This window comes from Arthrobacter sp. TB 23 (genome assembly GCF_000294595.1).
In the GTDB taxonomy this organism is placed as follows: Bacteria; Actinomycetota; Actinomycetes; order Actinomycetales; family Micrococcaceae; genus Arthrobacter_D.
Genome location: NZ_ALPM01000043.1, coordinates 1 through 57671 on the forward strand (window position 1 = coordinate 1; position 57671 = coordinate 57671).

A 57671-nucleotide genomic window follows, 5' to 3' on the forward strand; every position below is an offset into this window, starting at 1 on the left:
CCCGCCGCGGTGATCATCGCCCTGCTGATCACCGCCACTTACACGGTCTACTCCGTGGCGCAGTGGAACCGGCTCGCTACCCCGTCCTGGGACCTCGGCATCTTCACCCAGCTGGCCAAGGCCTACGCCGGCTTCGACGCGCCGATTGTGTCGATCAAGGGTGACGGCTTCAACCTCCTGGGTGACCACTTCCATCCGCTGCTGGTAATTCTTGGTCCCGCCTACGCGTTTTTCCCCTCCGGCCTGACCCTGCTGATTCTGCAAAACATTCTGATCGGACTGTCGGTCCTCGTGATCGCTCGGCTAGGCATCCGGCGGCTCGGCACGGTGGCCGGCAGCTGCCTCGGCGTAGCCTACGGATTGTCGTGGGGTCTTCAGACGGCGGTGGCCGCGCAGTTCCACGAGATCGCGCTCGCCATCCTGCTTCTTGCGCTCGCTCTTGAGTCGATGATCATCGGGCGGCTGCGCACCGCCGTCGCCTGGGCTGGACTGCTGGTTTTCGTGAAAGAGGACCTCGGCCTGACGGTTGCCGCGATCGGGTTGGTCATCGCGTGGCGGTATCGGGACCGGATCGGGCTGTGGCTGGCGGCGTGGGGCGTCGGCTGGCTGCTGCTCTCCGTGGCGGTGATCCTGCCGCTCCTGAACACTGGCGGCCAGTACGACTATTCAGACCGGATCGACGTTCGCGGGATGATTGCTGACCCGGTTGGCGCGCTGGTCACCATTTTCTCGGCCAGCGCGAAATACGAAACGGTGTGGCTGCTGCTGCTGGCGGGAGGCTTCCTGTTCCTGAGGTCACCGCTGTCGCTGATCATGGTGCCCACCCTGGCCTGGCGTTTCGTCTCGGGCAACGATGTGTACTGGGGCCCGGAGTGGCATTACAGCGCCGTCCTGATGCCAGTCCTGTTCGCCGCACTGATCGACGCAATCGATACCTCCCGCAGATCGGGGCGGCGGTGGCTGCGCTCGGCTGACGCCGTCGTCGTCCCCGCGGTGACCGTCGCTGCCCTGTTGTTGCTGCCGAGCCAGCCCCTGGGCGAGCTGGCCGATCCGGCGACCTTCCGCCAGTCCGAACGGTGGGCGACAGCGCACCAGGTGATGGCTCAGATTCCCGCTGGTTCGACCGTGGAGACGGGGGTGGTGCTGATGCCGTACCTGGTCCCCGACACCGAGGTGTTCTGGCTGGGCAACGATAATCCGGCGCCGGAATACCTGATTGTCGACGACCAGGACTGGAGTTGGGGTCCCACCCACCCGGCCGACGGGGTGGCGCATGCCGAGGAAACCTACCCCGGGGAATCCTACGAACTCGTCTTCCAGGAGAACGGGTACCAATTGGTCAGGCGGATCGGCTAAACGCCGGTAGCCTTAAAGCATGAGTTCAGAGCTACCCTCGCCTCGCGACGACAACGACCCTTCGGTTACTGCCCGCCCCGCGGCCGCAGGGCCCGGCGCGACCCCGGGGCAGGGACCAGCCCGTAGGGAAGTCACGGTGCGCCGTGCTCCGCGCTTTGCGCCCTTCATGGGCCTTGGCGTGCTGGTGGGTGTTGTTATCGCAGCGATCGTCGCCTACGCGGGCCCCGGCGACCCCACCCTGACCCGCGAATCCATCTTCGGATTCTTCATCATGGTGTTTGCGATCCCCGGCCTGCTGCTCGGCGCGCTGCTGGTGCTGGTGCTGGATCGGATCAGCGTCCGACGCTCCAAGCGGGCAGTCGCCCAGCGCACATACGACGACGACCAGTTCCCCGAGTAACCGGTGGAGCCGCAGACCCCAACGCGTGAGAGAATGATGCAATGGTTCGCGGTGACGGAAATCTTTCCCATGACCTTCTTCCAGGCGAGAAGGGGCCCCAGGATGCCTGCGGCGTATTCGGTGTCTGGGCTCCCGGCGAGGAGGTAGCCAAGCTCGCCTACTACGGTCTGTACGCCCTGCAGCACCGCGGCCAGGAGTCTGCGGGCATCGCCACCAGCAACGGTGAGCGGATCAGCGTCTACAAAGACATGGGCCTGGTCTCCCAGGTCTTCGACGAAACCACCCTCAACACCCTTGAAGGCCATATCGCTGTGGGCCACTGCCGGTATTCGACCACCGGCTCCTCCAACTGGGCCAACGCGCAGCCGACCCTCGGTGCCACCGCCGTCGGCACCGTCGCCCTCGCCCACAACGGCAACCTGACCAACTCGGCCGACCTCTACCAGATGGTCCTCGCCCGCCACGGCAAGCCCCGCAGCGGCGAAATGGCCCAGGGAAACACCTCGGACACCGCACTGGTGACCACCCTCCTGGCCGGCGACGACGGCCGCTCCCTCGAGGAAACAGCCCTCGAACTACTCCCCAAAATCAGCGGCGCATTCTGCTTCGTCTTCATGGACGAAGGCACGCTTTACGCGGCCCGGGACCCCCACGGCGTCCGCCCCCTGGTCCTCGGTCGGCTGGAACGCGGCTGGGTGGTCGCCTCCGAGCAGGCCGCCCTCGCCACCGTGGGCGCCAGCTTCATCCGGGAAATCGAGCCCGGCGAATTCATTGCCATCGACGAGGACGGCGTCCGGACCCGCAAGTTCGCCACGCCCACCAAGGCCGGCTGCGTCTTCGAGTACGTTTACCTGGCCCGTCCCGACGCTGCGATCGCTGGCCGCTCGGTGTACGAGGCCCGCGTGGAAATGGGCCGGCAACTCGCCCGCGAGAACTCAGCCGAGGCCGACGTCGTCATCCCCGTCCCCGAATCGGGCACCCCTGCCGCGGTGGGATTCGCCGAGCAGTCGGGTATTCCGTTCGCCCACGGGTTCGTGAAGAACTCCTACGTGGGCCGCACTTTCATCCAGCCCAGCCAGACCCTCCGCCAGCTCGGCATCCGCCTGAAGCTCAACGCGCTGGAGTCAGTCATCCGGGGCAAACGGATCATCGTGGTGGACGATTCAATTGTGCGCGGCAACACCCAGCGGGCAGTGGTGCGAATGCTCCGTGAAGCTGGCGCAGCGTCGGTGCACGTCAAGATTTCCTCCCCACCGGTCCGCTGGCCGTGCTTCTACGGCATCGACTTCGCGTCGCGGGCCGAGCTCATCGCCAACGGTGCGGCAGTGGAGCAGATCAGCAACTCGATCGGCGCTGACAGCCTGGCCTACATTTCCGAAGACGGAATGATCGCCGCCACCGAGCAGCCCCGCGAACGCCTGTGTACCGCCTGCTTCACCGGCGACTATCCAATCGCACTCCCGGCTGAGGAACGCCGCGGCAAGAATCTCCTGGAACGGGTTGATCCCGCCGACAATCCTGGCTCCAACGGCTGCGATCCCGGGCCTGACAGCGAGTTCGAGGCAGTGCTGACCGACGAAGACAAGAAAGAACGGGTATGACCTCCAACTCCCCCATCACCTATGCCAGCGCCGGAGTTGACGTCGAAGCCGGCGACCGCGCCGTTGAACTGATGAAGGACGCCGTCCGGGCCACCCACGGCCCCCAGGTCATTGGTGGGGTGGGCGGATTCGCCGGACTCTACGACGTGTCCCGGCTCCTGACCTACCGCAAGCCTCTGCTGGCGACGTCGACCGACGGCGTCGGCACCAAGGTGGCCATCGCGCAGGCCATGGATATCCACGACACCATCGGGTTTGACCTGGTGGGCATGGTGGTCGACGACATTGTGGTGGTTGGCGCCGAGCCGCTCTTCATGACCGACTACATCGCGTGCGGCAAGGTTGTCCCCGAACGTATCGCCGACATCGTGCGGGGCATCGCCGCCGCATGCTCGGTGGCTGGCACCGCCCTGGTGGGTGGCGAGACCGCTGAACATCCCGGGCTGCTCGGAGAACATGAATACGACGTCGCCGGCGCCGCGACCGGCGTGGTCGAAGCGGATTCACTGCTCGGTCCCGACCGGGTGCGTGCGGGCGATGTCGTCATCGGGATGGCGTCCTCCGGCCTGCACTCCAACGGCTACTCGCTGGTCCGCCGGATCATCAACCAGGCTGGCTGGGCGTTGGACCGCCAGGTTAGCGAGCTCGGGCGGACCCTCGGCGAGGAACTTCTTGAGCCCACCCGCGTCTACGCCGCGGACTGTCTGGATCTGGCCCGCTTCCTGCCCGTTGCCAACGACGCCGGTGTGCACGGCTTCAGCCACGTCACCGGTGGCGGTCTGGCCGCCAACCTGGCCCGGGTGCTGCCGCACGGCCTGGAAGCAACGGTGGACCGCTCCACCTGGGAACTGCCTGCCATCTTCAAGCTGGTCGCCGAACTCGGTGCCGTGCCGCTGCCGGACCTCGAACGCACCCTGAACCTTGGTGTGGGAATGGTTGCGGTGGTGTCCGCGCCGGCAGCAGACGCCGCCATTGCCCGGTTGACCGAGCGTGGCGTCCCCGCCTGGGTAATGGGCCAGATTGCAGCAGCCTCCAACGAGTCAACTGACGGACCGGATTATGTGCAGGGCGCCAAGGGTGTCGACGGTGGATCGGTGCGCCTCGTGGGCCAGTACGCCTAAGCCCCGCCCGCTTTCGAGCACAAAAAAGTGGGGTACCCGCAGAATCGCCGTTGCGCAACGGCTATTTTGCGGTTACCCCACTTTTTTGGTGCAGTGACTCAACCAGTGCAGTGAATCAACCAGTGCGGCGTGATCCGCCGTCGTCCTCGTCGTCGTCCACATCTGCGTACTTGTCTTCGTAAGCCGAGTAGTCCGGTTCAACCGGCTCCATCGGATCCGTAGAACGTTTGGAGGCTCGCTCGCCCGGGCCTGTGAGCTCTCGCTGCAGTGCCGTGTAATCAGTCGCGGGGCTGAAGTACTTAATGTCCCGAGCCTGCTTGGTAGCTTTTGCCTTTTGACGGCCGCGCCCCATGGCGTGACCCCCTTTTGCGTCGATCCGGAGGTGGTCACTGGGGCCTTATCGGCCCAAGGCTGCAGCGAGGCCCCGGAGTATTTGGTCAGTTTGTCGTACCTATAGATTACATGCTTTCCCAGTCTCCGCGTGCGCCCTCCCTGCCGCCCGAAAATCGCCGATCTTCGTCAGTACACTTGGTGCTACCGGCTCCCGCCTACTGCAGCCGAAACTTGGCTAAAGTCGTAGCAGAGGAGCCTGCAGTGAGGGCGGACGCACAAGAACGTAGAAGGCAGGGCGGAACATCATGAGCGATCAGGAGCGCACCCCGCGGGACTCCGAATCCGATCCGGCACAGAGCGGCGCTGAAGAGCACCAATCCGAGCCCATTCACGTCGCTGAACCGCAACTGGTTGACCCGGACACTGTGCAGCTCAGCGACGCCGAGGTATCCCCCGAGACGGTCGAGCCGGAATTGTCGGTCTCCGCCGACGACGTCCAGCTGGTTGAGCCTTCCCTCAACCCGGCACGGATCAGCGAAGACACCGCACGCGCTGCATCGCTTGAGGAAATCGCCGCCGAAGCCCGCCGTGTCGAGCAGGAGGCCCTGGATGCAGGCCTGCTCGTCGCCGGTGCGGTCCCGACGGCAGACCCGACAACGAAGGCCGCTCCCGCCGGGACAGCACCCGCCGGCGGAGCAGCGGGCGACACGACCGACGGGGACCCGGAGGCCGCAGCCGACAGCACTGATGGCAATCCTGACGCCGTCGACGAGCCACATGACGCGGAACCAGCCGACGCCCCCGAGGACGCCGGGGACACGAAAGACACCGCTTCCACAGACTCCACAGACGAAGCGGTCGCACTGGCCAGCACGGACACCACCCGCGCCCTCCCCAACTTCGCCGCCGACGGAGACGCCCCGGAGTGGACTCCCGCAGCCACTGATGCGCAGCGGTGGGACCGCCTCTTCGAAACCACGGGCCCCGCTTCTGATGCCAGTCCAGCAGTTGGGATTGATTCCGACACTGACCTGGAAGCGGACGCCGACATTCCCAGCCCGGTCCCAGCAGCGGCAGCCGCCAGCACGGACCCAGCAGCCCTCCCCGCGGGAATGGGTGCGGCGCCGCCAACCAGCCCCGGCACCCCAGCAGCTCAGACCGGCCCGCAGGGCAGCTACCCCGAGCAGCCGTCCGAGTCCCCTACCGAACCCACCGGAGGCCCCTACGGGCTACCCCCGGCCGGCACCCGGCGTCGCGACGGTCGTCAGGCGGCCAGCAACGGCAAAAACAAGCGGGGTCTCCTGATCGGCGGCGCACTCCTGGGGCTGCTGGCCCTGGGTCTCCTGATCTGGGGCCTGGTCGCCCTCATCACCGGCCTGACGGCGTCGCCGGAGCGGGAGCCCATTAGCAACGGCACACCGGGTGCTGACGGGATCATCGCCGAGAACGTCCTGCCCCTGGACCTTGAAGAGGGCCAGTGCCTGCGGGACTTCGTGGACATCAACAGCACCTCAACTGTCGTGACCTGCTCAACACCCCACAACGCGCAGCTATTGGCCAGCGATTTCTACGCGGACGACGCCGAGTTCCCCGGTGACGACGCGCTGGCTCTCCGCGCGCAGCAGGTGTGCGACGGCGTCGACCTCGATGAAACCGCCGCAGCCCGCTACGAGAACCTCGAGCTCCTGCGCGTCACCCCACGCGAGGGCGCCTGGTCCGACGGCGACCGCCGGGTGGACTGCCTCGTGACCAGCGATGAGGGCAACGTCATCAGCGACACCCTGATCAACAACTAGCTCGTCTCGAGTACCTCGGCAGCAACGCTGAGGCCATCAGCATCAACCACCCGGTCCACCAGCACCGTATCCCCGTCGTTGATGGTTCCGGCCAGGATGCCCCGCGCCAGGCGGTCACCGATCTCACGCTGCACCAGCCGGCGTAGTGGCCGGGCGCCATACGCGGGGTCAAACCCGGTGAGGGCCAGCCATTCGCGGGCTGCGTCGGTGACGGTCAGGTTCAGCCGCCGCTCGTGGAGCCGGGAAGCGAGTGACTGCACCTGCAGGTCGACGATCCGGGACAGCTCCTCGAGAGTGAGGGCGTCGAAGAGAACCACATCGTCCAGCCGGTTCAGGAATTCCGGCTTGAAACTTGCGTTCACCACCGACATCACCGCGTCGCGCTTCGCGGAGTCCGTCATCGACGGGTCCACCAGGAACTGGGAGCCCAGATTGGACGTCAGCACCAGAATAACGTTGCGGAAATCGACGGTGCGGCCCTGCCCATCGGTGAGGCGGCCGTCGTCGAGCACCTGCAGCAGAATGTCGAAGACCTCGGGGTGCGCTTTTTCCACCTCGTCGAGCAGCAGCACGCTGTAGGGGCGACGGCGGACGGCTTCCGTGAGCTGACCGCCCTCCTCATAGCCGACATAGCCTGGAGGGGCGCCGACCAGACGGGAGACCGAGTGCTTCTCGGAGTACTCGGACATGTCGATCCGCACCATGGCGTGCTCGTCGTCGAACAGGAAATCGGCGAGGGCTTTCGCCAACTCGGTCTTCCCCACCCCGGTAGGCCCCAGGAAGAGGAAGGATCCGGTGGGCCGGTCGGGATCTGAAATCCCGGCGCGGGCGCGGCGGACCGCATCCGACACCGTCGTCACTGCCTTGGACTGCCCGATCAGCCGGGAGCCAATGACCTGCTCCATGTGCAGAAGTTTCTGGCTTTCGCCCTGGAGCATGCGCCCGGCGGGGATGCCTGTCCAGGCGGAAATCACCTCGGCGATGTCGGTGGCTGTGACGTCCTCCGCGACCATCGGCAGCGGAGTGTCCTCGGGTTCGGCGTCCTGCGCGGCGTCGAGCTCGCGCTGCAGGGTGGGAATTTCGCCGTACAGCAACCGTGAGGCCTGCTCAAGGTCGCCGTCGCGCTGGGCCCGCTCGGCCTGCGAGCGCAGGTCCTCGAGGGCAGCCTTCAGGTCACCCATCCGGTTGAGCCCCGCCTTTTCGGCTTCCCACCGAGCGTTGAGTGCTGCGAGCTTTTCCTTCTGATCGGCCATGTCGGCGCGCAGGGCGTGGAGCCGGTCCTGGGAGGCGTCGTCGCTCTCGCCCGTCAGCGCCAGCTCCTCCATCGTCAGCCGGTCGACTGAGCGGCGCAGCTGATCGATTTCCTCGGGGGCCGAGTCAATTTCCATCCGCAGCCGTGACGCCGCCTCGTCCACCAGGTCGATCGCCTTGTCCGGGAGGCGTCGACCTGAGATGTAGCGGTTGGACAGGGTAGCAGCGGCCACGAGCGCCGAATCGGCGATGGTCACCTTGTGGTGCGCCTCGTAGCGTTCCTTGAGGCCGCGAAGAATACCGATGGTGTCCTCCACGCTTGGTTCACCCACATAGACCTGCTGGAACCGCCGTTCCAGGGCTGCATCCTTTTCGACGTTCTTGCGGTACTCATCGAGCGTGGTGGCACCGATGAGGCGCAGCTCGCCGCGAGCCAGCATCGGCTTCAGCATGTTGCCGGCATCCATTGACCCTTCAGAGGCCCCAGCACCGACCACCGTGTGAAGTTCATCGATGAACGTGACTACCTGGCCGTTGGCGGACTTGATTTCTTCGAGGACTGCTTTCAGCCGCTCCTCGAACTCGCCCCGGTATTTGGCCCCCGCGATCATCGAGCCAAGGTCGAGGCTGATCAGGGTCTTGTCCCGCAAGGATTCAGGGACGTCGCCGGCAACGATCCGCTGGGCGAGGCCTTCGACGACGGCCGTCTTCCCCACCCCCGGCTCACCGATCAGCACCGGGTTGTTCTTGGTGCGGCGGGACAGCACCTGGATGACGCGGCGGATTTCGCTATCCCGGCCGATCACCGGATCGAGTTTCCCCGACCGGGCGATCTCGGTCAGATCGACGCCGAATTTCTCTAGCGCCTGGAAGGTGTTCTCCGGCTCCGGCGTGGTCACCCGCCGGTCGCCGCGAATGCCCGGCAGGGCAGCCGCAAGGGCTGCGCGTGAAGCGCCGGCGTTGTTCAGGATGGCGGCGGTTGAGCCGACCCCGGCAGCAATCCCCAGCAGCAGGTGTTCGGTGGAGATGAAGCTGTCGCCGAGCGTCTCGGCCTCCTGCTGGGCGGCCTTGATGGCTTGCAGGGTGTCGCGGGAGAACTGCGGCTGCGCCGTTGACGTGCCCGACGACGACGGGAGCGCCTTGATTGCGGAGCTCGCCCGGGTGCTCACGGCGTCGGGGTCGGACCCGGCGGCTTTGAGCAAAGCAACAGCGACGCCGTCACGCTGGTCCATCAACGCTTTCAGGAGGTGTGCGGGTTCGACCTGAGGATTACCTGCGGTCGAAGCATTCGTGGCTGCGGCGGACAGTGCTTCCTGGCTTTTGGTGGTGAACTTGGCGTCCATGTCTCAACCTTTCAAACAGCAATAACCTTAGAGTTGAGTGTACCCCGCTCAACTTGGCACAGGTGCGTGTCCGCAGCTGGTTCGCTGACAGCAGACAGGTCCTGCACCGGCCCCCAGTAGAGCACCGCCAGGCGTTGACTGGTAGGGCCCTAAGCCTCTCTTCCCTGAGAGACCCAGGACCGGTCGGCGCTGCGGTCACCCACCACCAGCGCAGCCGCGCCGTCCAGCACATCAAGGTGCGCGGCGGACAGCACCATGGCGGTGGCGCCGGCGTTTTCCTCGACACGTTCCGGCTTCCGGGTGCCGGGGATAGGAACTACTGGCAGCCCGAACCGGCGGCCCTGAGCGGCAAGCCAGGCGAGGGCAACCTGTGCAGCAGTGGCACCCGTGTCCGCGGCAACCGCTTGGACCGCCTCCACCACGGCTGCATTGGCGGTCAGTGCGTCGGTAGCGAACCGTGGCACCCGATGGCGGAAGTCGCCGTCGCCAAGCGTTGCTGCCTGGACTGTGCCGGTCAAAAAGCCGCGCCCCAGCGGAGAGTAGGGGACAAATCCCACCCCCAGCTGCGCAGCCATCGGAACCACGAACGTCTCGACGTCGCGGCTCCAGATTGACCATTCGCTTTGGACTGCTGCAATAGGGTGAACGGCGTGGGCTGCCTGCAGTTCGTCTGCGGTGACCTCTGACAGGCCGAGGTGGCGCACTTTGCCAGCGGTGACCAGCTCGGCCATTGCACCCACCGTTTCCTCGATCGGGACGCGGGTGTCCCGCCGGTGCATGTAGTACAGATCAATGGCGTCGGTGCCGAGCCGACTCAGGCTCGCGTCCGCTGCGTCCCTCACATACCGGGCGTCACCACGAATCCCCGAGTACCCCTGTGAGGGGCTGCCGATCAGCCCGAACTTGGTAGCCACTTCGACCTCGTCGCGTCGATGGCGCAGCAGCTGTGAGATCAGCGCCTCGTTGCTTCCTGCACCGTAGATATCCGCGGTGTCAATGAACGTGACCCCGATATCCACCGCATGATTCAACGTCGCCAATGCCTGACTCTCATCCAGGCCCCCGTAAACCTCGGTCAATGCCATGCCACCAAAACCCTGGGCACTGACAGTAAAACCGCTGGCAAGTTCAATCCGCGAAACTGTCATAGTCATAGTCATAACCCTTAGCCCTATGCGCTCCTGAATCAAGAGTTCGGTTGCAGATCGGTCACGAACCACTGATTCGCTGGTAATTTTGATTCTACGACTTGGGGGAGAAGACCAGGTTGGTAGCGTTGACAGGCCCGTCGCACCCTTACCCTCGCATAACCTGCACAGTTCAGTTGTAGTCCGACGCGGCGTCGATCAACGATTAGGCAGATGATGAGTCAAGAGATCAAAGCACGGCCGGACTCCCCCGGCGAGCCGAATTCAGAACCCAAAACCAGAGTCAACAAGACGGTCTTTATCGGCTCGGCCGTCGGCATTCTGGCAATCACCGTCTGGGCCATCGTCGCCCCGGTAAACGCCGCAGCAGTCATTGGCACCCTGGTCACCTGGGTGTCAGTCAATATGGGCTGGTATTACTTCCTGATCGTCACCCTCGTGGTCATTTTCGTTCTGGTCGCGGCGCTTTCCAGAGTCGGGAAGGTCAGGCTCGGGCCGGACCACTCCAAACCACAGTTCAGCATGTTCACCTGGGCTTCGATGCTGTTCGCCGCCGGCATTGGCATCGACCTGATGTTTTTCTCGGTGGCTGAGCCAATCACCCAGTACCTCGCACCACCCCAGGGCTCGGGTGAAACAGTTGAAGCCGCGCGACAGGCTATGGTCTGGACCCTCTTCCACTACGGGATTACCGGCTGGGCACTGTATGCCCTGATGGGTCTGGCTCTTGGCTTTTTTGCCTACCGCCACAATCTGCCCCTCAGCATCCGTTCGGCGCTGTACCCCATCTTCGGGAAGAAGGTGGAAGGTCCAATCGGACACACCGTGGATATTGCAGCGCTGCTCGGCACCATTTTCGGCATCGCCACGTCCCTGGGCATCGGCGTCGTGCAGCTCAATTACGGGCTGACCCTCATGTTCGGGCTGCCGGAAAACCTCGCAGTCCAGATCGGTCTCATCGCCGTCGCCGTCGTGATGGCAGTGGTTTCAACGGTGTCGGGGGTCGAAAAGGGCATCAGACGCCTGTCCGAGCTGAACGTGCTGCTGGCCGCCGCCCTCATGCTGTTCATCCTCGTCGCCGGCAAGACCAGTTTCCTGCTGGACGGGATCATCCAGAACACCGGCGACGTCCTCAGCCAGTTCCCCGGCATGACCATGGATACGTTCGCCTATGACCGTCCCGACGAGTGGTTGAGCTGGTGGACGCTGTTCTTCTGGGCCTGGTGGATCGCCTGGGCACCCTTCGTCGGACTCTTCCTGGCACGTATTTCCCGAGGCCGCACCATCAGGCAGTTCGTCCTGGGCGTGATGATCGTGCCGTTCACGTTCATCCTGCTGTGGATCTCGATCTTCGGTAACAGCGCACTGGACATTGTGATGGGCGGTAACGCGGAGTTCGGCGAAGTGGGGATGAACAATCCGGAGCGGGCCTTCTACGGACTGCTGGAACAGTATCCAATGGCTCCACTGATCATCGCGATTGCTACCTTCACGGGTCTGCTCTTCTACGTCACCAGCGCCGATTCCGGTGCGCTGGTGATGGCCAACTTCACCTCCCACCTCAAGGACGCCAACTCCGACGGCCCGAAGTGGCTCCGGGTGTTCTGGGCGCTGGTGACCGGTGCCCTCACCCTCGCCATGCTGTCCGTCGGCGGGGTCCTGACCCTCCAAAACGCGACGGTGGTAATGGGGCTGCCGCTTTCCATCCTGCTGCTGTTCATCATGTACGGGCTTTACAAGGCTCTGAAAGTGGAAAGCTCACGGATGGATAGTTACCGGACTTCCCTACCAGGGATCATCTCCAGCAGATCCGGTAGCGAAGCCCGCGGTGGCCGCAGTTGGCGCCAACGACTCGCCCACGTCCTGACCTATCCGGGACGCAAACAGGCCCAGCGGTTCATCGACGAGGTGGCCCTTCCCGCACTCCAGGAGGTTCACGATGAACTCGCCGCGCAGGGCGCCGACGTCACCCTGACCGCCGGCAACGCTGGTCCGGGTGGGGTTGGACAGGTAGACCTATCGGTCAGCCTGGGCAGCGAACGCGCGTTCAAGTACCAGGTCTACCCCGTGCAGTACGACACTCCGTCCTATGCGCTGAGGAGCGCCTCGACGGCGGACAAGTACTACCGCATGGAAGTCTTCTCCCTCGAGGGAAGCAACGGGTACGACCTCCTGGGCTACACCAGGGAGCAGGTCATCACCGATGTGCTGGATCACTACGAGACACATCTGGAATTCCTGCACAGCAACCGCGCCTCGCCCGGCAACACCGCAATCACCGAGGATCATTTGGCCTCGGACAACTGGGAATCCGATTTCACCAACCCCGAGGAGCGTTCATGAGTACCGCAACACTGTTTATTGATGGCACCTGGGTACCCGCTTCGGACGGTGGTACCCGGGAGATCCACTGCCCGGCTGACGGCGCACTGGTGGGCACGGTATCCGAAGGGACCGCCGACGACGCCGCTGCAGCCATCGCTGCAGCACGCTCGGCGTTCGACCGTGGCGAGTGGGCCGCCGTTCCCGCACCCGAGCGCGGTGACTTCCTGTTGAAGGTTGCTGCCCGCCTGCGGGAGCGCAAGGCCGAGTTTGCGCGCGCTGAAACCATGGATACGGGGAAGCGTCTGGTCGAGAGTGAGATCGACATGGATGACATCATTGGCTGCTTCACCTACTTCGGGAAGCTCGCCGGTCAGAACCAGGGCCGGCTGGTGGACCCCGGAAACGCCGCAGTGGTCAGCCGGATCGAGTACGAGCCGGTCGGCGTCTGCGCCCTGATCTCGCCCTGGAACTATCCGCTGCTGCAGTCCGCCTGGAAGATTGCCCCCGCGCTGGCGGCCGGCTGTACTTTCGTTCTCAAGCCCAGCGAGCTCACCCCCCACACCTGCATGCTCATGATGGACGTGCTGGACGAGCTCGGACTGCCCAAGGGGGTGGCAAACCTGGTGCTCGGCGCCGGGGCCACCGTCGGGGCGCCGCTCTCGGAGCACGCCGACGTCGACCTGGTCTCCTTCACCGGGGGGCTTGAAACCGGCAAACGGATTGCCGCAGCTGCATCGGCAACCGTCAAGAAGGTGGCACTGGAACTCGGGGGCAAGAATCCCAACATCATCTTCGCCGACGCCGACTTTGACGCTGCCCTGGACAACGCGCTGAACGCTGCGTTTGTGCACTCGGGACAGGTGTGCTCGGCCGGTGCCCGGTTGATCGTCGAGGAACCAATCGCTGAACGCTTCGTCGATGAACTGGTGCGGCGCGCACAGTTGATCAAGCTCGGCGGTCCCTTCGATGAGGACGCAGAAACCGGTCCGTTGATCTCCGCGGCTCACCGTGACAAGGTCACCAGCTACGTTGACAAGGGCGTCGCTGAGGGGGCGCGGCTGCGCTGCGGCGGCACCTGGGGCACCGGGGACCTGGAAAAGGGCTTCTACTACACCCCGACGGTGCTCGACCAGGTCAAGCGGGGCATGTCGGTGGTAGTCGATGAGGCCTTCGGCCCGGTGGTCACTGTCGAGACGTTCAACGGTGAGGAGGAGGCCGTGGCGATCGGCAATGACACCCATTACGGTCTCGCCGGGGCGGTCTGGAGCCAGGACGCAGGGAAGTCCCAGCGGATTGCCAGGCGCCTGCGCCACGGCACCATTTGGATCAACGACTTCCACCCCTACCTGCCGCAGGCCGAGTGGGGCGGGTTCGGGCAGTCAGGTGTCGGACGTGAACTCGGGCCGACCGGCCTAGCCGAATACCAGGAGGCCAAGCACATTTACCACAACATCGATCCGCAGGTCACCGGCTGGTTTGCGGACCGTAAAGAGGAGCAGTAACCGTGTCTGATCAAATAGCAGCGACTGGCCACTTCGAGAAGACAGCATTCGATTACATCGTCGTGGGTGGCGGTTCGGCTGGCGCCGCCGTCGCGGCCCGCCTGAGCGAGGACCCGACCGTACAGGTAGCGCTGGTCGAGGCGGGCCCCGACGACCGGGGTGTTGACCAGATCCTCCGCCTTGACCGGTGGATGGAACTGCTGGAATCCGGATACGACTGGGACTACCCCATCGAGCCGCAGGAAAACGGTAACTCCTTCATGCGGCATGCCCGCGCCAAGGTGATGGGCGGCTGCTCCAGCCACAACTCCTGTATCGCCTTCTGGGCGCCCCGGGAGGACATCGATGAGTGGGAAACGAAGTTCGGGGCGGAGGGATGGAACTCCGATACCGCCTATGCCCTCTACCAGCGGCTGGAAACCAACGAGGACGCCGGTCCGGACGCTCCGCACCACGGTGATGCGGGACCCGTGCACCTGATGAACATTCCGGCGTCGGACCCTTCGGGCAAGGCACTGCTTGACGCCTGTGAACAGGCTGGTATCCCACGGGTCCACTTCAACACGGGTGCGACGGTGATCAATGGTGCCAGTTTCTTCCAGATCAACCGGCAGGCCGACGGCACCCGCGCTTCGTCCTCGGTGTCGTATATCCACCCGATCATGGAACGGCCCAACTTCACCTTGCTTACCGGCCTGCGGGCGCGGGAACTGAGGTTCGACGCGGACAACCGGTGCACCGGCGTCGACGTCGTTGACTCCTCTTTCGGGCGGACCCACGCGCTCACCGCACGGTCAGAAGTGATCCTGTCGGCTGGAGCCATCGATTCTCCGAAAGTGCTCATGCTGTCGGGCATCGGCCCGGCGGAGCACCTCGCAGCGCACGGCATCGACGTCCGGGTGGACTCCCCCGGGGTGGGCGAACACCTCCAGGACCACCCTGAGGGTGTCATCCAGTGGGAAGCCAAGCAGCCGATGCCTGAAACGTCGACCCAGTGGTGGGAAATTGGTATCTTCACCACCACTGAAGACGGACTGGACCGGCCCGACCTGATGTTCCACTACGGTTCTGTACCCTTCGACATGCACACCCTGCGGCACGGGTACCCCACCACCGACAACGGGTTCTGCCTGACCCCGAATGTCACGCATGCCCGGTCACGCGGAACGGTCCGGTTGCGCAGCCGTGACTACCGGGACAAACCAATGGTGGATCCTCGCTATTTCACCGATCCCCACGACATGCGGGTGATGATCGCCGGTATCCGGAAGGCTCGGGACATTGTCGCCCAGCCGGCCATGGCGGAGTGGGCAGGACGTGAACTGTACCCGGGCGGGGACGTGCAAACTGATGACGAAATTGCCGACTATATCCGGAAAACCCACAACACTGTCTACCACCCCGCCGGTACGGTGCGGATGGGAGCCGTGGCCGATGAGCTGTCACCCCTTGACCCTCAGCTACGGGTGAAAGGCGTGACCGGGCTGCGCGTCGCAGACGCATCGGTGATGCCGGAACTCACCACCGTGAACCCGAACATCACCACCATGATGATCGGCGAACGGTGCGCGGATCTGATCAGGCAGGCCCGGGCGGAGTAGGGCCACGCACGCTCCGGGCCGGGCTTCCCCTAGCCGGTCCGGAGCGAGCTGGCGACCCGATTCCGGCCGGCCGCCTTCGCCGAGTACAGGGCGTCGTCGGCTTCCTTCAAAAGTTGTCCGCTGCTCACCGCATGGTCAGCGGTAAAGGTTGAGATCCCGGCGCTGATTGTCAGCACCCGCAACGGGTTGCCGGTATGCGCAATGGCCAGTGACTCAATCCCCGAGCGGATCCGCTCAACCGCAACCTCGGCGTCGTGCGCGCCCTGATCGGGCAGGATCAGCAGGAATTCCTCGCCGCCGTACCGGTACACACCGTCGGTGTCCCGTGACAGCCGGGTGAGAGTCCTGGCTACCGCCTTCAGCGCTTCATCACCCGCCGGATGCCCCTGCAGATCATTGAAGCTCTTGAAGTAGTCAACGTCGCACAGCGCCAGGGAATACTGTCCGCCGTAACGTTGGCTCCGGTTATGCAGGAGTTCGAGGTCTTCGGTCAGTTTCAACCGGTTGTCCACCCTGGTGAGCGGATCGGTTCTCGCCTGCCGGGTGAGTTCCTGCCGGTACTTTCCAAGCTGAGAATGCAGCGCGGTCACGCGGAGCGCCACCAGCAGTCGGGTGCGAAGCGTGAAGGGATCCAGCGGTTTGGTGACATAGTCGTCGGCGCCGGCTTCCATCCCCGCCAGCACGGCGTCCTGGGAGCCGAAAGACGTGAGCAGGACCAGGTAGGTGTAGGTGTCCTCCTCGGCGCTGCGAATTGCCTTACACAGTTCCAGCCCGTTCATGCCGGGCATCATCCAGTCGGTGACGACCACCTGGGGCTGATACCGCTGGAACAGGTCCCAGGCGGCGTCCCCGTTGGTTGCCGACAGGCACTCGTAGCCAGCCTGTTCCACCACGGCCTTGGCGACCATCAATGATCCCGGGTCGTCGTCGACCACCATCACCTTCACGGGGCTCCTCTCACGGAGTCGGCCAGGGCCAGGGAGACCAACTCCAGTTCTGCCGCCAGCTCTTCAATCCTTGCAGGGTGTGTCTCCGCGTCGGCAACCGCATCATTTTCGAGTTCGCCGCAGAGGGCCGCGACGCCGTCGGCGCCAATGTTGGCGGCAGCACCCCTGAGCTTGTGCGCCGCGTCCCGCAGCCCTGTCCCCTGTTCGATTGCCCGTCTAAGCGCGGCCAGATCGGCGGGGACCCCTTCAAGGAAGGCGGCTGCTGCAGCGGGCAGCACTCCCCACCCGTCGGCTGCGCCGAGCCCGCGGAGTAGCTCCAGCCGGGCTGGATCCACCACCTGCCGCGGTGTGGCAGCCGGACCGGGTTCCGCTGCTGCTGCCGCGGGCGGCGACGCTGGAAGGGTTGGCGCGCTCACCGCCGGCGCTGGCACGCCGGGGGTGTGCACCCAGCGCAGCAGAGTGGTCTGCAGCAGCGCCAGATCAACCGGTTTGGCGAGGTAGTCATCCATTCCCGCGGCGCGGCACCGTTCACGATCCTCGCTAAGCGCGCCAGCGGTCATGGCGATGATCGGCAGGTGCGCACCCTCACGGCCGCGGATGGCACGGGTAGCTTCGAACCCATCCATCACCGGCATGTGGCAGTCCATCAGGACCGCTGCGTAGGTTTCGTGGGAGGTAGCCTTCACCGCTTCGGCGCCGTCGCCCACCAGGTCCACCCGGTACCCCAGCTTCAGGAGCATCGATTCCGCGACCAGCTGGTTCACCGCGTTGTCCTCAACCACCAGGATGCGTACATTCGGACCATCCTGGGCATCCTGTAGCTGGACGGTGCGGGAGTGGATGGCTTCCGCTACCGGTTCAGCGTCGGTGTGGGTCATCAGGTGCATCAGCCGGTCGTAGAGCGCCGAGCTGCGAACCGGTTTAGTCAACCATTCAGACACTCCGGCAGCGGCGAGCCGGTCGCGGTCGATGTGCCCGATGGAGGTGAGCAGGATCAACCGGGTGGCGGCCAGCTCGGGGTGGCTGCTGATTGCCTCAGCCAGGTCGATCCCGTTGATATCCGGCATACGCATATCCAGCACCGCGATGTCGAAAGGCTCTCCGGCGTGGGCTGCTGCGGATAGTCGTTCCAGCGCCGCCTCACCGCTGTCGACGGCAGTTGCCTTCATCCGCCAGGACCCGAGCTGCGATTCGAGGACCAGCCGGTTGGTTGCGTTATCGTCGACCACCAGCACTTTCAGCTCGTCGAGCAGACTGGATTCGGGTGCTGCGGGGACCAGGGATCCTTCCAGCGGCAGCGTGAACCAGAAGGTGCTGCCCGCCCCCAGGGTGCTGTCGACCCCAATGGTCCCGCCCATCGCCTCAGTCAGCCGACGCGAAATGGCGAGGCCCAACCCCGTCCCCCCATACCTGCGGGTTGTTGAAGCATCGGCCTGCGCGAAGGATTCGAACAATCTCTCGTGGTCGGCGGCCTCCACCCCGATGCCCGTGTCCTGCACCTCAAACCGGATCGTTGGCCGTCCGTCACCGGATGCGTCGGCTGGGTCCTCGCGATACACCCGGATGGCGATCTCTCCGGCCGCGGTGAACTTCACCGCGTTCGAGAGCAGATTGAGCAGCACCTGCCGGATCCGGCCGGCGTCGCCAATCAGCTGCGCTGGCACCTCGGGGAGGCAGTATGCAATCAGTTCCAGGTTCTTCTGCCGCGCACCCTCCGCGAGGAGGCCAGCGACCTCGTCGATGAGGGTGCGTGGGTCAAAGGATTCCATCTCCAGGTTGATCCGGCCGGCTTCGAGTTTCGAGAAGTCGAGGATGTCGTTGATCAGCAGCAGCAGGGACTCGCTGGCACCCTTGACACCCTGGGCATACTGCCGCTGGGTCGAATCCAGTGGCGTATCCAGCAACAACCCGGTCAGTCCGATCACCCCGTTCATGGGGGTCCGGATTTCGTGGCTCATGGTCGCCAGGAATTCGGATTTCAGCCGGGTCGCCTCGAGCGCGGCTTCCCGGGCATTGAGCAACTCGGTCTCCGCCGCGCGTCGTTCGCTGATGTCCTGAGCAATTGTCGCCAGCCCACGCATCACCCCATCCGTGAACACCGGGGATATGGTCATTGCGACCTGCACTACTGAGCCGTCGCTGCGTAAACGCTCCGTTTCGAAACTATGGCCCTCACCGCTGGCTGCCACGAGTGCCTGCGCGGCGTCATTCGCTGCATGTGCCGACGCCGGGACGAAGAAACCCTTGTCCCGGCCTATAGTTTCCGCCGCTGGATACCCGAAAACTCTTTCCGCACCGGGATTCCAGCTGACGATCTTGCCGTCGGGAGTGCAGCCGAAGATGGCGTCCGACGACGACGTCACGATCGCGCCGAGACCCTCCAGTTCCGCTGTGCGCGCGGCCACCTGATCCGCCAATCCGCGGGTCAGCGTGACGTTCTCAACGACGATCAGGACCTGGCGGATCACCAACAAGACAAGGGCGACGACGCCGATCCCCAGCTGGACCGGATACGTACCGTCGACTGCCGTATATCCGGCGACGACGATCGCGACCACCACTGGAGCGTAGGGGACCAGCTCCAGGGCGACGGCGTAGCGGTGCCGGTCGGCGCCAGTTCTTGGCCGGCGCGGCACCAGGGGTGCGACGGCGATCAGCGTGAAGGCCAGCATCCAGCCGATCGTGAGCGGTGATCCGGTGACGCCGGTGACGCCCTCGAACGTGAGCCGTACGTACACGCTGTCGGTGATGGCCAGCACCAGCAGGCCGCCGCCCATGCAGAACCACCGGAGTCGGTCGCCGACCGGCCGCCGAATCCCCAGCACGAGCACCAGGGAAATGATGATGACGTCCACCACCGGGTAGGAGGTAGCGGTGAGCTGGCCTTCGACCCCCTGGCTGGATGACCGGTGGGCGGGGCCGAGGACCGTCGCCCAGCTGATGAACAGGACGGTTGCTGCGATCACCCCACCGTCCAGCAGCGTATGGAGGCCGGACACCAGCGTTGCTGGCGGCCGGGGGAAGAAGAAGAGGGCGGCTGTTGCCGGTATGGCGTAGCCAATGAACCCAATGTCGGCTATCGAAGGAAAGGGATACAGGTGGTCGCGGGTCACCCCGAAATAGGTCCAGGCCGCCATGCCGCCGAACCAGACGAGCGTCGCCGTCGCCAGCAACCACCAGGCTTTGGCGGATTCCTTGTCGCGGCGTGCGGCGACGGCGCAACTGACGGCGGCCGCCAGGCTGAAGAGGAGGAGGCTGATGTTCCCGACATGCTGGGCCAGATCTTCGCCGCTATTGGCGACCAGGTAGCTCCCAACGGCTGCTGCCACGGCCAGCCCAGCACCTGCCAGCCACCACAATCCCGCGCCCGCTTCCGTCGGCGAATACTGCTGGTCGTCAACGACGGAAGTGCCCACGGGGATCCTTTCAGAGCGGCTCGGCAGCTCCGTGCTTCGATAACTTCTAGTTACTCTAACCTCTGGTCGGGTGCTCCCCGGCACTTCGACCGCAGTGTCATCCGAATGTGACTGCCGGTGGGACCTCGACGACTCCGCGGGTACGTAATAATGACTCAATGGGGAACTTCACACGTCACACAGCTGTCCTGACCGTTGCAGCTCTTGCCCTCGGTCTCACCGCCTGCACCGATGACCGTCCGACAGCGAACGACGCCGCCGCGGCCTTCGCCGAAGGCCTCAGCACCCTCGATGTCGCCGGCTCCGCGTTCACCACCGGGTCGGTGGAGACGGTCAATGCGGACCTTGCCGCCATCACCGCCGCCCTCGACCCGCTGACGCCGTCGGTCTCCGTCGGCGAGGTGGAGTCCGCTTCCGAAGACCAGGCCACCGCGCAGTTAAACCACGTGTGGGATGTGGATGAAAGCGATGAGGACTGGACCTACTCCACCACCGTCGAGCTGTCGCGAACCGACGACGTGTGGCAGGTCGTCTGGGATCCGGCTGTCGCAGTTGAGGGGTTGGCTGCCGGCGAAGTATTGGCGACCTCGTCGGTCCCGGCGGCCCGCGGTGACATCCTCGGCGCCGACGGTCAGGTGCTCGTGACTGACCGTCCGGTCCTCCGGATCGGTCTCGACAAAACCCAGCTCGAGGAAGAGCAGCTCGCAGGATCCGCGCAGGACCTCGCCGGCCTTGTCGGAGTGGACCCGGCGGCCTTCACCAGCCAGGTGGAGGGGGCGGGTCCGGAGGCTTTCGTGGAGGCGATTGTCCTGCGCGATGACGCCTCACGCACCATAACGGATGACGAGCTCGACGCCGTTCCCGGCGTCCTGGCCCTCCCTGACGAACTTGCCCTCGCCCCCACCCGCACCTTCGCCAGGGAGCTGCTGGGGTCGGTGGGCCAGGCCAGCGCGGAGCTGATTGAGCAGTCCGGCGCCGAGCTGGAAGCCGGGGACGTCACCGGGTTGTCCGGCCTGCAGTTGCAGCACAATGACCAGCTGGCCGGCACTCCCGGCCTGACCATCACGGCGGCCCCCGCTGAGCCGGCCGACGGCGTCGAAGCCCGGCCCCTCTTCGAGAAGGATCCGGTGGCTGGTGAGCCCCTGAACATTACCGTTGATCAGTCGCTGCAGGCCCTTGCCGAGGAGGTGCTTGAGGAGGAACCGTCGGCGTCGGCAATCGTTGCTGTGCGTCCCTCCACCGGTGAGATCCTCACGGTCGCCAATGGCCCCGGCAGTGCCGGTCTGCAGACCGCACTGTTGGGTCAGTACGCCCCCGGGTCGACGTTCAAGGTTGCCACCTCGCTGGCCTTGCTCCGCGAAGGGTTTACCCCGGAATCTTCCACCCAGTGCACCGAGGAACTGGTGGTCGATGGCCGGTCCTTCAACAACGCCAGCACTTACCCTGCAGCGTTCCTTGGCGATATCCCGCTGTTGCAGACCTTCGCCCAGTCCTGTAACACCGGTTTCATTGCCACCCGCGACGTCGTTTCGCAGGAAAAACTGGCGGCCGCCGCTGCAGATCTCGGCGTGGGGGTCGAAGCGTCGATCGGTATTCCAGCGTTCTTCGGTTCGGTGCCCGAAACTGCAGAAGGCACCGCCCACGCTGCGTCGATGATCGGCCAGGGGGAGGTCCTCGTTTCGCCCCTGGCCCTCGCCGTCATGACTGCGAGCGTGGGGGCAGGTGAACGTGTTACCCCGACCCTGCTCGCCGACGATCCGGCCGGGAATGTCACCGGGGCCGACTCGTCGCCGTCGCCGGCGGGGACGCCCGGTGCACTCACCGTCGAGGAGGCGGGAACGCTGCAAACCCTGATGGCCGCCGTCGTGGCCGAAGGCGGCGCCACGGTGCTGGCCGATGTGCCGGGCGATCCGGTGCTCGCCAAGACCGGTACCGCCGAGTTTGGTAACGAGGACCCACCGCGGACCCACGCGTGGATCGTTGCGTTGCAGGGTGACCTCGCGGTCGCGGTGTTCGTTGAGGAAGGCGACCTGGGCTCGACGTCCGGCGGGCCGCTGATGGCTGCTTTCCTGCGCGGCGCCGCGGAGTAGCTAGCGGAGTTGCGGGACCCTGGTACCGCGCGTCTCGACGATTTCCTTGCCGAGCGGTGTCAGCGAAACCGGGATCATCTTCAGGTTCGCGATGCCGAGCGGGATCCCAATGATGCTCATAAACATGGGAATGGCGGTCAGGACGTGCCCGATGGCCAGCCAGATGCCAGCGACAACAATCCAGATGACGTTGCCGAGCGTCGACAGGGTTGATGCTCGGCCGCCCCGGTCCACTATCGTGCGGCCGAAGGGCCAGATGGCGTAGGCGGCGATCCTGAAGGATGCAATGCCGAAGGGGATGGTCACGATCAGCAGGCAGCAAATCACACCGGCGAGGACGTATCCCAGGGCTAGCCAGATGCCGCCGAAAATCAGCCAGATGACGTTCAGTATTGCGTTCATGGTTTCAATCTTCCTTCATTGCGCACGTTGGGTCCATGGGCGGCCCTCCCGACAAACAAACAGTGCCCCTCCCGCATGGGGAAGGGCACTGTTTGTTTGACGACGGTTCAGCGTCTACCAGCTAGGGCTGCCAGCTAGTTGCTGCGGCGATCGTTTGATGCAGGTGCAGTGGCACGGCGCGGCCCTGACGGGCGACGTCCGGCACCGGTCGACGGGGTGTGGTTGCGCTGGTTGCCTGGCTCCTGCTTGGCCCCTGATGTGCCGGAGCGGTGAGCGGACTTGCCCTGCGGAGCGACGTCGGCTGCCCGGGCGCCACTGGCGGGGCGACGGGTGCGGTTACCGCCACCGTTGCCTGAACCGGCTGGACGGTCGTCGTCGCGACGGCGTGCGCCGCCGGTGGTTGCGCCAGCCGAAGCGCCGGTCTGGCCGCCGAAGCGGGCTCCGCGGGGCTGATCCTGCCGGCGGTCTGACCGGTTACCTGGCTCGGCTGCAACGCGTCCGCGTCCACCACGTCCACCGCGGCCACCCGTTGACGGTGCTGCCGTGCCGCGGCGCTTGCGCTGGGCATTGGCTCCAGTGGAGGTACCGCCCCCACGCTGTGCCTCGCGGGATGCGACCAGCGACGCCCGGGTGCGGGGGTCAATCTTCTCCGCGACATCACCGATCAGCTTGCCGACCAGCGGTGAGGTGGCTTTCACGTTCTCGAAGGCGACGTCAACGCCTGCGGCGCGCATCAGCTTCTGCACCTCGGACTTCTGCTCCGGCAGGGTGATCGTGACGACGGTCCCTGACGAACCGGCGCGGGCGGTACGGCCCGAGCGGTGCAGGTATGCCTTGTGTTCGGTGGGTGGGTCCACGTGGACCACCAGTTCGACGTCGTCCACGTGCACACCGCGGGCGGCGACGTCGGTGGCGACCAGAACGCGCACGTCGCCGGAGGAGAACTCGGCGAGGTTCCGGTCACGGGCGTTCTGCGACAGGTTGCCGTGCAGATCGACGGCCGGGATGCCGGCGTCGGTCAGGGTCTTGGCCAGTTTGCGGGCGTGGTGCTTGGTACGCATGAAGAGCAGACGACGTCCGCTCCCTGAGGCGAGCTGAACGATCAGCTGCTTCTTCTGGGTCTGGTCGCCGACCAGCAGCACGTGGTGCTCCATGGTGGTCACCGAGGCCTGAGGGTCATCGACCGAGTGGGTCAAGGGGTTGGTCAGGTACCGCTGCACGAGCTTGTCCACGCCGTTGTCCAGGGTGGCCGAGAACAGCAGGCGCTGGCCTTCCTTGGGCGTGGTGTCCAGGAGCTTCTTCACGACGGGAAGGAAGCCCAGGTCAGCCATGTGGTCCGCCTCGTCCAGGACGGTGATTTCCACGGCGTCGAGGGTGATGAGCTTCTGGCGCATCAGGTCCTCAAGACGGCCGGGGCAGGCGATGACGATGTCGACGCCGGCGCGGAGCGCCTTCTCCTGGCGGGCCTGGGAGACGCCGCCGTAGATGACCGTGGTGTTCAGCCCGAGCACTGTGGCCAGCGGCTCAATGGTGGCGTTGATCTGGGTGGCGAGCTCGCGGGTCGGGGCGAGGACCAGGGCCAGGGGGCGACCGGGCTTCCGGCGGTAGGCGGCTTCCTGCTCGGCGAGCCGGGCCACCATGGGCAGCGCGAAGGCGAGGGTCTTACCGGAGCCGGTGCGGCCACGGCCAAGCACGTCGCGGCCAGCCAGGGTGTCCGGCAGGGTTTTGACCTGGATGGGGAACGGTTCGGTGATTCCCTGGGCAGTAAGGGTTTGGACCAGCGCCTTGGGCACACCGAGTGCAGCAAAAGTAGTCATGTAGGTACACGAACTTTCTTTTCATCTTCCCCACGAATCGGTTGACGCGAGGGGTTCGCCGAAGAAAAGTCAGACAGTGTCAACCGCGCTCACAATGTTGGGAGCTCAAATGCGGGACAAAAGAATGCGTTCATCGACGCAAGCTGCGATCGTTTTCCAGCACAGTTGAAGTGATCCCAACCAAGCCGACACGCAGACAAGTACCCCAACTCTATCAGCGAAAGCTGTCCTGGATTTGCGTTGGGGGCGGTTTGGCCGTGGACTGTGGGTGGAAGTGACTGACACCACAGCTATCGGGGGGCCCATGACACACTCCGCTGAGACGGTACTCGCCGAAGCTCACGGCATCCAGGACGACCTGGTGCGCCTGCGCCACCGTCTGCACCAGGAGCCGGAGATCGGCCTGCAGTTGCCCCGCACCCAGGAGAAGGTGCTCGAGGCTCTTGACGGCCTGCCCTACGAAATCACCCTGGGCCGGGACACCACCTCGGTGACCGCTGTGCTCCGTGGCCAGGGCGCCTACTCATCAGCCGACAAGCCGGTGGTCCTCCTGCGCGGAGACATGGATGCCCTGCCCGTCCAGGAGCAGACGGGAGTGGGGTACACCTCGACTATTGACGGGGCCATGCATGCGTGCGGCCACGACCTGCACACCTCGATGCTCGCCGGTGCCGCCACCCTCCTGGCCGAGCGGCGGGCTCAACTCGCCGGCGACGTCGTCCTCATGTTCCAGCCGGGAGAGGAAGGGTTCGACGGCGCAGGGGTGATGATCCGCGAGGGAGTGCTCGAGGTGGCCGGGCGGCTGCCCGACGCCGCATATGGGCTGCACGTCATGTCGGCGCTGGAATCCAATGGCCGGTTGGCGACGCGCCCCGGCACGCTGATGTCGGCGTCGGATGGGCTCTCGGTGACCGTGCATGGAGCCGGCGGGCACGGCTCCGCCCCGCATCTGGCGAAGGATCCCATCACCGCCGCAGCGGAGATGGTGACCGCCCTGCAGGTGATGATTACCCGGCAGTTCAACATGTTCGATCCGGTGGTGGTGACCGTTGGGGTGCTCAGGGCCGGCACCAAACGCAATGTGATCCCCGAGTCGGCCATGTTTGAGGCGACGGTCAGGACGTTCTCGGAGGCAAACCGGGAAAAGCTGCAGCACGTGATCCCGCGGCTTCTGGCGGGCATTGCCGCCGCCCACGGGGTTGAGGTGACCGTTGACTACTCGACCGAATATCCGTTGACCGTCACCGACGACGACGAGACGGTGCGGGCGGAATCGGTCATCGCCGACCTGTTTGGCTCGGAACGGTACAGCAGAATGGCCCAGCCGCTGAGCGGATCGGAGGACTTCTCGCGGATCCTGGCAGCGGTACCGGGCAGTTTCGTCTTCCTGTCCGCGGCGACGCCCGGCTCCGACCCGCTGAAGAGTGCCTTCAACCATTCTCCGTATGCGACGTTCGACGACAATGTGCTGGGCGACGGTGCAGCCCTGTACACGCAGCTGGCGCTGGCGCGGATCGCCGAACTGGCCGCCGTCGTGAGCTGACTGGGGCCTCCGCCCGGCGCGAGGTGCGCTGCCAGTGCTCCTCGCCTAGGGTGGAAATAACGACTAGAGGAGCACTCAATGAAAAAAGTCCTACTTGTACTGACCAGCGTTTCCGAACTCGGCGACACCGGCGAGAAGACCGGCTACAACGTGGCCGAGGCTGCTCACCCATGGAAGGTTTTCAAGGATTCGGGTCACTTCGTTGACTTCGCTTCCATCAAGGGTGGCGTCCCGCCCCGCGACGAGGTCGACACATCCGACCCGATCCAGGTGGCCTTCACCGAGGACGAGACCACCAAGGCCGGCCTGTACAACACGGCACGGGTCGACGTCGTTGATCCTTCGCAGTACGACGCCGTTTACCTGGTCGGCGGGCACGGCACCATGTGGGACTTCCCGGACAGCGAGGGCCTGCAGAAGCTTGTTGCCAGCGTGTACAACGCTGGCGGAGTGGTCGGAGCCGTTTGCCACGGCCCCGCAGGCCTGCTGAACGTAGAGCTGGAGAATGGCCTGCGCCTGGTCGAAGGCAAGCGCGTTGCGGCGTTCACCAACGATGAGGAAGTCGCCGCCGACAAGGACAAGATCATTCCGTTCTTCCTGGCTGACCGCCTTGAGGAGCAGGGTGCCACCCATGTTTCGGCTGGTGTCTTCGAGGAGAAGGTCATTGTCGACGAGCGTCTGGTGACCGGCCAGAACCCGGCCTCCGCCGGCGGGGTTGCCAAGGAGATGGAGAAGCTCCTCGCGGAGGTCATCCACCAGGAGAAGGCCGAAGAGCAGGACGAGTCCGAGGCTCTGCGGGCCGAGAAAGACGCTGAGAAGGCGGCAGCGGCCGCGGCCGCCGAGTCGGACCACTAGGCTCCCTCATTTCGGGCCCCGTTTTCCTGGGGCCCCGTTATCTGGTGCCGCGTTATCTGGGACGCGCCCGCTGAGAGTGTTGGATTGACCCGCTTGTGCGGGGTCGTTCTGACACTCACTGCGGGCGCGTTTCGTTCGCTTGGATACGCTTAGAACAATGAGCACTAACCCAGCAGCCCCCACTCCACCAGCCGAGCAGCACCTGTCCCAGCCGGTTTCCTTCGTCCGGAGGGGATCGCGCCTCCAAGGCCGGCGCCGCCAGGCGTGGGCGGAACTCGACGGCTTCGTGGTCGACGTCCCACGCAGCACCATGGCCGACACTTCAGTGGATCCCGAGTACCGGTTCGACGCCGCAGCCGAGTTCGACCGTGACGCACCCCTCGTCGTCGAAGTCGGTTCAGGCCTCGGCGAAGCGATCACCCACGCCGCCGAGCTGCAGCCGGACTTCAACTTTCTGGCGCTGGAAGTCTACAAACCGGGCCTCGCCCAGACCCTGCTGCGGATCGAGCAGAAGGGGCTCACCAACGTTCGGATCGCGCAGGCCAACGCCGCCGAGGCCCTCGCCACCATGCTGCCGGAAGGATCCGTCAGCGAACTCTGGGTATTCTTCCCCGACCCCTGGCACAAAACCCGCCACCGGAAGCGCCGCCTGGTCAAAGCGGACTTCGCCGACGTCGCGGCACGAGTGCTCGCACCGGGCGGCCTCTGGCGGCTGGCAACCGATTGGTCCGACTACGCCGTGCAGATGCGCGACGTCCTGGACGCGTCAGATGATTTCACCAACGCGCACGACGGCGAACGCACCGGCGCGGACAGCCCCCTCACCCAGGTGTGGGAAAGCGGGGTGGAACTGGTGGTCGGCGGAGCCCCGGTCAGGGAAGGGAAAGACCCCGTCAGCACCGGAAACACCGGAGTCAATGAGGGAATCGACACCCGCGGCGGGTGGGCCCCCCGCTTTGACGGCCGAATCCTCACCAGCTTCGAGAACAAGGCCCACGAGGCCGGCAGGATGATCTTTGACCTGACCTATCGTCGGGTTTAGGCGAGCGATGACCCCGCCCGCGATGTGGGACGGTCATGCAAAAGGGAGCCGAGCGTATAACCGGATGCTCTGGGCCCTGTTCTTCGCCGGAGTGGCTACCTTTTCCCAGCTGTACTCGGTGCAGAGCGTGCTCACGAGCATCGCCGACGGCTTCTCCATCTCGGCGGCGCAGGCAGCTCTCACCGTGTCTGCCGCCACCATCGGCCTCGCGCTGGCGGTCATCCCCTGGTCCTGGGTAGCCGACCGGGCAGGCCGCAAACGCACCATGACCTGGGCCATCAGCGCCGCCGTCGCCTTCGGGCTGTTGGTTCCCCTGGCACCCACCTTCGAGCTGATGCTGGCGCTGCGGTTCCTGGAGGGCACAGCCCTCGGCGGCATCCCCGCCATCGCCCTGGTATACCTCAACGAGGAGGTGCAGCGGTTACACGCCGCCGTCGCCGCGGGGACGTATGTTGCGGGGACCACCATCGGTGGGCTGTCCGGGCGGCTGGTGGCGGGCCCGGTGGCCGACCTGTTCGATTGGCGCGCCGGTGTACTGGCCGCAAGCCTCATGGCAGCGCTGGCGGCCGTGGCCTTCGTGTGGCTGGCCCCCGCGCCGCGACGATTCACCCCCGTGGTCAGGGGGATCGGACCGAAGCTGTCTGAACGGATCGTCCACAACCTCAGGTCGCCGAGGCAGCTCGGCCTCTATGCCCAGGGATTTTTGCTGATGGGCGGGTTCGTCGCGGTGTACAACTACCTCGGCTTCCGGCTTGAGCTCCCGCCATTCGGCCTCCCCGTCGCGGTGATCAGCCTGCTGTTCCTCGCCTACCTGGCCGGAACCGTCACCTCCCGGGTGGCCGGAACCCTGGCCGTCCGGTTTGGCCGGCTTCGGGTGATGCTGGCCGGGATCCCGGTGATAGTCATCGGCCTGCTGATCACGCTCACCGATTCGCTGCCCCTGATTGTCGTAGGTCTGGTGATTTTCACGGGCGGGTTCTTCACCGTTCACGCGGTGGCTGCCGGGTGGACGCCGCGACTTGCTGCGCTGGGCAGCGCCCAGGCGTCGAGCCTCTACAACTTCTTCTACTACGCCGGTTCCAGCCTGATTGGCTGGATCGGTGGATTCTTCTTCGGCGGTTTTGGCTGGGCTGGCGTTGTTCTCTTTGCCAGCGCGCTGGCGGTCGTTGCCGGCCTGCTCGCGGCGACAACCCTCCGCGGCGCGCCAAACCACTAGCCCACCAGATCACCCCGCCCCCCTCTTGCGCACAGACTGGTTTGCGTGACAAACTAGTTTGCGTAATCGGTTACGCGTAGTCCAGACCAGGGGGGAACCAAATGATTACTCAAGCACCCGACGGCGATCAGCCGCTCGATCTCCACAACGCTCTCCGCGTGGTGAAGAGCGCCGAAGACACTGCTCGTCGTGAGCTCCGCGGCAATGAAGCCCTGCTGTATCTGGTCTGGGGGCTTTCCTGGCTGCTGGGTTTCGGCACCCTGCATGGCTCCCGCTTCGGGTGGCTACCGCTCAGTCATGAGCCCGCGCTAGCCATCTTCGGCGTCTTCCTGCTAATCGCCATCGTGATCACGATTGTCACTACCGGCCGTTACAGCCGTGGGATCCGAGGGCACAGCGCGTTCCTCGGCGCCATGTACGGCGTTGCCTGGGCGCTGGGGTTCCTCGTCATGGGCACGTTGAGCGGAATCATCGCCAACGTCGTCGACGACTTCTGGGTCCGTGGCATGCTGATCAACGGCATCGCGATTCTGATTGTGGGACTTCTTTACATCACCGGCGGAACCACCTTCAACGATAAAACCCAGTCCCTCATGGGCGTCTGGTTCCTGGTCATCAACATGGTGGCGTTGCTGAGTGGGTCCGAGCACTATCTCACCGTGTTCTTCATCTTCGGTTCTGGCGGCTTCCTGGCGGGCGCCGCGGTGGAAACTGTCCGCCGTCGTCAGCAAAGGCAGCTGACCCATGCCTGAGCTGGACCCCATCATCCATGCCGAGGCCCGCCTGCGAGCCATCACCACTCTCAACGAAGTCGGCGAGCGGGACCGCATTGCCTTCACCAAGCTGCGCAAGATCCTGGACATGACAGCGGGCAATCTGTCGACCCACCTGCGCAAGCTCGAGGAGGCGGGGTATGTGGAGATCACCAAGACCATTGAGGGGCGCACTCCCGCCACCTATGTCGCTATCACCGTCAAGGGTAAGGCGGCTTTTGCCGACTACCGGAAGGCCCTGCAGGACCTCCTCGCAGGACTCTCCTGATCATTCGACAGGAGCCACAGTGACCCGCTTTTCCTGACCCGCGGGTGGAATACCAGCGGCAATACCGGTTGGGAATTGCCGGCTGGCGTGTGGCACAGGTCTCACGGTAAACGTTTTGGTCTACAGTGATCTGTACGAAGCGCATTGAGGGGAGCAACCGTGGCGTCTAGTGATGCTTTCGTCAAGCCTGTCGGAATCGAGGATGTTGCTCGAGCGGCCTCCGTGTCGATCACGACCGTCTCTCACGCCTTGAGCGGCAGGGGCAAGGTTGCTGAATCCACCCGGAAGCGCGTGCTGGAGGTCTCCCGCGAACTGGGCTATGCCCCGAACCGGATGGCCAGCGGGTTGAGGAGCAGGCGTTCACAAATCGTCGGCCTGGTATCCGACGACATTGCTACTACACCGTTTGCCACCGGTGTTGTCCTTGGCGCCCAGGATGCCGCGTCAGAGCGCGGCCAGCTTCTGGTGGTCGTGAACTCAAATCGCGATAGTGACATTGAATCAAAACAACTTGCCGCGCTCCTGGCCGCCCAGATTGACGCTGTCGTCTATGCACGAATGTTCCATGAGGATTCCAGCGAATTACCTCCGGAGCTTGATCGAATCCCGTCGGTGCTGGTGGACACTACCGACAGCCGCGGGGAGCTTCGCTCAGTGGTTCCCGATGAGGAGCAGATCGGTCGGCTGGCTACCGAAACCCTCCTGTCCGCTGGCCACACTGCCATCGCTCACCTCACGGTCACCGGGGCCGGGCGCGGCAAAACCGGGCGGGCAACGGGGTACGAGGCGGCGATGCGCGACGCCGGCCTGCAGCCCAGGGTCTTTACCGGCCAGGATACCGGCACCTCGGAATCAGGCCGTGTCGCCTTCACGCAGATGATCGAGTCGGCTTCCCAAGATGTCACCGCTGTGTTCTGTTTCAACGATCCGATGGCGATGGGCGTGTATCAGGCGGCCATGAGAATGGGTGTGAGTATCCCCGCGGATCTTTCCTTCATCTCCGTGGACAATTTCGAGCCGGTCGCCGCGGCGCTACAGCCGGGCCTGACAACTGTCGAGTTACCCCATTACGGTATGGGGAGGTGGGCAGTTGATGCGGCGCTGGCGGAGATGATACCGGAGCGACCCGCTGCCCCGTTGGAGACCCGGCTGCCGGGCAAGCTGGTGACCCGAGAGTCGATTTCAGCGCCTCGCGTCGGGGACCTATTCCCGCGCTAGCCGATACACCGTCACGTCTGCACCCACAATGGTCCATGACTTCTCCAGCGCCGCCATCGGTGCGGCGAACACGCCGGCCCGCGAACAAACTTCGACCACGGGCCCGTCGACGATGATGCGAATGTCGCCCGCCCACGGGAAGCTGTATTTCTCATTCTGCAAACAGACCGCGAGATGAGTTGAACCGCGCTCGAAGGAGAGCACCGCGGCATGGTCCTGCCTGATTTCGAAATGGTTCTCAGCCGATGCAGGCCAGAGGATGTCGTACGCCGAACCAGGTAATGTGTCCGATCGACGTCTGTCGGGGATTTGATAGTTATCAAGGTCGGGATGGGGCGTGAGCATCAACGAATCATCCTCGATCGAAATGCGATACGGAATCGAGTGAGCACCCATCCACTCCGTGCCAGCAATCTCACGGAGCCAGAACATCATGCAGGGCTTGCCCTCGGCGTCCTGGAAGGTTGTTGCCGCGTATGGCGAGGGCCCGTAGCTGAGTCGCCGCCAGGTGCGCACGGTGAAGACGCCGTCGGCGAAGTTACCGAGGGCGTAGACGACGTCGACGAGGACGTCGTCATCCCACACGGAGACGATGAGCGCATGCTGCCCATCAATTTCCACGATCTGGGGGCACTCCCACATGGCTCCGCTCCATAGCGGACGGTTTTCATTCGTCGAACGGCTGAGTACAGGGCCATCCTCGCGCCAGGTGACACCGTCAGTGGACGAATATCCCAGGGCGCCAGCCCGGCCATCCGCGAAGGCGGCACCAACAATCATGTGCCAGCCGTCAGCTGAGCGGATGAAGGACGGATCCCGGAAAGCGCTCAGACTCTCCACCACCGGCGGGGACAGCACGATGGGACCCTTTTGCCACTCAATCCAGTCATCGTCAAGGGGGGTCGCCGTCCGCACCGCACCCAGCGCCGGATGGTCACTGGTCACTGACGTATAGAAAATTGTCGGGGTTCCTGCTGCGTCGATGATGAGCGAGCCGGACCAGACACCGTCGTCTCCTTCCCCGGGCACCAGGGCAGGCTTCAGTTCCTCGAGGGAGAACAGGTCCGGGCCGCTGGCGTGGCCCCAGGAACACCCCAGCCCCCAAGCCGTTTGCCCAGGGACGTACTGGAAGAAATGGTGGTACCGGCCGTTGGCGAAGGTGATCGCATGGGGATCGTTGATCCACCCCTGCGAGGTGAAATGAAACTTTGGACGCGGCAGCGCAGGGGCAGGTTCCATGGTTCTCCAATCGTTATGTTCCTGAGACCTAAAACGTTTTGTCTTTGGGTGTGACTTTGATTACAGTCGTTCAACACCAAACGTTTTGGTTATAGTACTCGTCATTGAAAGGACGAAGCGATGAAGCTTCCTAATAAGATCGCCGGCTCACTGACTGTCGCAATAGCGCTCGCCCTCACCGGTTGCTCCGGCGGCGGCGGCGGCGAGGATGGCGGTGGCGACGCCAAAGAAATCACGATTCTGGGCGCGTTCACCGATGTGCAGGCCGCAGCGTTCCAGGCGGATCTCGACAAATGGTCGGAAACGTCTGGCGTCAAGGTCACCTACGACGGCAACACCGACTTCCAGACGGCCGTCGTCTCGCGTGCCAGTGCCGGAAACCCACCCGATATCGCGATCTACCCCCAGCCCGGCGTCCTTAAGAGCCAGACCTCCACCCTGTACCCGCTTGAGGACCTTGGCATAGACGTCGCCGCGATTACGGCCGACCAGGCAAATGGACTGGGCACTATCGCCCAGGTTGACGGGAAAACCTACGCACTGCCCTACTCCATCAACGTCAAGTCACTTGTCTGGTACAACCCGAGTGCCTTCGAAGCGGCAGGCCTCAGCATCCCCAGCACGGATGAGGAATTGACCGAACTGCAGTCCACCATCATCGACGAGGATCTCGGTTCGCCCTGGTGCGTGGGGATGGAATCGGGTGCAGCCACCGGCTGGGTTGCAACAGACTGGCTCGAAGAGTACGTGCTGCGCTACGGCGGCCTCGAGGAGTACAACGCCTGGATTGCAGGCGACGTGACTTTCGACAGCGATCTCGTGAAGAAGGCTGGCGAAAAGGTGGCCAGCCAACTGTTGGAAGAGGGAAAGATCAACGGCGGCGGTCCCGCTGCTGCGACGACATCCTTCCAAACCGCCGGCAACCAGCTCTTCGCTGATGGCAAGGACAACGGCCAGTGCTTCATGATGCGTCAGGGTTCATTTATTTCTGACTTCTTCCCCGATGAAATCAAATCCCAGATCGAAGCGGGCGACCTGTCCAACATCGACTTCTTCCAGCTCCCCTCCCCCGAAGGCACCGATGCAGCGATGCTTGGTGGTGGAGACCTCGTCGGAGCGTTCACCGACTCAGATGAAACCAAGCAGGTCATCGAGTACCTCGTGGGCAAAGATTTCGGCACCAATGGATACGCCAGCCAGGCAATCTTCCTTTCCCCGCACAGTGACTTCGATGCCTCGAACTACACCTCGGAATTCCAGAAGAAGGCACAAGACCTCCTCGCCGAGTCGTCAGTCTTCGGCTTCGACGCCTCCGACCAGATGCCCGGAGAAGTTGGCGCAGGAACCGAATGGACGCAGCTGACCAACTGGTTCTCAGGCCAATCCTCCATGGAGGAAGCCTTCACCGCCATCGATGCCTCCTGGCCAGACCGATAACCACCTCCCAAGCGGCCGGGGGCCGATATTTGGTCCCCGGCCGCCTCGGCTCATCCTCGTAGAAACGTCAGGTGGTCCAAGCGATGCCCATCTTCAGCGCACTCATCTCCGTGGTCCTCGGACTCGGCATATCACTACTGATCTTCTGGAGCCTGAACTGGCTCGTCGAGCAGTCAAACAACAAGTGGAAGTCCCGGCTCCTGCCGTACGTCTTCCTAGCCCCCGTCTTCGTGCTGGTGGCAATATTCCTCCTCTACCCGGCTCTGCGCACCATCGTGCAGAGCTTCACCCAAACCAGCCTGAGGCGTGGTGAGGGCGACACTTTCGTAGGTTTCCAGAACTACCAGGAGCTGCTGACCGACCCAGGGTTTCTCGGTGTTCTGCTCAACAACCTGCTGTGGGTCCTCGTTGTCCCTGCAGCTACGGTTGTGATCGGTCTTGCCGTTGCGATCCTCACGGACAAGTTGGGGAAACGCCGGGAGACCACCTTCAAGGCAATGATCTTTGTGCCCATGGCCATCAGCGGCGTCGCAGCCGCGGTCACCTGGAGGTTCATCTACTTCTACGCCCCTCCCGGCAATCCGCAAATCTATCTGCTTAACTCGATCTGGACGGGCCTCACCAATCAGGATCCGGTGCCTTGGCTGACCCTGGACGCGGGTCGTCTCAACAGTTTCCTGATCATGTGCATCGCTATCTGGCTTTATGCCGGCTTTGCCATGGTGCTTCTCTCAGCTGCCATCAAGGCCGTTCCTGAAGAAACCATCGAAGCAGCCCGGTTGGACGGGGCCAGCGAACGACGCGCCTTTTTCCTCGTCATTGTCCCGCAGATTCGCGGCACGATCCTGGCGGTCTTCGTCACCGTTGTCATCTTCGTCATGAAGATCTTCGACATCATCTATGCAATGACCGGAGGCCAGTACAACACCAGCGTGCTTGCCGTGGACTTCTACTCGCAGCTCTTCAGCTTCCAGAATCCCGGCAAGGCTGCCGCTGTGGTCATCCTCCTGATGATCGCTGTGGTCCCCCTCATCGTTTATCAGATCCGCAGCTATAAGGCGCAGGAGGAACTCCGATGACTCTCATCCCTACCCCGGTCGTCGACGAAACCAAAGGCCGAACAACCGTCGATGTCCACCGGAAGAAGCGGCGCCTCAATGCAGCAGGCGAAGCGCAGAAGCCCCACATCATCACCACCCTGATCATGGGGGCCATCGCCCTGATCTGGCTTTTCCCCTTGCTCGGACTGCTCATCACGAGTTTCCGCACCAAAGCCGGGGTCGACGCGACCGGATGGTGGACTGTCTTCGTCGATCCTTTCGGCCAGGGGTGGACGGGACAGAACTTCGTTGATGCGTGGGCCGCTCTCGATGTTGGAACCACGTTCTGGAACTCAGTGGCCGTTACCGTTCCTGCCACCGTGCTACCGGTCATGATCGCGGCGATGGCGGCCTACGCCTTCACCTTCTTTCAGTTCCGCGGTAAGGAAATCTACTTCGGCATCGTGCTGGGGCTGATGGTCGTTCCGGTTCAGCTGGCCATCATCCCCGTCCTCCAGCTGTTCGTCCGGTTCGGCGAAATTACCGGGATCCAGATCATCGGTCAGTACCCGGCAGCGTGGATCGTGCACGCAACGTTCGCGATGCCGCTGGCGATCTACATGCTCCGAAACTACATGCAGACCCTGCCCAACTCACTCATCGAAGCAGCCAAAATCGATGGGGCCAGTCACTTCCAGATTTTTTGGAAACTGGTTGTCCCGATGTCCGTTCCAGCCCTGGCATCATTCGCAATCTTCCAGTTCCTCTGGGTGTGGAACGACTTCCTCGTCGCCTACATCTTCATCCAAAGCGGAGATAACGCCGTGATGACACAGGGGCTGTACACACTCCTGGGTCAATACGGGCAGGGCTGGCAGCGCGTCGCGGCAGGTTCCTTCATCACCCTCGTCGTGCCTCTGCTCATCTTCTTCGGACTGCAACGGTTCTTCGTCCGCGGACTGACGGCCGGGTCCGTGAAGTAAATCCTCGCGGGTGCAGCGCGTGGGCCAGGTTTGACCAGCCGCAGGCACTCAACGCAGCAACCGCAGCGCAGTTGACGCAGAAAAGTCTGGCCGCATCGAGGAGTGTGCGGCCAGACTTTCGTCATCCGAGGACCTACCCCGGGCCAGTCGCTGTATTATTTTCTGGCCGCCTGTACATCCGCGCGCATCCTCATCAGGTGCCACCGAGTAATAAGGAGAACTGTGCCGACCACCGCTTCAGGTCTGCCTGATGACCATTTCCAAAAACAGTTGCTGTCCGCGCGGCGGCCTGCGACGTCGGATGCCGACTGGCAGTCCTTTGAGGCGCGGTTCGACCGGGAATTCTCCCGATTGCGATCGCTGTTTCACCGCATCTACGGGCCGGCGGCGGACGCCGAACTGCTGCAGGTGGTACTCGACGCCGCCGCGTCGTGGCAGGACCGCCCAGCGGATCTGAAGGGCATCGACGCCTCCCGCGCCATGACCCCGGACTGGTTCCAGTCCCACCGGATGCTCGGTGGTGTTTGTTACGTGGACCTCTACGCGGGGAACCTCGCCGGCCTGCGCGAGCGGATCCCCTACTTCCGGGAACTCGGCTTGACCTACCTGCACCTGATGCCACTGTTCGCGGCACCGGCAGAGAACTCGGACGGAGGGTATGCGGTCTCCAGCTACCGCGACGTCGATCCGGCGCTGGGCACCATGGACGATCTGGCGGCCCTCGCCCGGGAACTGCGCGACAGCGGCATCGCCCTCGTGGTCGACTTCATCTTCAACCACACCTCGAGCGAGCACGCCTGGGCCCGCAAAGCCATCGCCGGGGACCCGGAGTACAGAGACTTCTATCTGATCTACCCTGACCGGGAGATGCCCGACGCCTATGAGCGGACCGTCCGCGAGATCTTTCCCGATGACCACCCAGGGTCGTTCGTCCAACTCGAGGACGGACGATGGATTTGGGCTTCCTTTCACTCCTTCCAATGGGACCTCAACTACCGCAACCCACGCGTCTTCCGGGCGATGGCCGGGGAGATGCTGTACCTCGCCAATCAGGGCGTGGACATCATCCGGATGGACGCCGTTGCCTTCATCTGGAAGCAGCTTGGCACCACCTGCGAGAGCCTGCCCGAGGCGCACCTGCTGCTGCAGGCCTTCAACGCGGTTTGCCGACTCGGCGCGCCATCCCTCCTGTTCAAATCCGAGGCGATAGTGCACCCCGACGAGGTGGTGCAGTACATCGACCCGGGCGAGTGCCAGCTCAGCTATAACCCGTTGCAGATGGCCCTCATTTGGAACTCGCTCGCCACCCGGGAGGTCTCCCTGCTCGCCCAGGCCCTCGAACGCCGGCACAGCATCCCGGCGGGCACAGTGTGGGTCAACTATGTGCGCAGCCACGACGACATCGGCTGGACCTTCTCCGACGAAGAGGCCGCCGAGCTCGGCGTCAATGGGCATGACCACCGCCGGTTCCTCAACGCGTTCTACGTCAACCGGTTCCCCGATAGCTTCGCCCGCGGAGTCCCTTTCCAAGACAACCCACGTACCGGGGACTGCCGCATCTCCGGCACCGCGGCATCCCTCGCCGGGTTGGAAGCAGACGACGACGCCGCCGCTGTTGCACGTATCCTGCTCATCCACTCGATCATCCTCAGCACCGGCGGTATCCCGCTGCTCTATCTGGGCGACGAAGTCGGTCAGCTCAACGACTACTCCTACCTCGCGGATCCGGCCAAGGCCGGCGACAGCCGCTGGGTGGGCCGACCCGCCTACCCCGCAGACCGCTACGCGACCCGAACAGACCCCGGCACGGACGCCGGGGCGATTTACACGCGGCTGAGACACCTCATCAAGGTGCGGAAGCAGACACCAGAATTCGGCGGCGGACAACTCGTCCCGTTCAACACCAATAACCCGCATGTCCTCGGCTACCAGCGCCCCGGCCTGCTCGACGGTGAACCCTCGACCGTCGTCGTCTTCGGTAACTTCGCCGACACCCCGCAAAAGATCACCGCTGACACCCTCTCGGGTCTTCCCGACACCGCGCTGGAACTCATCACCGGCGAACGCTGCCGCCTGCACGCACCCCTGACCCTGGAACCCCACGGCGTGCGCTGGTATCGAACCCCATGATCCCTTTTCTGAAAGAATGTGCAATGCCTATCCACTTATCAGCGGCGGACACCAGCGTAGTAATCGACGCCTCCGGACCCGGCGTCCCGACCATCCTGCACTGGGGGCCGTCCCTGGGAGCCTTGAACGAGCAGCGGCTCTCAGCACTTGCGGCATCTCTGGTGCCGCAACGCGTCTCCGGGGGCCTCGATGTCCCAGCCCAGCTGTCGGTCATTCCGCAGGAAGCGTTTGGCTGGCAAGGCACGCCAGGTTTCACCGGCCACCGGCAGGGGGCGAATATCTTTCCCGCGTTCCGCCACGTTTCGCTCGAGCAGACAGAGGTTGCTGGCGGGCAGGAGGTGGTGTTCACCGCTGACGATGAGGTTGCCCGCCTTCGCGCTACCGGGTCGATCAGCCTCACCGCCGGCGGTGTTCTGCGTCAACAGCTGTCGGTGACGAACACTGGTGACTCCGACTACGAGGTACGGTCGCTGCTGGCATCCGTGCCGTTGCCCGATTCAGCGGTCGAGGTGCTGGATACGACGGGGCGGCATCTGCGCGAACGGAGCCCCCAGCGCCACCTGCTTACCCAGGGAAGCTATCGCAGGGAAAGCCGGCGCGGTCGACCCGGCGCTGACGCCAGCCTCGTGCTGGTCGCTGGCACCCAGTCCTTCGGATTCGAGACAGGTCTGGTGCACGCCATACATCTGGCCTGGAGCGGGAATCATCAGCTCAGCGCCGAGAAGACTCCGACGGGCCAGGCATTCCTCAGCGCCGGGGAACTGCTGCTCCCGGAAGAGATCGTCCTCGCGCCAGGCGAGACGTACACAGCCCCGCTGATGATGGCGTCCTGGGGGCACGGCCTCAACCAACTGTCCGCCCGCTTCCATGACGAGGTCCGTTCCCGCCCCGCTCACCCCTCGTCCCGCCGCCCCGTCACGCTTAACACCTGGGAGGCCGTGTACTTCAACCACGACCTCAACCGCCTTACCCGCCTTGCCGACAAGGCAGCCGCCCTGGGCGTGGAACGGTTCGTCCTGGATGACGGCTGGTTCGATGGCCGCCGCGATGACACCTCCAGCCTGGGCGACTGGTTTGTTGACCCCGAGGTCTGGCCCGACGGTCTCACCCCGCTCATCGATCACGTCCGGGGCCTCGGCATGGAATTCGGCCTTTGGTTCGAACCAGAGATGATCAACCTCGACTCCAAGCTCGCTGTGAACCACCCCGACTGGATCATCCAGGCCGAGGGGAGGCTTCCGGTCCCGGGCCGCCAGCAGCAGGTCCTGAACCTCGCGAACCCGGCCGCCTACGACTACATCCTGGAATGCATTGACACGATCCTGAGTTCCCACGACATTTCCTACCTCAAGTGGGACCACAACCGGGACCTGCTCGACGCCGCAGACGCTTCCACCGGTCACGCAGTCGTCCATCAGAACGTCGCTGCCGTGTACCGGTTGATGCGCACGCTCAAGGACCGCCACCCAGGGCTGGAGATCGAGAGCTGTGCCTCCGGCGGAGCCCGCGTGGACCTCGGAGTTCTCGACCAAACCGACCGGATCTGGACCAGCGACTGCATCGATCCCCTCGAGCGGCTGACCATCCAGAAGTACACCGGACTTCTGGTACCTCCCGAACTCATGGGAATGCACATCAGCGGTCCGACCTCCCACTCCACCGGTCGAACCCATACCCTGCCCTTCCGGGCAGCGACAGCGATCTTCGGTCATTACGGCATCGAATGGGATATCTCCACACTCACCGCGACGGAGACAGCACACCTCAAGGGGTGGATCGACCTCCACGTCCGGTGGCGGGACATCCTCCACACCGGCATCGTCGTTCACGCGGATCTGCCGGATCCGGCGATGGACCTGCGCGGAACGGTCGCCTCCGACCAGTCCGCGGCCCTGTTCGCCTACTCGCTCACCGCCTCCAGCGCGTCCTACCCGCCGGGGAAACTCACCTTCCCCGGCCTTGACCCGGACCGCTCCTACACGCTGCGGCTCGCCAGCCCATACACGTCCCTTCCGGGCAACGGCCAGTCACCCCTGGCCTGGGCCGAAGCAGCTCTGACCGGCACGCCACTGGAGTTGACCGGGGCCAGCCTCGCCCATGTCGGCATCCAGGCACCCGTCCTGTTCCCCGAGCAGTCCATCCTGATCGAACTTCATGCGACCGGAAGCCTTGGCGCAGCTGACTGAACCAGGCGGGCGCTTCACCCCAGGCTGTCACCCCAGGCTTCACCCCAGGCTTCGCCCCAAGGAAAGCCTGGGGTGACAGTCAAGCGATGCGGGCGGCTCCTGCGCCGGGCAGGACGCTGAAGATGACCGGCGCCCGGAAACGGGCAGCGGAGAAGGCATCCTCGACGGCCGCCCGGATGGTGGGTACATCGTCGACGGCTACAAGCGCGATGGCCGCGCCGCCGAAGCCGCCGCCGGTCATGCGGGCGCCCAGTGCGCCGGCGTCGAGGGCCGCGTCAACGGCCGTGTCCAGTTCGGCACAGGAAATCTCGAAGTCGTCCCGCATCGATGCGTGACTGGCCACCAGCAGCGGGCCGAGCGCAGCGGGTCCCTCGCGGGTGAGGAGCCGGACGGCTTCCTGAACCCGCGCGTTTTCCGTCACGACGTGGCGCACCCGGCGGAACGTCTCCTCGTCGAGGACACCGGCAGCTTCGGCCAGGTCTTTGACTGATAGATCCCGGAGAGCGGGAACGCCCATCAGCTTGGCACCGAGTTCGCAGGAGCGGCGACGCGCCGCGTACCCGCCNCGGTGGAATGCGAGTGGCTGACGCGGGTGTCGATCACCAGCAGTTCCAGCCCGGCGGCCTCGAGGTCGAGGGGGACGAGCTGGGACTCGCCGGAGCGGCAATCAAGGAAGACGGCGTACCCGGCCTCGCCCAGCAGTGACGCCGACTGGTCCATGATGCCGGTCGGCGCTCCCACCATCCGGTTCTCCGCCAGTTGCCCAATAGCAGCAAGCTCCTGGTGGGATGCCCCCGCCTGAGCGAGCTCGTTTGCCGCGACGGCGACGGAACACTCCAGTGCGGCGGAGGAGGAGAGCCCGGCTCCCACGGGGACGGAGGAGTCGACCAGGAGGTCCATGCCGGGGCAGCGGTAGCCCGACTGTTCGAAGGCCCACAGGACACCGAGCGGATACGCAGCCCAGCCCTCGACACCGCCTTCGGCCAAGTCGTCGAGGTCGGCCGTGACGGCGTCGTCGTCGGGGGCGAAGGTGGACGCGACCCGCACCCACCGGTCCCCGCGGACAGCGGCCGCCACCGTCGTCGAGTGCCGGATGGCGAAGGGCAGGACGAAACCCTCGTTGTAGTCGGTGTGTTCACCGATGACGTTGACGCGTCCCGGCGCTGCCCACAGACCATCGGGTTCAGTGCCGAACCGGTCGGTAAAGGCCGCCGCGAGGTCGTGCGGGGTGGAGGTCATGCGTGGTCCTTCCGGGCTGAAACGGCAGCAGCGTTAGTGGCGGGCGTGGCGCGGCGGAGTGCCTCCGCGACGGTTTCCGGGGTGGTGTCATTGATGAAGGCGCCCATCGCGGCCTCGGAGCCAGCGAGGAACTTCAACTTGTCGGCGGCCCGCCGGGGCGAGGTCAGCTGGAGGTGCAGGTAGCTCGCGGGCCGTAGCCCGTCATCGATCGGTGCCTGCTGCCATGCCGCGATGTACGGCGTGGGGGTGGGGTAGAGTGCGTCGAGCCTGCCAAGGAGCTCCAGGTAGACGGTGGTGAGTTCGTTCCGCTCCTCATCGGTCAGTCCCGCCAGATCGGCGACCTGCCGGTGGGGTACCAGGTGTACCTCGATGGGCCACCGTGCCGCGAAGGGCACGAAGGCGCTGAAGTGTTTTCCCTCGAGGACCATGCGGTCCCCGGCGCTCCGCTCGGCGGCCAGGGCATGGCCCATGAGGGTCTGCCGCCCGCCCGAGGCTTCGAAGAACGCCGCTGCCCGCGCCGCGAGGGTCGCGGCCCGGGGCGGGATGAACGGGTAGGCGTAGATCTGGCCGTGCGGATGCAACAGTGTCACGCCGATATCGGCACCGCGGTTCTCGAAGCAGAAGACCTGTTTGATTCCGGGCATCGCGGACAGCGCCTCGGTGCGGTGCGCCCAGGCGTCGATGACCGTCCTGGCGCGCTCCGGGCTGAGTGAGCCGAAGGATCCTTCGTGCGCGGAGTCAAACGCCACGACCTCGCACCGTCCTGATGCTGTCGCCGTCGTGCCCCAACCCGGCGTCTCCGGAAGCCCGCCGAGATCGGGGCCAAACGAGGAAAAGCGGTTCTCGAACACGACGACCTCGTAATCAGAGGCTGGAATCTCCGAGCGGTTCGCCGGCGTCGTCGGGCACAGCGGGCACTGATCCGCGGGCGGCAAATGCGTGCGCGACTGGCGGTGGGCGGCGACGGCGACCCACTCGCCCGACAGCGCGTCGAAGCGCGCGGTACCGGCGGCTCCGCGGGGTGGCAGCCCACGCGTGTCGCGGGTAGCTGCTGCGTCACGGTGTCGCGCAGCGCTGTCCTCGTGCGCGTCGAAGTAGATCAGTTCGCGCCCGTCGGACAGGCGGGTAGGGGTGATAGAGGTCATGGGCGCTCTTCCAGATGAGGATCGAACAGGTGGGGGTCGGGAACGGGTTCGCGGAGGATGCGGGTGAGGGCCCCGTACTCGCTGTCGGGTTGCCGGTCCGTGACCAGGGCCGAAGCCGTGTCCAGCGGAGCGACTCCGGCGAGGCTCACGACGCCAATTTTCGTGGCGTCGGCGAGCACGACGAGTCTGCCGCAGGTGCGCGCGAACGCCTTGTTCGTGTCCGCCTCGGCGAGGTTCGGGGTGGTGATACCCGCGGCCGCGTCCACACCGTGCGCTCCCATGAAGCACAGGTCTGCGCGCAGGGAGGCGATCGTGTTCGTGGCGAGGGGTCCCACGAGCGCCTTCGACGGAGTGAGCTGACCCCCCGAAAGCAGTACCCGCGGTGCACCGTCGCCAGAGGTTGCGCCATGCAAGCGGTGCAGTTCGTCCGCCAGGGGAAGGGAGTTCGTGATGACGGTAAGTCCAGGCACGCGGAACAGGAGTGGGGCCAGGGCGAAGGTCGTGGTGCCGCCCGTGATGGAGACGGTCATGCCGGGTGCAAGGAGGGAAACCGCAATGGCCGCGATCTGCTGCTTCGCTTCCTTCCCACGCATCCTGTTGGCGTCGAACCCCGGCTCCACCGCACTGATCGTACCGGGACGCACGGCACCGCCATGCACGCGCACGAGCGCCCCGCGCGTTTCGAGGACATCGATGTCCCGGCGGATTGTCATCTCCGAAACGCCGAGGGCCAGCGCGAGTTTGCTGACCCGCACCGCAGGCCGGCGGGTGAGCCTGTCGAGGATGGCGGCATGGCGCTCGGCTGCAAACATGATCCTCCTACCGGCTGTGTGGGCGCGTTGGCACTGCGTATCAGCGGATCACGACACTGCGAGAAGCGAACGGGTTCGCGCGGAAACGAACAAAATCTATCATGATGAACACGGGAAGGGAATAGGCGCTTCCCACTATCCGCTGGTGAGAGTCTCTGTGCCTCTCGGTCCCGACCTCGCTTGACCCCGGGATCGGCGGCGATGCCTTCCCGTGGAACGGTTAGCTGAAGGCCGCCGCTGGCAGGTCCTTCTCGCCGTTCACGATGGCCGCCACGATCCGTTCCGCGACGGCTTCCGGGTCCTTCCCTTGCGGAAGGCGAGGCGCGGATCCTGCTATCGCGCGGTTCACCAAGCCCGTCTCGGTGTGCGGCGGCCGAACATCGATTACCCGGATGCCCTGCCGCCGGGTTTCCAGCGTCAACGCTTTACCGAACGCGCTGAGCGCAGCCTTGCTGGCTGAATAGGCTGCCATGCCGGCGGTGGGGCTCTCGGCCACGACGGCGCTGACCTGAATCACCACTGAGTCCTTGTGCAGCTGCGGCAACACCGCCCGGATGAGCCGGATGTACGCCATCAGGTTCACCAGAAGGAGCTCGTCCAGGGTTTCATCGTCGAGCTCCGCGGCTGGGCCGAAGGCCACCACACCGGCGGCGTAGACCAAACCGTCAAGATCCTCGCAAGCGTCCGCGATTTCAGCTGGCGCGCCGGGATGCGTGAGATCGGCTGGGATGGTTCCGGCTACCGAGGTCCCGAGTTCTTCGGCCAGGCTGTCGAGCTTCTCAGTGGACCGTCCGGAAAGGGTCACCCGCGCCCCGGCTGCTACGAGTTGCCGCGCCACGGCGGCGCCGAGCACCCCAGTTGCGCCGATGACCAGGAAATGGTTGCCACTGATTGTTGTCATGCCGCCGAGTCTACCCACGCCGCCCGGGTTGGGCCCTAGTCGCGGGGGTGGTGGTTCTTCAGACGGTCCAGTTCCCGTTCGGTGGCCGAGCTGGCTTCGAGTTCCTCGAAGGCTTCTTCCACCCGCCGCGAGTTGGGGTCCGTCCAGGACAGCTCGTCGTGGGCGGCGGCCCGCGCCTGGACGCGTCGCGCTTCCAGCTCGGCCTGTCGAGCTGCGGCTTCGGCTCCCNCCCGCCGCTGCCTGCCCGGACCCGGCAAGTGCGTCCTGCATGCCAAGTTCGGCCTGGGCGGCACCGTGGCGGGCCTTCAGCGTCTGGTAGCGGATGCCATTGTCTTCCACCCGGGTTTCGAGCCGCTGGAGGTTGGAGTCGAGCTGGCGCACCTGGGTGTCGAGATCATCCCGCTGACGGGTGAGGGTTTCGAGGCGCTTGGTGACGGCGAGACTTCGCCGCAGTGCCGCCCGGGCGGCGTCGTCGTCGCCCGCGTTGACCGCGCTGGACGCGCGGCGCTCAAGCTGGTCGAGCTCCGCCCGCGCTTCGCCCGCGAGCAGTTCAAGGCGGTGACGGTTGGCGGCCAGATCAGCAACACTGCGGCGGGCCTGATCCACCAGGTCGAGCTGCTGCCGGTGCGCTTGTTCAACGGTCTGGATGGGGTCGGTGGGCTTCTCCTTGGCAGCGGTCCGGTTGGCCCGGACGATGCGGGAAATGCGGCGGCCAATTGACATGGTGGTGGTTCCCTCAGCCTCTACTGGATTTGGTCGGGGGTGCCGTAGGACTTGCTCCACGCCTGCAGCACATTGATTTCGCGTGTGAGGTGGGTGCTGGCCCGCTGGATTTCGTTGGCACCGCTGGGCTGGCCCGCCTGCATCAACGACCGGCGGAGGTCAGCGGAGAGAGTGCCGTAGGACTGGACCTGCTCCCCAATCCGGCCGGCCAGATCCCGTTTGAGCTGCCGGTCGGGTTCGCGCTCGGCCATTCGCAGCTGGTTCTCGAGTGCCCGCTCCGCACGGAATAGGTCCTCGGCAACGATGGGAAGTTCACCGATCGGGCCGCCGCTCCCGGCTGCAGCATCGAGGGCCCGGCGGGTCGCCTGACCGGAGCGCCGCAGGTCCAGACGCAGCCGCGCGATGCGGCGGACGCCGTCGTCGACCGCGTAGGAACGGGCGGTGAGCACCCCGTTCGAGAAGCCGCGCTGCACCACACCGGAGCGACGGAGCCGCCGGACAATGATCCAGGTGGCGAGGGCCATGCCGAGGCCAATCACCAGCAGCGTCGCCCCACCGATCAGGAGCAGCTGCACGAGCGTTTCACCGAAGTCACCGGCGTCGGAGAACTGTTGAGGCATACCCCCAGTCTGCACCGTAACGGCAAGGGTTTCCAGCGGGGCGCCAGATGTACGCTCAGGGCAGGACCAGCCCTGGGAAGCGCCAGACCTGAACGCTGGGGCCCCTGCCCGAGAGCACTAGCATCTGATCTGCCAGCACTCCGGTTGCGTCCGGCCACCCCAGGGCAACCTGTTCGGCGTCGGACCACAACCCCGGCAGGAGACCCAGCGGAACCGTGACGCAGTCGTAGTCCGCCCTCGCCGCTACAATCACGAAGCATTCATGCTCATGCTCCCGGGCGAGCACAACCACGTCCCGCGCAACAGCTAGCCAGCGCACCGTTCCCTCCAGGAGCGCCGGAGACCCCGCCCGCAGCGAGGCTAGCGCTGCAATGAGGGCGCGCAGATCATCGGGCCGGTCGGCGGATCCTTGCCACGGCATTGGCGTACGGGAATCCTCGCCGTTGCTGCCGCGCAGCCCAAATTCATCGCCGGCGAAAAGAGTGGGCAGGCCAGGTAGCAGGAACACCAGGGCCATACCGACGGCTGGGCCGCCCTTGATCATCACGGTTCCTGCCCGTGCCGTGTCATGGGTGTTCAACGCGCTCATATTCTGGGTTCGTGCACGCCAGGAGAAGCCCGCCGAGAGGGCGAGGTGCGTCGCCACAAAACCATGACCGTCGATGCGCGGAATGCCGGTGATAGGGGTTCCGAAGAAGTTGGCTGCCGCGTCTTCACGTGCAAGCCACTGCCACAGTGGCCTGGTGAAATTGGAGTAGGTCATGGCTCCGTCCCACGCCTGGCTGGTCAGATTCTCGGTGGCATCCCCGGTGGATTCGGCGAGGAGCAGCAGTCCCGGTCGCACATCGTCCATGGTGGCCCGGATCAGCGCGGCGATCTGATGGTTCATGTCCACGTCTGAGTTGCGTCCCATCATGTTGGCCACGTCGATCCGCCACCCGTCCAGATTGAACGGCGGCAATAGCCATTTCGCCACCACCGAGTCCGTTCCCTCAATGAAGCGCCTGCGCAGCTCCTGGGAGGCCCAGTTCAGTTTGGGCAGACTCGGCACGCCGAACCAGCAGGCGTAGCCGGCGGATTCCTCGTCGAAGTAGTAGAAGCCGGCCTCGGCGCTTGTCGGATCGGCGCGTGCCTTCTGGAACCATTCGTGTGCGTCACCGGTGTGGTTGGCCGTCAGGTCACCGATCACTGCGATGTTGCGGGCGTGGGCTGCTTCCACCAACCGGATCAGGGCGTCATCCCCGCCCAGGAGGGGATCGACGACGTCGAAGGTTGTTGCGTCATAGCGGTGGTTGGAGCGCGCAGGAAAGAAGGGAGTCAGATACAGGATAGTGACACCAAGATCGACGAGGTGATCGAGCTTTTCGGTAATCCCGTCAAGGTCCCCCCCGTAGACCTGCCGCGGGGTGAGCTCCCCTCGGGGCTCAACCGGGTCTTCCCAGGCACATGCTACGGCCCAGCTGGGGAGGTCCGCTGGTTGCTGCGTCTCTGACCTGGCGAAACGATCAGGGAAGACCTGGTAGACCACCCCGCCCCGGGCCCACTCAGCAGGGGCCGGCCGGCAATGGATGACGAAATCGTCCCGGTCTGGGGTGTCCCAGGGGGATGCGCCGGTGGCGGTCAACCAGGACCAGCTGGGGCCTTGGGCCTCAGCCCCCTCGAGCAGGAAGCGGTACCTCAGTGTCGGATTGACCACTGTGACGTCTGCCTCCCACCAGGACCAGCTGTCGACGCTCGGGAGGCTTCGGGCCTGGTCATAATGTGGTTCACCGTCCCTCAACGACCGAAGGAATACCCTGCGCGGTGTCCCCCAGTGCGCGGGAACCCGCAGCCGCAGGGCAAGGACATCGCCTACTACCGGTGACTGATTCCTGACATATTGTGGCGAACCGTCGTGGTGGGGCGAGCTCAGGGTTGCATCTTGCACGGCTCAGCCCTTGACTGAACCGGCCACGAGACCGTTGGTAATGTACTTCTGCAGGAACAGGAACAGTGCCATCACCGGAACAGCGGCGAGGACGGCGCCCGCGGCGAAGACCCCCCAGTTCTCGGATCGCTGCTGCGCTACATAGGAGTAGAGGCCCACGGCGAGGGTCTGGGAGTCCGGGTCGGTCAGGACGACGCTGGCAATAACGAATTCGCTGCTCAACCCGATGAAGGCAAGCAGACCAACCACCGCGAGGATGGGCGTCACCAGCGGGAGGATGATGGTGAAAAAGACCTGGACGTGGCTTGCTCCGTCGATCCTGGCTGCCTCATCGAGCGACTTGGGCACGGTGTTGAAGAACCCGTACATGAGGTAGGTGTTAACCCCCAGGGCCCCGCCGAGGTAGACCATGATGAGTCCGAGTTGGCTGCCGAGGCCCAGCCACGGCACGATATCCGTGATGGCATTGAGCATCAGGAAAATGGCGACCACAGCAAGCAGCTGGGGGAACATTTGCAGGATCAACAGGGTAAGCAGGCTGATCCTGCGCCCGGTGAACCGCATGCGGCTGAACGCGTAGGCAGCAAGCGCCCCCAGGAAAACTGTCGCAGCGGACGTGACCACACCGATGACCATCGTGTTGATGAACCACCGGCCAAACGGCCGGCTCGGGTTGGTGAACAGCGCTTCGAAGTTGCCGCCGTCAATCTGGCTGAACAGGGCGTTGGAACCGACCATCGTTCCGTTCGAGTTAAGGGCCGCTGAAAGGACATAGATCAGAGGGAACACGGCAAAGAGGGTGGTCACCACACCCACCACATGCCGCCACCCTTTATGCCTGAACCATTGGCTGAAGGTGCGCTGGCGACGCTCGGGGATCTTGCCCGTGGATTGCGGGTGGGGTTCGGCGACGGCGGTCGCCCGGGGCTCGGTGAATGCAGTCATCAGTTGATGTCCTCCAGTGCCTTGGTCTGCCGGAAGCTGATGGCCGAGACCACGGCGACGATGATGAAGATGATGATGGATAGGGCGCTGGCCAGGCCATAGTCACGGCCCACCCCGGTGCCGAAGGCGATTTCGTAGACCATCGTGATGAGGATGTCCGTGTGCCCGATGTTTGCCGTCGTGTTGCCGAAGCGGGGCCCGCCGTCGGTCAGCATGTAGATGACGTTGAAGTTGTTGAAATTAAAAGCGAAGCTCGCGATCAGCAGCGGCGCCACCGAGACGAGCAGCAGCGGCAGTTTGATGGCGGTGAAGGTCCTCCAGGCCGTGGCGCCGTCCATGCGGGCCGCCTCGTTGACCTCCTCGGGCAAGGATTGCAGGGCGCCCGTGCACACCAGGAACATGTAGGGGAACCCGAGCCACAGGTTGACGACGAGCACACTGACCTTCGCCAGCAACGGATCGGTCAGCCACGGAATGTCCGCTCCCCCAAAGAAGGTGTTATTGACGAAACCAAATTCCGGATTGAGCAGTCCGGACCAGACGAGACCGGCGAGGAAAGCCGGAAAGGCATACGGAAGGATCATCAGGATGCGATAGACCCGCTTGCCGCGGAGGTCGGGAAGATTGAACGCGTTGGCGAGGAATAGCCCCAGTGCGAAGGTGGAGAGAACTGAGACGATCGCGAAGGTGAAGGTCCAGAGAACCACCTGCAGCAGCGGTCCCCGGATGTTCTGGTCGGAGAAGGCCTTGGCGAAGTTGTCGAACCCGACGTTCACTTTCCACCCAGTACTGAGCTGCTCACCGTCGACCGAGGTGAACGAGCCCTCGCCCGAATCGGTGTAGGTGGCTCCGGTTTCGAGGTTGGTGAACGTGCTGGTCGCCTCATCAAAACTGAGCGAGGGACGATAGACGTAGGCGCTCGATCCATCGCTTGTCTTTAGGCTGCCGTCCTCGGGGTCGTCTGAGAAAGGGACGGTGACGGCCAGGATGTCGGCCTGGTTCGTGAGGATCTCAGCGAAGCCCAGTGTCCGGTACCCCTCCAGTTCCACTGCCCTGCCCGTCGAGTCCGTGACGGCCTCGCTCGCGTCTTCGAGCGGCGAACCAGTGGTGCCAACGGACACGTCGCCGTCGGGATCGGTGGCGAGGAGGTGGAGTTCGCCGTCGCGCTCCAGGATGGAGACGCGGTAGGCAGGCGAATCCGGCACCCGTTGCTGCGCCGACAACTGGATGGCGCTCACGGCGTCGGCTTTGGTGCTGTTGTGCCCGTCGCCGTAGTTGGTGAACGCGACGTACCCGCTGTAGAGCATCACAAACACCTGGAAGAGGACCAGGAAGAAGATGCCCGGTGCGAGGTACTTTGCCGGCAGTCCACCCTTCCTGAGATAGATCCAGTTGATGAGCAGTGTCACCGACGCGGCGACGATCAGGATTAGCCACTTCTCCTGAAAGAAGAGGGTAATCATGACGTACACGGCAAAAGCATCCACCAGGCCAAGTAGCGTGATTTTGACCAGCAGCCCAAAGGTGGAATCTGCGGTCGAGCCGGGCTTCTTCCGGGGCCGCGTTGTGGACCGGTCGGGAGGGGCAAGGGTAGACATCGAAAAGGCTTTCGTTGGTAGGCCGAGGGCGGCCGCTGCGGTGAGGTTATCCGCCGCGGACCGGGGAAGGGCACCGGCCCGCGGCGAAGAGGTTGCTGCCGGAGCAGCCAGGGGTGGCGCCCGCCCAAGGAAGGACGGGCGCCGGGTTGTTACTGCCCTGCGATCTTCTCTTCGATGTTGCTGACCATGGTGGTCCAGGCAGCCTCAGGATCGCTGCTGCCCTTGATCAGGGCGAGCTCGGTTGCTCCCCAGTCAGCCCAGACGGCCTGCATTTCTGGCAGCGCTGGCATAGGCACACCATTGGCTCCGATCTCGCCGAATGCTGCAACGATCGGATCCGAGGACGCCTTGTCGAAGCTGGCGTTGAGGGCCGGTGGGCGCCCCCCAACGGCGTACATCGCGTCCTGTGCTTCCTCAGTGCTGAGATAGTTGACGGCAAACTCATTCGCCGCGAGCGCGTTGGCGCTCTTCGAGGAAATGAAGAATCCGTTGACACCGATGAAAGGCTGCGCGTCTTCCTCCCCGACGGTGGGAAGGTTGTCGACAGCGATGTTCAACCCTGCGGCCTGGGCATCGGGCACGTTCCAGGGACCGGTCAGGAAGTAGGGCGACTCGCCCGCGTTGAATTTCTCCTTCGCGATATCGCCGGTGATGTTCGAGTTGATGATCTTCGACCCTTCGTCACCCCATTCGACGAGCTTCTTCGCGAACTCGACGCCGTTGGGCTCGCCCAGCAGCAGTTCGTCCGCGTTGTAGCTGCCATCGTCGTTCTGGCCGAAGACGGGGACCCCCATCGAGGTCTGCAGCGGGTACAGGTGATACGGATCGCCCTGCTTGGGATCCATGCCCACCAGGAAGGGGTATTCGGCGTCGCCCGCGGCGACGGCGGCCTCGCCGTTCGCGATGACCTCGTCAAAGGTGGTTGCTGCCTCGGGTACCAGATCGGTGTTGCGCAGCAGCGCAATGTTCTCCAGCGCGTAGGGGACGCCGTAGACGCTGCCGTCGTAGGTCATCGCCTGGATGGCGGATTCCTGGAACTCCGCCGCCTTGTCGCCAAGCTCCACCGGCGCCACCACGCCGTTCTGAACGAAAGTGCCCAACCAGTCATGTGGACCCACGATCAGGTCTGGACCCTTGCCGGTGGGCACCTGGGTGATGAAGTCATCACGTACTGCGGCGAAGTCCTTGACCGCGAGTTTCACTTCGATCCCAGTGTCCTCTTTAAAGGAAGCGGTGATCTCCTCAAGGGCGGGTGCACGCTCCGCGTCAACCCACATGGTGAGCGTCGTGGCGCCCCCCTCTGAGAGGTTTTCCGCGGCGGGGGTGCTGCTCGTGCCGGCTGACTCGGATGCTCCTCCGCCACAGGCGGTGAGGGCCAGGACTGCAACGGACAGTAGTCCGGTGAATAGGGTGTGCCGACGCATCGGCTGGGTGGATCGCACCTTCATTGGTGTACCTTTCGTGAACGTCATCGGTCAGTGCCCGGCCATCGGAGCGGTACGTCCGCTCACCGGGAAACGTCTATGCCACAACCCGCCCGATCGGGCAGATCGTGATAAGAGTCACAACTGTAAACGCTTGCACAAAATATTCCAACTGTCAGAAAAAACTGGTTGAGAATCCGCCCTCAAACCGGCATGCGGCAAGCTAGCCCAGGGCAAGCGCTTCCACTTTTAGTTGATTTGCGGTCTAAGATAGTCGGCATGCCTGAGATTGTTCCCGTCCTGAGCGGCGATCACCTGTCCTCGCCTGCCTCCTTCCACGACCCATTGCACGCCGCGTGGGGGGATGCCGAGTGGTGGCGCTCATCTGTCATCTACCAGGTCTACCCGCGCTCGTTCCGGGACTCGAACGGCGATGGTACGGGGGACCTTCCTGGCGTCCTGGCCGAATTGGACCATTTGGCAGAGCTCAGCGTCGACGCTGTTTGGCTATCCCCGTTCTACCCCTCTCCCCACCGCGACGGCGGCTACGACGTCGCAGACTATTGCGATGTCGACCCGATGTTTGGCACGCTAGCCGACTTTGACGCCCTTGTTGCAGGGGCGGACCGCCTTGGGATTCGGATTATCGTCGACCTCGTACCCAACCATTGCTCAAGTGAGCACGCGCTGTTTCAGGCCGCGCTGGCTGCCCCCGAGGGTTCGCCTGAGCGGTCCATGTTCATTTTCAGTGATGGCCGGGGCGCCGGCGGCGACGAGCCCCCCAACAACTGGCAGTCCCATTTCGGCGGCCCTGCGTGGACGCGCATTACTGCTCCTGATGGCTCCCCTGGCCAGTGGTATCTTCACCTTTTCGATTCCTCCCAGCCCGACTTCAACTGGGACAACCCAGCCGTGCGGGAGGAGTTCGAGCGAGTCCTCCGTTTCTGGCTTGATCGCGGGGTGTCCGGGTTCCGTGTGGACGTAGCGCACGCCCTCATCAAGGCCAAAGGCCTGCCGGACTGGGGCGGCCGTGCCGACGGCGGATCCACGGAGGGCTTCCCTGGTTCGGATGCGCCTATGTTCGGGCAGGAGGAGGTCCATGCAATTTATCGTCGGTGGCGTGGCATCCTCGACGAATACGACGGAGACCGAATCCTTTGTGCCGAGGCGTCGATCGACCCCCTGCCCCGCCTGACCGACTGGGTGCGCCCGGACGAGATGCACCAGGCCTTCAACTTCGCATACCTTCATCACCCCTGGGACGCACATTCCCTCCGCCATGTGATCTCGACTTCGCTGACCGCTTTCGACGCAGTCGACGCGCCCACCACCTGGGTGTTGAGCAATCACGACGTCGTCCGGCACGCAAGCCGCTTCGGCCTCCCCGAGGGCGCTCCCCGTGGTGGTGACGGAATCGGCAGGTTCGACGCGCAGCCCGACACCGCGATAGGACTGGCCCGGGCCCGGGCTGCTTCCCTCGCGATGTTCGCCCTGCCGGGAGGCATTTATCTTTACCAGGGCGAGGAACTTGGCCTGCCCGACCACACTGCAATGCCTGACGATGCTCGCAAGGACCCGACCTTCGGCCGAACCGAAGGGGAGCGACTCGGCCGAGACGGCTGCCGGGTTCCGTTGCCGTGGCTCGCCGATACGCCCACGTTTGGTTTTGCGGCGAACCACAGCGGCGCACCCCATGAGGCGCCGACCCCCTGGTTGCCACAACCAGAGGGGTGGTCTGGCTACGCCCGCGACCGTCAGACGGAGGATCCTTCCTCAACGCTGTCCCTGTATCGGACCGCCCTCCAGCTTCGACGGGATTTGCGGCTCGGTGCCGGATCCCTGAGCTGGTCCCGCGAGTACGAAACGACCGACGCCGTTGCGTTCCTCAACGGCGAAGTGCTGGTGGTTCTCAACATGGGTGAATTCGCCATCCCGCTTCCGCCGGGCGCTATCATCGTCTCCAGCACGCCGGAAGAAATGGAAGCGGGGGAAACCCGAATGCTCCCACCCAATGCTTGCGTCTGGCTGATCCACTCCACGGATAGCGCTTTCGTGGCGACTCCGGAATGATCGAAGGAGGCACAGTCCAGCCGGAGTGCACCGCATGAATTTTGGGAGGGAGACCATGGCCGGCATCAAGGATGTCGCCCAGCTCGCCGGGGTCTCCACCGCGACCGTATCCCGAGCGCTCAGCGGCAAGGGGCAGGTATCGGAGCGAAGCCGGGCGCGGGTTCTGCGGGCCGCAAAGGAACTGGGCTTCGTGGTGAGTTCGACTGCGTCCTCGCTAGCCTCGGGCCGTCACCGCAATGTGGGAGTCGTCGTGCCGTCGGTTGCCCGTTGGTACTATTCCCAGATCGTCGACAGCGTCGCGGCATCGTTGCTCGAGGCTGGGTATGACCTCACGCTTTATAACCTGAACGAGAACGCCGACCACCGCGGCCGCGTCCTCACCGACTTTCTTCTCCGCCAGCGGTGTGATGGGGTGATCCCCGTTTCGCTTGAACTTCGCCGCGACGAACTGGATCAGCTCCTCGCCGTAGGAAAGCCAGTAGTCGGCATTGGCGGGCCGCTTCCCGGGGCGGAGACCTTCAGCGTCGATGATGGTGAAATCGCCCGACTCGCCACAGAGCATCTCATCAGCCTTGGGCATCGGCGAATTGCCCACCTCGGTGGTGCCGATGCATTTGAAAATGATTTCCGGATTTCCGGCACCCGTCGGAACGGGTATGAGTCGGCCATGAGGAACGCAAACCTGGACATCCTTGACTCCTGGCGCGTCGACGCCGACTTCACCATTCAGGGCGGTCTAGCACAGGCGAAACAGCTCCTGGGCTATCCTCGCGATACTCCTTCGGCGGTCTTCTGCGCGTCAGACGAGATGGCGATAGGCACCATCCTCGCGGCACGGGAGCTGGGACTTCGCGTCCCCGAAGACATTTCAGTGATAGGGATTGATGGGCATGAACTCGGGGAAGCTCTCGGGCTGACCACAGTGGCCCAATTCCCGCGGGAACAGGGGCAGCGCGCCGTCGAGCGCTTCCTGGCGATTCTGCAGGACCCGGCAGCCTATTCTTCTACCAATCACGTCGCTCGAACAGCGCTCATTATCCGATCAAGTACAGCCGCGCCGGCAGTGTAGCCCGTACCGCGGTCACGGGCGCCACACGACCATCGCCTGACTCCGCGGCCGGGGGCGCTGACCGCGGGAGAGGGTAACGACGTCGCCTGCGAGTCCGGCGGCAAACACCCTGCTTGAGTCAGGCTGACGACGGCGGGACGCCAGTTCGTCGGTCAGCTCCTGAACCCGGTATTGCAGGGCGGCGACCTGATTCTCGAGCTGCAGGATCCGTCGGATACCTTCCAGCGACACCCCCTCCTGGGAAAGCCGCTGCACCTCGCGGAGAGTGGTCACGTCCCGCTGCGAGTAGCGGCGGGCGCGGCCGGGAGCCCGGCTGGGTGTCACCAGCCCGAGCCGGTCGTACTGCCGGAGGGTTTGCGGGTGCATGTCCGCCAGTTCTGCGGCGACGGAGATCACGTAGATGGGCAGGCTTGCGTCGATTGCCATCGTGACCTCCTTTCGATGCTGCTTGGGCTTTAGAGTTTCGCTTTGGCGGCGAGGCCCGCTCGCGGGTCGGCGTCGACGGTCGCCGCGGCAAACGCCTCGACCGCAGCCTCTGCGTCCTTGTTCAGTTTCTGCGGGACGACGACGTCGATGGTCACCAGCAAGTCACCGGTCGCCTTTGCTGTGGACACCCCACGCCCCTTGACGCGCAGGGTCCGTCCGGACGGCGTACCGGCGGGGACTTTGACCTTGACCGTGTCACCGGTCAGCGTGGGGACATCGATGTGCGCACCCATTGCAGCCTCCGGGAAGGACACCGGCACGTGGACGCGGATGTTGTCGCCGTCGCGCTGGAAGAATGGATGCGGTTTCACGCTTACGCTGACCATCAGGTCGCCATTTCCTGCGGCGCCAGCCTGGCCCTTGCCCCGGACGCGGACCTTTTGTCCGTCCTTGATGCCGGCGGGCACCCGAACATCGATGACTTCACCGGAGGGCTCACGCAGTCCGATGGTGGTGCCGTTAATGGAACCGGCGAAAGAAATACTGGTGGTCGCCGTACGGTCGGCGCCTTTACGCGGGGTCGGCTGGTAGCCTCCGGGGAACCCACCGCCGCCCTGGCCGAAGCCGCCTCCCCCGCCCTGGCCGAACAGGTCGGCGAACTCGGGTGGAAGATTGCCGTAGCTGGCGCCTCCGCCACCGCCGGGGCGTTGGCGTCCGGGCCTGGGCTGTCCGGCACCCTGACCGAAGAGGTTGCCGAAGATATCTTCGAAGCCAGCGCCGCCGGCTCCCCCACCGGGACCACCGGCGGTAAAGCGTGCGCCGCCGCCCATGGCACGGATGGCGTCATACTGCTGACGATCCTCAGGATCGGACAACACCGAGTACGCCTCGGAAATGTCCTTGAACATCTTGTCCGACCCGCCGGTTGCCTGATTCTGGTCCGGGTGGTGCTTGCGCGCCAACTTCCGGTACGACTTCTTGATGTCGGCAGCTGTTGCATCTTTGGGGACACCGAGAATTTTATAGAAATCCTTGTCGACCCAATCCTGACTAGCCAATTGGCGTCCCCTTTCGTATATGAATTCAAAGCATAGGTGAGTAGCGATGGAGCCGGAGCAGTGTCCGACCCGGCGGCTTTAATATTTCAAACGAGCTCTGCGAGCGAGGAAATTTCGTTGCCGCCGGTCGGGCACTGCTCCGGCTTCCCAGGCGCTACTCGGGCACTGCGACGATAACTTGGGCTGCCCGCAGGACGCGGTCGCCCTTCTTGTAACCTGCCCGCAGGATCTGGCTGACGCTGTCGAACTGTACGTCGGCACTGGGCTGCTGGATCAGAGCCTCGTGGATGTTCGGGTCGAACTCCACTCCGGTCTCGTCGATCCGGCTTAGGCCGTAGGTCTTCAGCGCGTTTTCCAATTTGGTGGAGATCGCAGCGAAAGGTCCGTCGGCCAGGTCGCCGTGCTGGCGAGCGGCGTCGATGTCGTCCAGGACGGGCATCAGCGAGTTCAACACTCCGATGACTGCCATGTCCCGGGCCACGTCCCGGTCGCGCTCGACGCGCTTCCGGTAGTTGACGTACTCGGCCGAGAGGCGTTGCAGGTCGGTACGCAGCTCCGCTTCCACAGCTGAGGCCGATCCGGCGGCGGGTTCGGTGAACCCCTCGCCGTCGATCCCGTTGAGGATTGCCTCGGCCTGGGCCAGCGCATCGCTACCATCGGCGGGCTGCTCCCCGGCGTCGGCTTCCTCAACGGGATCCTGAACGGAGTCCGGGGTCACAGGCTGGTCGGTGTGACCAGCCTGTGCGCCGTCGTCGTCCTGCTGCTGCCCACGGACCTTACCTGCCTCGGGGTCGATCTTCCGGTTATCGCGGAAGCTGACCGGTTCGGACTGGTGCTCTTCTTCGTTTCCGTGGTGCGGCATGACTACTTCTTTTCGGTGTTGTCGTCTTCGTCGACTACCTCGGCGTCGACGATGTCCTCGTCGTTCGAGGACGAGCCAGCGTCAGGCGCCGTTCCATCCTGAGGTGCGTCGGCGCCTGGCGCGGCGGCGTCCTGCTGTGCCGCTGCGTAGATTGCCTCGCCGAGCTTGGTCTGTGACGCCTGAAGCTTCTCAAACGCGGCCTTGACCGTGTCAGCCGATCCGGCTTCCTCAGGGTTGGCTTCGAGTGCCTTCTTCAGTTCGTCGACGTCGGCCTGAACCTCGGTCTTGACGTCCTCGGGCAGCTTGTCCGAGTTGTCGGCGATCAGTTTGTCGACCGAGTAGGCCAACTGCTCGGCACCGTTGCGGGTGTCGGCTGCTTCGCGGCGTTCCTTGTCCTCGGCTGCGTGCTCCTCGGCTTCGCGGACCATACGGTCGATGTCTTCCTTCGACAGCGCGGTGCCGCCGGTGATGGT

The 57671-nt window shown here is 64.5% G+C and carries 43 protein-coding genes and 2 pseudogenes (1 of these 45 running past the window's edge); 23 read left to right on the top strand and 22 right to left on the bottom strand.

Features of this window, described 5'->3' with window-relative positions; all coding sequences use genetic code 11:
• The 4 genes from B384_RS0105695 to purM form a co-directional block, all read left to right on the top strand.
• Nucleotides 1-1356, top strand: a 1356-nt coding sequence (locus B384_RS0105695; protein ID WP_019482176.1) for a DUF2079 domain-containing protein, incomplete at its 5' end; no start/stop codon positions are given.
• A 19-nt stretch (nt 1357-1375) separates the two neighbouring features.
• Nucleotides 1376-1756: a hypothetical protein gene (locus B384_RS17875; RefSeq protein ID WP_237715239.1), complete on the top strand. Its 381-nt coding sequence runs from the start codon at nt 1376-1378 to the stop codon at nt 1754-1756.
• A 41-nt stretch (nt 1757-1797) separates the two neighbouring features.
• Nucleotides 1798-3357: an amidophosphoribosyltransferase gene (purF, locus tag B384_RS0105705; protein ID WP_019482178.1), complete on the top strand. Its 1560-nt coding sequence runs from the start codon at nt 1798-1800 to the stop codon at nt 3355-3357.
• Nucleotides 3354-4478, top strand: coding sequence for a phosphoribosylformylglycinamidine cyclo-ligase (purM, locus tag B384_RS0105710; protein WP_019482179.1), 1125 nt, complete (start codon nt 3354-3356; stop codon nt 4476-4478). The genes purF and purM overlap by 4 nt, the downstream gene beginning before the upstream one ends.
• Before the next feature lie 115 nt (nt 4479-4593).
• Here the strand turns inward: purM and B384_RS0105715 are convergent, their stop codons facing one another.
• Nucleotides 4594-4830 carry a DUF3073 domain-containing protein gene (locus B384_RS0105715; protein WP_019482180.1) on the bottom strand — a complete coding sequence of 79 codons (237 nt, stop codon included), beginning with the start codon at nt 4828-4830 and terminating at the stop codon, nt 4594-4596.
• 286 nt (nt 4831-5116) lie between these two features.
• Here B384_RS0105715 and B384_RS19600 point away from each other — a divergent pair, with 286 nt between their 5' ends.
• Complete coding sequence (locus B384_RS19600; protein WP_020424619.1) at nt 5117-6607, top strand: hypothetical protein; 1491 nt, start codon at nt 5117-5119, stop codon at nt 6605-6607.
• On the opposite strand, the gene clpB is transcribed toward B384_RS19600, so the two are convergent.
• Entirely contained in the window at nt 6604-9201 is a 2598-nt protein-coding gene (gene clpB / locus B384_RS0105725; RefSeq protein ID WP_019482181.1) for an ATP-dependent chaperone ClpB, read from the bottom strand. The two genes, B384_RS19600 and clpB, sit on opposite strands and share 4 nt — an antisense overlap.
• Before the next feature lie 149 nt (nt 9202-9350).
• Nucleotides 9351-10349 (bottom strand): aldo/keto reductase, encoded by a 999-nt coding sequence (locus B384_RS0105730; RefSeq protein ID WP_019482182.1) that lies wholly within the window; start codon nt 10347-10349, stop codon nt 9351-9353.
• Nucleotides 10350-10562: 213 nt separating this feature from the next.
• On the opposite strand from B384_RS0105730, the gene betT reads away from it, so the two are divergent.
• Genes betT through B384_RS0105745 form a run of 3 tightly spaced genes read left to right on the top strand, consistent with a single transcriptional unit; the run spans nt 10563 to nt 15777 of the window.
• On the top strand, nt 10563-12692 hold the full coding sequence (gene betT, locus B384_RS0105735; protein WP_019482183.1) for a choline BCCT transporter BetT: 2130 nt from the start codon (nt 10563-10565) through the stop codon (nt 12690-12692).
• Nucleotides 12689-14176 carry an aldehyde dehydrogenase family protein gene (locus tag B384_RS0105740; protein WP_019482184.1) on the top strand — a complete coding sequence of 496 codons (1488 nt, stop codon included), beginning with the start codon at nt 12689-12691 and terminating at the stop codon, nt 14174-14176. The genes betT and B384_RS0105740 overlap by 4 nt, the downstream gene beginning before the upstream one ends.
• A 2-nt stretch (nt 14177-14178) precedes the next feature.
• On the top strand, nt 14179-15777 hold the full coding sequence (locus B384_RS0105745) for a GMC family oxidoreductase (RefSeq protein WP_019482185.1): 1599 nt from the start codon (nt 14179-14181) through the stop codon (nt 15775-15777).
• A gap of 29 nt (nt 15778-15806) precedes the next feature.
• Here B384_RS0105745 and B384_RS0105750 read toward each other — a convergent pair whose 3' ends face one another.
• Both B384_RS0105750 and B384_RS17885 read right to left on the bottom strand, forming a co-directional pair.
• Nucleotides 15807-16715, bottom strand: coding sequence for a GGDEF domain-containing response regulator (locus B384_RS0105750; RefSeq protein ID WP_237715241.1), 909 nt, complete (start codon nt 16713-16715; stop codon nt 15807-15809).
• Between the two features lie 5 nt (nt 16716-16720).
• Nucleotides 16721-20140 (bottom strand): hybrid sensor histidine kinase/response regulator, encoded by a 3420-nt coding sequence (locus B384_RS17885; protein WP_024477202.1) that lies wholly within the window; start codon nt 20138-20140, stop codon nt 16721-16723.
• Between the two features lie 158 nt (nt 20141-20298).
• Here B384_RS17885 and B384_RS0105760 point away from each other — a divergent pair, with 158 nt between their 5' ends.
• The gene (locus B384_RS0105760) at nt 20299-22230 is read left to right on the top strand and encodes a penicillin-binding transpeptidase domain-containing protein (RefSeq protein WP_019482187.1); all 1932 of its coding nucleotides are present in this window, start codon (nt 20299-20301) and stop codon (nt 22228-22230) included.
• Here B384_RS0105760 and B384_RS0105765 read toward each other — a convergent pair whose 3' ends face one another.
• On the bottom strand, nt 22231-22632 hold the full coding sequence (locus B384_RS0105765; protein ID WP_019482188.1) for a YccF domain-containing protein: 402 nt from the start codon (nt 22630-22632) through the stop codon (nt 22231-22233).
• Nucleotides 22633-22766: 134 nt separating this feature from the next.
• Nucleotides 22767-24449 (bottom strand): DEAD/DEAH box helicase, encoded by a 1683-nt coding sequence (locus B384_RS0105770; protein ID WP_019482189.1) that lies wholly within the window; start codon nt 24447-24449, stop codon nt 22767-22769.
• Between the two features lie 304 nt (nt 24450-24753).
• Here B384_RS0105770 and B384_RS0105775 point away from each other — a divergent pair, with 304 nt between their 5' ends.
• The 7 genes from B384_RS0105775 (at nt 24754) to B384_RS0105805 (ending at nt 31364) form a co-directional block, all read left to right on the top strand.
• Nucleotides 24754-25992, top strand: a complete 1239-nt coding sequence (locus tag B384_RS0105775) for a M20 metallopeptidase family protein (protein ID WP_019482190.1) — start codon at nt 24754-24756, stop codon at nt 25990-25992.
• 78 nt (nt 25993-26070) lie between these two features.
• Nucleotides 26071-26847 carry a type 1 glutamine amidotransferase domain-containing protein gene (locus B384_RS0105780; RefSeq protein ID WP_019482191.1) on the top strand — a complete coding sequence of 259 codons (777 nt, stop codon included), beginning with the start codon at nt 26071-26073 and terminating at the stop codon, nt 26845-26847.
• Between the two features lie 157 nt (nt 26848-27004).
• The gene (trmB, locus tag B384_RS0105785) at nt 27005-27889 is read left to right on the top strand and encodes a tRNA (guanosine(46)-N7)-methyltransferase TrmB (RefSeq protein ID WP_019482192.1); all 885 of its coding nucleotides are present in this window, start codon (nt 27005-27007) and stop codon (nt 27887-27889) included.
• Nucleotides 27890-27896: 7 nt separating this feature from the next.
• Entirely contained in the window at nt 27897-29105 is a 1209-nt protein-coding gene (locus B384_RS0105790; protein ID WP_026040992.1) for an MFS transporter, read from the top strand.
• A 101-nt stretch (nt 29106-29206) separates the two neighbouring features.
• Complete coding sequence (locus B384_RS0105795) at nt 29207-29857, top strand: hypothetical protein (RefSeq protein WP_019482194.1); 651 nt, start codon at nt 29207-29209, stop codon at nt 29855-29857.
• Entirely contained in the window at nt 29850-30146 is a 297-nt protein-coding gene (locus B384_RS0105800; RefSeq protein ID WP_019482195.1) for a transcriptional regulator, read from the top strand. The genes B384_RS0105795 and B384_RS0105800 overlap by 8 nt, the downstream gene beginning before the upstream one ends.
• 159 nt (nt 30147-30305) lie before the next feature.
• Nucleotides 30306-31364, top strand: coding sequence for a LacI family DNA-binding transcriptional regulator (locus B384_RS0105805; protein ID WP_019482196.1), 1059 nt, complete (start codon nt 30306-30308; stop codon nt 31362-31364).
• On the opposite strand, the gene B384_RS0105810 is transcribed toward B384_RS0105805, so the two are convergent.
• Complete coding sequence (locus B384_RS0105810) at nt 31350-32603, bottom strand: glycoside hydrolase family 32 protein (protein ID WP_019482197.1); 1254 nt, start codon at nt 32601-32603, stop codon at nt 31350-31352. The two genes, B384_RS0105805 and B384_RS0105810, sit on opposite strands and share 15 nt — an antisense overlap.
• Before the next feature lie 120 nt (nt 32604-32723).
• On the opposite strand from B384_RS0105810, the gene B384_RS0105815 reads away from it, so the two are divergent.
• The 5 genes from B384_RS0105815 (at nt 32724) to B384_RS0105835 (ending at nt 40379) form a co-directional block, all read left to right on the top strand.
• Entirely contained in the window at nt 32724-34040 is a 1317-nt protein-coding gene (locus tag B384_RS0105815) for an ABC transporter substrate-binding protein (protein WP_019482198.1), read from the top strand.
• A gap of 83 nt (nt 34041-34123) precedes the next feature.
• On the top strand, nt 34124-35119 hold the full coding sequence (locus tag B384_RS0105820; RefSeq protein WP_156808985.1) for a carbohydrate ABC transporter permease: 996 nt from the start codon (nt 34124-34126) through the stop codon (nt 35117-35119).
• Nucleotides 35116-36063 (top strand): carbohydrate ABC transporter permease, encoded by a 948-nt coding sequence (locus B384_RS0105825; RefSeq protein ID WP_019482200.1) that lies wholly within the window; start codon nt 35116-35118, stop codon nt 36061-36063. The genes B384_RS0105820 and B384_RS0105825 overlap by 4 nt, the downstream gene beginning before the upstream one ends.
• Nucleotides 36064-36285: 222 nt before the next feature.
• Nucleotides 36286-38193 carry an amylosucrase gene (locus B384_RS0105830; RefSeq protein WP_019482201.1) on the top strand — a complete coding sequence of 636 codons (1908 nt, stop codon included), beginning with the start codon at nt 36286-36288 and terminating at the stop codon, nt 38191-38193.
• A gap of 23 nt (nt 38194-38216) precedes the next feature.
• A complete protein-coding gene (locus B384_RS0105835) occupies nt 38217-40379 on the top strand; it encodes an alpha-galactosidase (protein ID WP_019482202.1) in 2163 nt (720 codons plus the stop codon).
• A 79-nt stretch (nt 40380-40458) separates the two neighbouring features.
• On the opposite strand, the pseudogene galK reads toward B384_RS0105835, so the two are convergent.
• From galK to B384_RS0105890, 10 genes and pseudogenes are all read right to left on the bottom strand, one after another.
• A pseudogene (galK, locus tag B384_RS17890) lies at nt 40459-41618 on the bottom strand (galactokinase).
• Nucleotides 41615-42763: a galactose-1-phosphate uridylyltransferase gene (gene galT, locus B384_RS0105845; RefSeq protein WP_019482203.1), complete on the bottom strand. Its 1149-nt coding sequence runs from the start codon at nt 42761-42763 to the stop codon at nt 41615-41617. The pseudogene galK and the gene galT overlap by 4 nt, the downstream one beginning before the upstream one ends.
• Nucleotides 42760-43575 carry a DeoR/GlpR family DNA-binding transcription regulator gene (locus tag B384_RS0105850; RefSeq protein ID WP_019482204.1) on the bottom strand — a complete coding sequence of 272 codons (816 nt, stop codon included), beginning with the start codon at nt 43573-43575 and terminating at the stop codon, nt 42760-42762. Before B384_RS0105850 ends, galT begins: the two co-directional genes overlap by 4 nt.
• Before the next feature lie 220 nt (nt 43576-43795).
• A complete protein-coding gene (locus B384_RS21005) occupies nt 43796-44476 on the bottom strand; it encodes an SDR family NAD(P)-dependent oxidoreductase (protein ID WP_019482205.1) in 681 nt (226 codons plus the stop codon).
• A 303-nt stretch (nt 44477-44779) separates the two neighbouring features.
• Nucleotides 44780-45199: pseudogene (locus B384_RS21475) on the bottom strand (PspA/IM30 family protein); the annotation flags it as partial.
• 20 nt (nt 45200-45219) lie between these two features.
• Complete coding sequence (locus tag B384_RS0105870) at nt 45220-45819, bottom strand: hypothetical protein (protein WP_019482208.1); 600 nt, start codon at nt 45817-45819, stop codon at nt 45220-45222.
• 55 nt (nt 45820-45874) lie between these two features.
• Complete coding sequence (locus B384_RS0105875) at nt 45875-47746, bottom strand: glycoside hydrolase family 13 protein (RefSeq protein WP_026040997.1); 1872 nt, start codon at nt 47744-47746, stop codon at nt 45875-45877.
• A gap of 3 nt (nt 47747-47749) precedes the next feature.
• Nucleotides 47750-48691, bottom strand: a complete 942-nt coding sequence (locus B384_RS0105880) for a sugar ABC transporter permease (protein ID WP_019482210.1) — start codon at nt 48689-48691, stop codon at nt 47750-47752.
• Nucleotides 48691-50289 (bottom strand): ABC transporter permease subunit, encoded by a 1599-nt coding sequence (locus B384_RS0105885; RefSeq protein ID WP_019482211.1) that lies wholly within the window; start codon nt 50287-50289, stop codon nt 48691-48693. The genes B384_RS0105880 and B384_RS0105885 overlap by 1 nt, the downstream gene beginning before the upstream one ends.
• 149 nt (nt 50290-50438) lie before the next feature.
• Nucleotides 50439-51737, bottom strand: a complete 1299-nt coding sequence (locus B384_RS0105890) for a sugar ABC transporter substrate-binding protein (RefSeq protein WP_019482212.1) — start codon at nt 51735-51737, stop codon at nt 50439-50441.
• Between the two features lie 255 nt (nt 51738-51992).
• Here B384_RS0105890 and B384_RS17895 point away from each other — a divergent pair, with 255 nt between their 5' ends.
• The gene (locus B384_RS17895; RefSeq protein WP_019482213.1) at nt 51993-53783 is read left to right on the top strand and encodes a glycoside hydrolase family 13 protein; all 1791 of its coding nucleotides are present in this window, start codon (nt 51993-51995) and stop codon (nt 53781-53783) included.
• Nucleotides 53784-53838: 55 nt separating this feature from the next.
• Complete coding sequence (locus B384_RS0105900) at nt 53839-54852, top strand: LacI family DNA-binding transcriptional regulator (RefSeq protein WP_019482214.1); 1014 nt, start codon at nt 53839-53841, stop codon at nt 54850-54852.
• A 12-nt stretch (nt 54853-54864) separates the two neighbouring features.
• Here the strand turns inward: B384_RS0105900 and B384_RS0105905 are convergent, their stop codons facing one another.
• The 4 genes from B384_RS0105905 to dnaK form a co-directional block, all read right to left on the bottom strand.
• A complete protein-coding gene (locus B384_RS0105905; protein ID WP_019482215.1) occupies nt 54865-55278 on the bottom strand; it encodes a heat shock protein transcriptional repressor HspR in 414 nt (137 codons plus the stop codon).
• Between the two features lie 29 nt (nt 55279-55307).
• Nucleotides 55308-56336 (bottom strand): DnaJ C-terminal domain-containing protein, encoded by a 1029-nt coding sequence (locus B384_RS0105910; protein ID WP_019482216.1) that lies wholly within the window; start codon nt 56334-56336, stop codon nt 55308-55310.
• Between the two features lie 154 nt (nt 56337-56490).
• A complete protein-coding gene (locus B384_RS0105915) occupies nt 56491-57198 on the bottom strand; it encodes a nucleotide exchange factor GrpE (protein WP_019482217.1) in 708 nt (235 codons plus the stop codon).
• 2 nt (nt 57199-57200) lie between these two features.
• Nucleotides 57201-57671, bottom strand: the final stretch of a protein-coding gene (gene dnaK / locus B384_RS0105920) for a molecular chaperone DnaK (protein ID WP_019482218.1). It continues 1428 nt past the right edge of the window; 471 of the gene's 1899 nt are visible here — the last part of the coding sequence; its start codon lies off the right edge, out of view; it ends in the stop codon at nt 57201-57203.

What these genes read in the sequence shown, in the direction of transcription:
- B384_RS17875 (WP_237715239.1), top strand. Translation starts at nt 1,376, where the DNA reads ATGAGTTCAGAGCTACCCTCGCCTCGCGACGACAACGACCCTTCGGTT.
- purF (WP_019482178.1), top strand. Translation starts at nt 1,798, where the DNA reads ATGGTTCGCGGTGACGGAAATCTTTCCCATGACCTTCTTCCAGGCGAG.
- purM (WP_019482179.1), top strand. Translation starts at nt 3,354, where the DNA reads ATGACCTCCAACTCCCCCATCACCTATGCCAGCGCCGGAGTTGACGTC.
- B384_RS0105715 (WP_019482180.1), bottom strand. Translation starts at nt 4,830, where the DNA reads ATGGGGCGCGGCCGTCAAAAGGCAAAAGCTACCAAGCAGGCTCGGGAC.
- B384_RS19600 (WP_020424619.1), top strand. Translation starts at nt 5,117, where the DNA reads ATGAGCGATCAGGAGCGCACCCCGCGGGACTCCGAATCCGATCCGGCA.
- clpB (WP_019482181.1), bottom strand. Translation starts at nt 9,201, where the DNA reads ATGGACGCCAAGTTCACCACCAAAAGCCAGGAAGCACTGTCCGCCGCA.
- B384_RS0105730 (WP_019482182.1), bottom strand. Translation starts at nt 10,349, where the DNA reads ATGACAGTTTCGCGGATTGAACTTGCCAGCGGTTTTACTGTCAGTGCC.
- betT (WP_019482183.1), top strand. Translation starts at nt 10,563, where the DNA reads ATGATGAGTCAAGAGATCAAAGCACGGCCGGACTCCCCCGGCGAGCCG.
- B384_RS0105740 (WP_019482184.1), top strand. Translation starts at nt 12,689, where the DNA reads ATGAGTACCGCAACACTGTTTATTGATGGCACCTGGGTACCCGCTTCG.
- B384_RS0105750 (WP_237715241.1), bottom strand. Translation starts at nt 16,715, where the DNA reads ATGGTGGTCGACGACGACCCGGGATCATTGATGGTCGCCAAGGCCGTG.
- B384_RS0105760 (WP_019482187.1), top strand. Translation starts at nt 20,299, where the DNA reads ATGGGGAACTTCACACGTCACACAGCTGTCCTGACCGTTGCAGCTCTT.
- B384_RS0105765 (WP_019482188.1), bottom strand. Translation starts at nt 22,632, where the DNA reads ATGAACGCAATACTGAACGTCATCTGGCTGATTTTCGGCGGCATCTGG.
- B384_RS0105770 (WP_019482189.1), bottom strand. Translation starts at nt 24,449, where the DNA reads ATGACTACTTTTGCTGCACTCGGTGTGCCCAAGGCGCTGGTCCAAACC.
- B384_RS0105775 (WP_019482190.1), top strand. Translation starts at nt 24,754, where the DNA reads ATGACACACTCCGCTGAGACGGTACTCGCCGAAGCTCACGGCATCCAG.
- B384_RS0105780 (WP_019482191.1), top strand. Translation starts at nt 26,071, where the DNA reads ATGAAAAAAGTCCTACTTGTACTGACCAGCGTTTCCGAACTCGGCGAC.
- trmB (WP_019482192.1), top strand. Translation starts at nt 27,005, where the DNA reads ATGAGCACTAACCCAGCAGCCCCCACTCCACCAGCCGAGCAGCACCTG.
- B384_RS0105790 (WP_026040992.1), top strand. Translation starts at nt 27,897, where the DNA reads ATGACCCCGCCCGCGATGTGGGACGGTCATGCAAAAGGGAGCCGAGCG.
- B384_RS0105795 (WP_019482194.1), top strand. Translation starts at nt 29,207, where the DNA reads ATGATTACTCAAGCACCCGACGGCGATCAGCCGCTCGATCTCCACAAC.
- B384_RS0105800 (WP_019482195.1), top strand. Translation starts at nt 29,850, where the DNA reads ATGCCTGAGCTGGACCCCATCATCCATGCCGAGGCCCGCCTGCGAGCC.
- B384_RS0105810 (WP_019482197.1), bottom strand. Translation starts at nt 32,603, where the DNA reads ATGGAACCTGCCCCTGCGCTGCCGCGTCCAAAGTTTCATTTCACCTCG.
- B384_RS0105815 (WP_019482198.1), top strand. Translation starts at nt 32,724, where the DNA reads ATGAAGCTTCCTAATAAGATCGCCGGCTCACTGACTGTCGCAATAGCG.
- B384_RS0105820 (WP_156808985.1), top strand. Translation starts at nt 34,124, where the DNA reads ATGCCCATCTTCAGCGCACTCATCTCCGTGGTCCTCGGACTCGGCATA.
- B384_RS0105825 (WP_019482200.1), top strand. Translation starts at nt 35,116, where the DNA reads ATGACTCTCATCCCTACCCCGGTCGTCGACGAAACCAAAGGCCGAACA.
- B384_RS0105835 (WP_019482202.1), top strand. Translation starts at nt 38,217, where the DNA reads ATGCCTATCCACTTATCAGCGGCGGACACCAGCGTAGTAATCGACGCC.
- galT (WP_019482203.1), bottom strand. Translation starts at nt 42,763, where the DNA reads ATGACCTCTATCACCCCTACCCGCCTGTCCGACGGGCGCGAACTGATC.
- B384_RS0105850 (WP_019482204.1), bottom strand. Translation starts at nt 43,575, where the DNA reads ATGTTTGCAGCCGAGCGCCATGCCGCCATCCTCGACAGGCTCACCCGC.
- B384_RS21005 (WP_019482205.1), bottom strand. Translation starts at nt 44,476, where the DNA reads ATGACAACAATCAGTGGCAACCATTTCCTGGTCATCGGCGCAACTGGG.
- B384_RS0105870 (WP_019482208.1), bottom strand. Translation starts at nt 45,819, where the DNA reads ATGCCTCAACAGTTCTCCGACGCCGGTGACTTCGGTGAAACGCTCGTG.
- B384_RS0105880 (WP_019482210.1), bottom strand. Translation starts at nt 48,691, where the DNA reads ATGACTGCATTCACCGAGCCCCGGGCGACCGCCGTCGCCGAACCCCAC.
- B384_RS0105885 (WP_019482211.1), bottom strand. Translation starts at nt 50,289, where the DNA reads ATGTCTACCCTTGCCCCTCCCGACCGGTCCACAACGCGGCCCCGGAAG.
- B384_RS0105890 (WP_019482212.1), bottom strand. Translation starts at nt 51,737, where the DNA reads ATGAAGGTGCGATCCACCCAGCCGATGCGTCGGCACACCCTATTCACC.
- B384_RS17895 (WP_019482213.1), top strand. Translation starts at nt 51,993, where the DNA reads ATGCCTGAGATTGTTCCCGTCCTGAGCGGCGATCACCTGTCCTCGCCT.
- B384_RS0105900 (WP_019482214.1), top strand. Translation starts at nt 53,839, where the DNA reads ATGGCCGGCATCAAGGATGTCGCCCAGCTCGCCGGGGTCTCCACCGCG.
- B384_RS0105905 (WP_019482215.1), bottom strand. Translation starts at nt 55,278, where the DNA reads ATGGCAATCGACGCAAGCCTGCCCATCTACGTGATCTCCGTCGCCGCA.
- B384_RS0105915 (WP_019482217.1), bottom strand. Translation starts at nt 57,198, where the DNA reads ATGCCGCACCACGGAAACGAAGAAGAGCACCAGTCCGAACCGGTCAGC.